The following is a 56,834-nucleotide window of genomic DNA, read 5'->3' on the forward strand; positions in this document are numbered from 1 at the left end:
ACCTGCGAGCGCCTGAGCGCGCCCAGTTCACGCAACGGGCTGGCGTTGGCGTCGGCCGGCGTGTTCGGTGCGAAGGCCAACACGGCGCTCATGGTCGCCACGCCCAACAGGGCTACCAGCGCAAAACTCCAGCGCCATCCCACGGCCTCGCCAAGCCAGCTGGCCAGCGGCACGCCCACCACGGTGGCGCAGGTGAGGCCCAGAAACATCTGCCCCACGGCGCGCGTGCGTCGATTGGCAGGCACCAGCGAGCTGGCCACCAGCGCGCCCACGCCAAAGTAAGCGCCGTGCGGCAGGCCGCTGAGAAAACGGAACAGCAGCATCCAGTGATAACTGGGCGAGAGTCCGGTCAAACCGTTGAACACGGTGAACATTGCCATCAGCATCACCAGCAGACGGCGACGCGGCATGCGCGCACCCAGCACGGTGATCACCGGCGCACCGACCACCACGCCCAAGGCATAGGCGCTGATCGCGTGGCCCGCTGTCGGCGCATCGATGCCCAGCCCCTGCGCGAACAACGGCAGCATGCTCATCGTGGCGAATTCGGTGGTGCCGATGGCAAAGCCACCGACCGCAAGCGCAAGGATGACCAGTCCAACGTGGGGAACGCGAACAGGCGGCGCGCCCGGAGCCAGGGCGGGGGAAGAGGCGGACATGGGGACAACTCGGGCCGTGGGGCAGCGCAGTGGTGCGCTGCAGCACGAAAGAGTAGCGGCTATGCCTCCGGGTTGCCAGCCTGGAAGGTTGGGAGTTTCGACATGCCGCTGCTGAACGCCGCTGGTCGCCGTTCTATGCTTCGGCCACGGCCAAACGGGGGAGAGGCATGGGGATGCTGCGGTTGTGCTGCATGGGGATCGGCATGTTGCTCGCAGGCCAGGCCTGGGCTGACGACTGCCATTTGAGCGACTACGGCAGCCTGCCAGTAGCCATGGTCGGCAGTCGTGCCACCACCATGGTGAAGATCAATGGCACCGATACGCGCTTCATGCTCGACACCGGGGCATTCTTCAACTTCATGTCGACTGCCAACGCCGCATCGCTGGGGCTCAAGCTGGAACCCGCACCTTTTGGCTATCGCATGGGTGGCGTAGGAGGCCAGACGAGTATCCAGCAGGCCCACGTCAAGGAGTTCGGCATCCTTGGCACCACGCTCAAGAACGTGGACTTCATCGTGGGCGGGACCGACATAGGCGATGGATTGCTCGGCGCCAACCTGCTCGATTTCGCCGATCTGGAGATCGATCTCGCCCACGGCAAGGTGACGCTGTTCAAGGCGGAGCACTGCGAGAAGAGCTCGCTCGCGTACTGGGTGAAGGACGGCAACTACAACGTCGTGGATCTGGAGCCAGCTGACCGGGAGTACGACCGGCGCACTTTTGTCACGGTCATCATCAATGGCAGAAAGGTGCGGGCGGTGCTCGATTCAGGCGCCGCAGCCACCGTGCTGAGTCGCGATGCGGCCAAGCGCGCGGGCATCGATGTGAAAGCCCTGGGCCTCCAGGCCGGCACCAGCACCTTCGGCATCGGCGCCAAACCGGTCAGGACATGGACCGCGAACATCGATACGTTTTCGGTGGGGTCCGAAACGATCCAGCACAGCCAGATGATGGTGCTCGACGGGAATTTTGGCGACCAGACGGAGATGCTGCTGGGCGTGGATTTCCTGCTCGCCCATCACATGTTCATTGCCAACAGCAAGAAGAAGGCCTATTTCACCTATAACGGTGGGCGCGTCTTCAGCTTCGCAACCGCGGCGGACGACGAAACCAAACCCGCTGGCACGATGACCCAAGACAATGGCACGGCATCCCAGAGCGCCAGCGACCATGCCCTGCTGGGCCAGGCGCACCTGTCCCGCGGCGAAGCGAAGGCTGCCGTGGCCGAGCTGGATCAAGCAATCCGCATGGCGCCCGATCAATCGGCTTACTACACCGCCCGTGCGCGAGCCCATATGGCGGACAAGCAGCCTGGGGCAGCGCTCGCTGACCTGGACAAGGCGCTGAGCCTGGATCCAAAAAATCTCGATGCCTTGCAGATGCGCGCCGAACATCGCTACGCCAACAACGACCTGGCTGGAGCTGCCACTGATGCAGCGGCGGCTGGCGCGCTGGCGCCGGCTGGATCTGCCCGGGCACGTTCCATTGCCGCCTTGTACATCAGGCTCGACCAGCCCGCCGCGGCCTTGCCCTTGCTCGACGATTGGATCCGTCTGCATGACAACGACGCCATGCTGGGCTCCGTACTCAACGAGCGCTGTTGGGCGCGCGCGCTCAGCAATCAGGTGCTGGACGATGCCTTGAAGGATTGCCGCAAAGCCATCAAGCGCGACGGCGCCGATCCGGCTTATCTCGACAGTCTGGGCCTGGTCCAACTGCGCCTGGGACATTATCCCGAGTCCATCAAGGCTTATGAGCAAGCCGTTGCATTGGGCCCGGGTTCCGCGTGGTCGCGCTACGGACTTGGCCTGGCGAAAGTCCGCAGTGGTCAACCGGATGCAGGCAACGCCGACCTGGTTGCCGCGCGCGCGCTTGATCCGCAAATCGAACGACATGCCAGCAAGTTCGGTTTGACCGTACCGCAACCGTAGGAACGCGCACGTGACCAACGCCCTTCCCACCTGGATCCGCATCGCCCGCACGCGTGCGTCGGTGTTGATCCAACCGCTGGTGGAAGCGGTGGTGACCATGTTTGCCGTATTGGCCACGTTACTGTGCACACTGGGTATCGCACCCGGCAGCGGGCCGGCCGTGCTCGCGGTGGTGTTGAGCCTGTCGTTGTCGCGCAGTCATCTGGATCGCGACCTGCGCGGTCGGCTGGAAGCAGCAGTGGTCCTGCCGCTGGTGGGCCTGGTGGCGATCGGCGTGGGCATGCTGCTGCGGCAGACGCCATGGGTGGGTGCGCTGACCTTTGTCGCCGGCATGTTCCTGTCGATCTGGTTGCGCAACTTCGGCCCGATGGCACGCCGCGCGGGGCACTTGATCGCCCTGCCGTTTGTCACCTTGCTGACCGTGCCCCATGTGCACGCTGCCCATAGCGGCGCGCTCCCTGTCCTGCTGGTGCCGATCGTGGTGGCCTTGTTGGCGCTCTTCTGGGTCACGCTGTTCCATCTGCTGGGGCGTCGGTTGGGCCTGCTGCCGCCGATCACGGCACCGTCGCATGCGCACGCGACGCCGACGCAGGAACGCGGGCTGCGTCCCACCGCCAGCACGCGTATGGCCATCCAGATGGCAGTGGCCCTGACGCTTTCGTTTGTGGTCGGCTACCTGTGCTTTGCCGAACGCTGGGCTTGGATCGTACTCACGGCGTTCATCGTTCATAGCGGCAATCGCGGGCGGCTGGATGTGGCTTACAAGAGCGGCCTGCGCGTCCTGGGCGCGGCCGCAGGCACCGTGCTCGCGATGTCGCTGAGCTTTCATGCACAGGCGAACCCGGGCACCACCGGCGTGTGGATCCTGGCGGCGTTGTTCTTCGGTGTATGGCTGCGTCCGCTCGGTTATGCGTGGTGGGCGTTGTTCGTCACGCTGGCATTGGCGCTGCTGCAGGGCTTCGAGCCCCAGCCGCCGGGCATGCTGTTGTGGCAGCGACTTGAGGAGATCGTCATCGGCGCCGTGATCGGCCTGGCTTCGGCGTGGCTTGTGTTGCCGGTGCGTTCTACCGATGTATTGCGCCGCCGACTGGCGGACGCGCTTGCGGCGATGGCCGAGGCCACCGATCCGGCGACGCCCGAACGCAGCCCCGCACGCGTGGCCAAGGCGCTGGATGAACTGGCCGACATGGCCGCACCATTTCGCGCCGCGCGGCGATTCACCCAAGGCTTTCATGGCATCCAGCCTGCCGATTGGGTGGATACGCTGCTGGCCTGCCGCGCACCGGCCATCGAGGTGATTGCGCGAGGCGAAACCCCGGGCCGGCTGCGTCAGGCCATCGGCGCCGCACGCAAGTCGTTGCGCGAACCCGACACGCTGTTGCCGGCGCTGCAGCAGTTGCGCCAGACGCTGGCGGGCTGATCAATCGCCCGCAGGCAGGTTCTGTACGCGCGACAGCACGGATACACCGTGCTCATCGAACGCTTCCACCGCCACCACGTAGTTCACGCCCTTGTTCAACGAATGCAGCACAAGTCGGGTGGGCTGGTCGGCGAAGCGCTGATAGGTCGAATGCAGGCGATCGGCCGCCAGCCCCCAGCGGACGTTGTAGCCCACGGCGCCAGGCACGGGCGCCCAGACGATCTGGGCATCGCGCGTGTCGCTCGAGCGCCTGGCCGATAGCAGCGTGGGTGCCGCGGGCAGCGCGCCAGTGGCGTTGCCGAATACGCGTAGATCGGCAATGGCCAGCGTGTGTGCGCCGACATGTCGGTGGTTATAGCGAACATAGCGAACAAGAGCCGCCTGATCGAGTTCGATATACGCGTTGGCGCGATCGCGCGTTTCATGGGAGAGATCGGCCAGCGTGCTCCAATGCGTGCCGTCGCGCGATCCCTCCAGCACGAACTGCGTGACGATGTCGGGCGCATCGCCGTAGCGACCTGATTGGTAGTCGGCAAAATTCACCTGCACGGCGCGTACCGTGCGCTCGCCACCCAGATCCACCGTCAGCGTCTGGCCCGCCGTGTTGCTCGCGGCAAGCCAGAACGTGCGTGGATTCTCATCCGTCGCTGCCGAGGCAGGATGCCCGGGCTGGGACGACGATGCAGTGGCCTTCTTGCGATAGGACAGCAGCATCCATCCGGTGAAGGTGTCTTCGCCGTCCTGCAGGGCATGGTCAGGCATGCGATGCGGAAAATCACCGAAGCGCGTATCGATCCACATTTGGCCGTCTGTATGAAAACCGGCCGGGTACAGGCCGATGCGTCGCTCGAAGGTCCAGTTGGACCCTATCCACGACGTGCCGCTATTCCACACATTGCCGTGGGCATCCTCGAAGGTTGAGCCGTGGCCCACGCCGGTGACGAAACCGCCGGGCTTCTCGCCGACGGGGTTGTAAGGCGCATAACGGAACGGGCCGAGCGGCGCATCGCTCACCACCACGCCCGTGCCGTAGACATTGAACTCGGTACCCGGCGCTGCGTATTGCAGGTAGTAGCGGTCACCGTGTCGATTCATCCAGGCGCCCTCGAGAAACGGCTTGGTCGTTTCGTCGGTGTGGTCCTGGCCGAACCGTTCCCAGCCGTGCTGGGCCGGGTCCAGTTGAAGCAGCGGCTGCGGTCGGGTGACGAAGGCAAGCCGCTTGCCCTCGCCCTGGTCGATGTCGGCAAATCGGAGGTCGAGCCGGGCGCCGTAGAGCGGGTGGACGTTGGACGAATCCCAGTACAGATAGACCTTGCCGTCGCGGTCCTGGAACAGCGCCGGATCCCAGGGACCAGGCGGCAGCTCGTCCGGTTTCATGGTCGCTTCGCCCACGCTGGAGACTGCGCCTGGCACAGGCGGCAGCAGCCGGGTCCAGAAGGTCCAATGGCCATGCGCGGGGTCGGTGGATACGAGCAGCGGTCGCGGTTCAGTGGCGGACTGCATGAGGAACAGGCGGCCATCGGCGACCAGGGTCGCCGGCGCCACCTCGCTGTCGAACGGCCAGTGATCGGGCTTCACGAAATCCCAGTGCAGCAGATCGGTGGAGTGCCAGTAGCCGTCGGCGAGCGTCATGAACAGGTAGTAGGCGTCGCCGTAGCGCACCATCGCCGGGTCGGCGCCGGTGCGATAGGAAATACCCTCGTTCATCTGCTCGAAGTTGTAGCGGTAGTCGATGTCGATGGGGTTGGCCCAGGTCTGCGGGGCCGCCGGTGCAGCGGAAGCGGCGGTGGCGACCAGCCATGCCATGCAGCAAAGCATGACTCGCCGCAGAGGGGCAAAAGCCTTTGATATAGGGTCTGACATCGGATGCATGCTCATGCTGCAGCGCAGCGGCGCCGGATTCTGTGAACTTCCCTTATTGATCAGGTGACCCGGTCTGTAAGAGACTCCGTCACCATCGCCGTAAACGTTTACATCGTAGCCGCCCGATCACGGCCGGCCAACCCACTCCCCGTTGATCGAAGGACTCGTCATGACTACCCCGTCGCCGCTCCGCCGCCTTGCCCTGCGCACTTGCGCCGCGGCCTGCCTCGCCCTGCTTGGCTCAGTGCATGCGGCGCCCGCCGGTAGCGACGCCGTGCAACTGCAGGTCGACGCGACGGCCAAGGGCACGCCGCTGCCCCACTTCTGGGAAAACATGTTCGGCTCCGGCCGCGCCGTGCTCGCGCTGCGCGATGACTACCGCAAGGATCTGGAAGCGGTGAAGGGCGCCACCGGCTTCAGCTATATCCGCTTCCACGGCATCTTCGACCGCGACATGGGCGTGGCCTATCGCGATCCGCAGGGCAAGCTGCAATTCAATTTCAGCTACGTGGACCAGGTCTATGACGGCCTGCTCGCGCGCGGCGTGAAGCCGTTCGTGGAGCTGGGCTTCATGCCGCCGGAAATGAGCACCGATCCGGCCAGCCATCACGACTTCTGGTATCACCCCAACGTGATGCCGCCGAAGGATCCGGCCGAGTGGGACGCGCTGGTGCGCGCCTTCCTGCAGCACGAGATCGCGCGCTACGGCATCGAGGAAGTCTCCAGCTGGTACTTCGAGGTGTGGAACGAGCCGAACCTCGCGTTCTGGGGCGGCAAGCCCGAACAATCCACCTATTACGACCTGTATGACCGTTCGGCCCGCGTGGTGAAGTCGGTCGACAAGCGCTTGCGTGTGGGCGGCCCTGCCACCGCACAGGCCGCATGGCTGCCGGACTTCCTCAAGCATGTGAAGCAGAGCGGCGCGCCGATCGATTTCGTCAGCACACATGTGTACGGCGATGACACCGCCGACAACGTGTTCAAGACCAAGGAAAACATTCCGCGTCGCGACATGGTGTGCCGTGCGGTGGACAAGTCGCACCAGGAAATCGTCGCCTCGCCGTTCCCGAAGCTGCCGCTGATCTACAGCGAATACAACGCCTCGTACGCCAACCTGCCCAACGTCACCGACACGGTCTACATGGGCCCGTGGATGGCCAACACCATTCGCGAATGCGCGGGCAAGGTGGAGCTGATGAGCTACTGGTCGTTCTCGGACGTGTTTGACGAACAGGGCGTGGTGAAGACCCCGTTCTACGGCGGCTTCGGCCTGATCGCCGCCGACCGCATCGAGAAGCCGGCGTTCAACGCGTTCGCCATGCTGCACAAGCTGGGCGATACCCAGCTGCCGCTGAAGACCGACAGCGCGCTGGCCACGCGCCGCGCCGACGGCACCGTGGTGCTGGCGCTGTGGAACTACACCAAGCCGCTGGGCGACACCGCCGACTACACGCCGGGCGTGCCGACTGGTGCAGCCAAGCACTTTGATGTGGACCTGAAGCATCTGGGCAGCGCCAGGCAGGCCACGGTGTGGCGCCTGGACCAGGATCACGGAAACGCGGTGGCCGCGTTCGACAAAATGGGCCGCCCGGCAACCCCGAGCCGCGATGAGATCACTCAGCTACGTGAGGCGGGCAAACTCGCCGCTCCGGAACAGGCCACCCTGCAGAACGGCCGCCTGAGCATCGATATCCCGCCGCAGGGTCTGGTGGTGGTGGAACTGCACTGACCACCAACAAGCGTGTGACGCCGCCATCCCCTCGTGGTGGCGTCACACGCTGCTTTACCTCGCTGCAGCGGGCGCAGTGACCTCTGGCATTTGCGCCCCACTCTGTACGGATCAAAGCTCGCGCTGCTATCCACCACGGATGACGGCTATGCGTTTCTGGCGCGAGTGCCTGCTCGCTATGCTCATGTTGCTCGCGGCACCCGCCGTCATCGCGCAACGTGCACCGCTGCATCAGTCATTCGACCTACGCGTGCCATGGATGCCGCAGCCGGTGGCGGTCGCCGGCAAGGTCTCGCTGGTATACGAACTGCATCTCACCAACGAGGCGCAGGAGACGTTGACCATCCAGCGCATCGACGTCCTCGACGACCAGCAACACCTCCGTGCCGAACTGACTGGCAGCGAACTCCATGCAGCCATCGGCAGGGCCGACCGGGCAAAAGGCGACGAGCGCCTGCGTGTGGCGCCGGGCATGTCGGCGGTGGCATATCTTTCCGTTCCGCTGGCCGACACCGCCGCCGTGCATCTGCGTCACCGTGTGGTTTACGTCGATCAGGCCCATCAGAACCTCACCACCGAAGGCGGCGACGTCGCGTCAGTCAGTAACGCACCACGGCAACTGGGTCCGCCATTGCGTGGCGGCCCATGGGTGGCGATCTACGATGCGCGCTGGGAGCGAGGCCATCGCCGTGTGCTTTACGCCACCGACGGCAGCGTGAAAGTGCCGGGCCGCTTCGCCATCGACTGGATCCGCGTCGGGCCGCACGGCGGTTATGCGCAGGGCAAGGGTGAGTCGCCCAAGCAGTGGTTTGGCTATGGCGCCGATGTGCTCGCCGTGACCGATGCGACCGTGGCATCGACCGGTGAAGGCGTGTCCGAGCCACCCACGCTGGCCGACGGCGCCGCGCACAAGGTGTCGCTGGAGGATGCCGCCGGCAACTACGTGGCGCTGGATCTGGGTGATGGACGCTACGCGTTCTACGAACATCTCAAGCCCGGCAGCATCCGTGTGAAAGCCGGGCAACGCGTGCGCCGTGGGGACGTCATCGGGCAACTGGGCTTCACCGGCGAGTCCACCGGTCCGCATCTGCATTTCCATGTGAGCGATGCCAATGCGCCGCTTGCCGCCGAAGGTTTGCCATACGTGCTGACATCATTCCGTGTCCTTGGCGCCTATGCCTCCATCGAGGAGTTCGCACAAGGCCGAGCATGGACGGCGGCCACGTCGCCCGCGGCCGGCAACGGATTTCCTGCGCCGCTTTCCGTAGTCGACTTCGACGTTGGTCGTTGACGCTGCACCATGCAGACATGCGGGGAACGCAGCAGGAGCGACCAAACGCGAACCTGACGAATGCCGGCGCCAAGGCCCGAAGACCGTTTAGGGCAAAAAGTGACCCGCTCTCTCGCTGGCATGCGCTCATTACGTCGCCCCCTTTCCTGGCCTTTCGTCCAGCACCGCGCTTTGCAGGCGAAACATCGTCACTGCTGCCGTTGCATTTACTGGTCCAGACCTGGTGCGAACAGGTTGGCACGCTCTGTGCTCTGGCAGTTCTCAGTCGAACTGCCAGATAGATCGCACAATGCAAAAGCTTGTTCTTTTCCTGGACACTGATCTTCGCACGCTCGAAGTGGTGCGCTGGCTCGCCGACCGTGTCAAATCGCTACCTTCCAAGTGCGCAGCACTGCCTTGGGTGCGGGCCATCCATGCCGTATTTCGCCTGGCCAAACCCATCGCCATCACGGTGGTGGCGCTGGACATCATCCTTTTGACGACCGCTTGGCTCACGCCCCGACCCGAGCATTTCAGGATTGATCCAGGCCAGCACGGCATCGCCCCGTCGGCTTACTCGCCCTGGTACAAATTCACCGATCGCGTTCAACATCGCTCGTACGCCATGCTGACGTTCGACGATGGCCCGGCCGGTGGCGGACTCGACGAGAAGTTTCTCGAAGTCTTGAACCGCCACCACGCGCACGCGATATTTTTCCTGGTCTGCAAAAACATCAACGAGCGCACGCTGCCCGTGCTGGGAGAGATGGAGCGCAGCGGGAACGTGATCGGCAACCATAGCCTCGACCATCTGCACGTCCCCAGCTTGTCCTACGCGGATGCCTGGCATCAGGTCGATGCATGCAGTTCGCGCATCGCCGACATCACCGGGCATCGGCCGAAATATTTTCGGCCGCCCTTTGGTCATTCGTCAGCCTACGCTGACCAGGCTGTCCAGGCGGCCGGCATGAAGTCGGTGTTCTGGAACGTCAATTCCAAGGACTACATGTACCACGACCCGAATAAGATCTACGAATTGAGCACGCAGAGTCCCGGCGATATGTCGATCTTTCTCATGCACGAGCGTGCCGGCACCGCCGAAGCCCTCGACAAGATCCTTACCGACCTGGAGCACCGCGGGTTCACCTTTGTACTTCCGGATGATCAGAACGCAACCGGTGTTTGAGGTTTAGCGGCAGTCAGATCACCTTGACGTAGCTTGTCGCGCTCAAAGTCCGGGCGCGAGCGGCCACGTTGTAAGCCATGGGTCGTCCGCCCGGTTGTCCCGCAGCCCCATGGCGAGCGCTTTGCCGTCGGCCGTGACGGCCACGTGGCGATCATCGGCAAAATGCATCCACGCCGGACGCGCGGCCATGCGTTGCTGCAAGGTTTCGTGGCGATCCCGGGTCTCTCGCAACCAAAGCATCAGAGCGCCCATGCGAAGACTGGCCGCCACGTCCTGTTGGCGTGCAAGGTAAAGATCAAACTCAGGGCCCGGCATGCGAGACAGCATCGTGCCTCCGCTATTGGCCACCAGGTCGAAGATGTCGAAACGTGGGCTCGCGCCCGGCATGGCAAGGTGTTCGTCTGCCAGCAGCTTTTGCGGCAGGGTGGCATCGCATACGGCGCTGTAGCGTGGCGCCAACAGGCGCTGCGTGCCTTTCACGTCCAAGCTGAGGTTGTCGTACCAGTGTTCCTGTTTTCCAAAGAGGTCCGGCGACGCCAGCAGCGAAAATTCCGACCGGATGCTGGGGCACAGATCGACATCCGCGTCGGTGACTGGCGCGAATGCCGCGGCACACGACTCAGGCATGGGTTCATCGATCGGCGATGCCGCCAGCAATTGCGCAAACAGTTGTATGGCGCCGCGCAAACGAGCGGCGAAGATCATGCTGCTGATCAGGGTATCGCTGTGCGCATGCAGGCGACGCATCGTGGCCACCTGCGTGCAGGCCGCATCCATCGCTTGCGCCTGGTGTCCGTCGAGGAAGCTTGCTGCGATCGCGGTTTGCCATAGCCCCATGGACGCGCCGAAGGACGGTGTCGATGTCACAGGACTGATGGGCTTGTCCGTCCAGACGTAGTCAAAACCGCTAAGCGCTTCGTCACGCACAAGCCGTTGCTGATGGCGGGCCAGCACCTCGCTGACGGCATCGCGATGCGCCCGCACCTTGCCCAGGCAATCGGCTTCGCGCGATTTGCACAGCACGTCGCGATCGGCTTTGGATATCCTGGGAATCGAGGGGAAATCGGACTTGGGATCGGGTAGGGGGTCGGTGCTGCCGGTTCCAGGCTTGAAATGCGACTCCCACGCGAGCACGCGCTGGCGATCCTTGGCGAAAGCCGCGTCGAGCTGGTCGGCCGGCACATCGAAGTCCACGAACCAAAGCCATGGATATGCATTGCGACCCTGCGTCGGCTTGCTATCCGCCTGCAGCGCGGCCAGCGCCTCTTTTTGCTCCGGCGTCGGCGGACGCAGCCGCCCCCATGCAAACACCGCCACCACGGCGACGACCAGTCCAGCGACCGCCCACAGCAATCCCTTCAGCGCGCGATGCATGCGTGTTCCCCTTGTGTCCCTGCACGCATTCTAGCCACAGAAAAAACGAGGGGCGCCTAAGCACCCCTCGTCTCTCAGTGATCGCGGAAACTTGCGATCAGAGCGCGTAATACATCTGGAACTCCAGCGGATGCGTGCTGGCGCGGTAACGGGTCACTTCCTGCATCTTCAGCGCGATGTACGCATCGATGAAGTCGTCGGTGAACACGCCGCCGGCCTTGAGGAAGTCGCGGTCCTTGTCGAGCGCGTTGAGCGCTTCGTCGAGGCTGGCGCAGACCTGCGGGATGTTCTTCTCTTCTTCCGGCGGCAGGTCGTACAGATCCTTGTCGGCCGGTGCGCCCGGGTCGATCTTGTTGATGATGCCGTCCAGGCCGGCCATCATCAGCGCGGTGAACACCAGGTAGCCGGAGTTCATCGGATCGGGGAAGCGCACTTCGATGCGGCGGCCCTTCGGGCTGGACACGTACGGAATGCGGCAGCTGGCCGAACGATTGCGAGCCGAGTAGGCCAGCATCACCGGCGCTTCGAAGCCCGGCACCAGGCGCTTGTAGCTGTTGGTGGTGGAGTTGGCGAACGCGTTGATGGCCTTGGCGTGCTTGAAGATGCCGCCGATGTACCACAGCGCCGTCTGCGACAGGCCGCCGTACAGGTCGCCCGCGAACATGTTGTTGCCATCCTTCGCCAGCGACTGGTGCACATGCATGCCGCTGCCGTTGTCGCCGACGATCGGCTTGGGCATGAAGGTGACGGTCTTGCCGTTCTGGTGGGCGACGTTCTTGATGACGTACTTCATCGTCATCAGTTCGTCGGCCTTCTTCACCAGCGTGTTGAACTTCACGCCGATCTCGCACTGGCCGGCATTGGCCACTTCGTGGTGATGCACTTCAACCACCTGGCCCAGCGACTCGAGCACCTTGCACATGTCGGCGCGCAGGTCGCCCAGCGAGTCGACCGGGCTGACCGGGAAGTAGCCGCCCTTCACGCCCGGACGGTGGCCGGTGTTGTTGTCTTCGTACTTGTAGCGCGAGCTCCACGCGGCTTCTTCGGAGCCGATTTCGTAGAACACGCGGCCCATGTCGTTCTGCCAGCGCACGGAATCAAAGATGAAGAATTCCGGCTCCGGACCAAAGAACGCCGTGTCGGCGATGCCGGTCGACTTGAGGAACGCCTCGCCGCGCTTGGCGATGGAACGCGGATCGCGGCCATAGGCCTGCATGGTGGACGGCTCGAGCACGTCGCAGTGCAGAACCATCTGCGTGTGGGCGCTGAACGGGTCGAGGTAGGCGGTGTCCGGATCGGGCATCAGCACCATGTCCGATTCGTTGATGCCCTTCCAGCCGGCGATCGACGAACCGTCGAACATCTTGCCGTCTTCGAACGTGCCCTCGTCGATGGCATGGGCCGGGAACGTCACGTGGTGGTGCTTGCCGAGCATGTCGGCGAAGCGGAAGTCGACGAATTCGACCTCGTGTTCCTGGATCAGATCGAGCACTTTCTGGACGGGGGACGACATGGACAACCTCGACGGGCGAAAAGGTGAGTAATCGACAGGCGTCTGAGCAAGCCGCGTGCCAAGGGGAATGATCTTTTTATATCAATGGTTTAATTACTGCAAATCGATGATGACGCCGCTTGATTGCACGATGATGAAACATCACAAAGCACCATATTGGTGCAATGACGGCGGGTCGGGCGTTCCTGCTTTTGTGGGATTTGCCGTGCGGCGAAATCAGCCACATCGGATGCAACGTGCCCCAAAAACGCCACGCCAGTCCCTTAAGCTATGCCGCTTTGCGCCGGTATGGAACCGGTGCTGACCTCACTGCCGGAGTCTGTGTGAGCGACATCATCAACGTCATCCTGCTTGGCATCATCGAAGGCATCACCGAGTTTCTGCCCATTTCCAGCACGGGTCACCTGCTGATCGCCGAAAAATTCGGCCTGGGCCAGCGCTCGGACTTGTTCAACGTGGGCATTCAGGCGGGTGCGATCCTGGCGGTGACCTTCATCTATTGGAGCCGCATCTGGCAGTTGTTCACGCAGTGGCGTGACCCGGCCAACCGCGATTACCTGGCCAAGCTGTTCGTGGCCTTCATGATCACGGCGGTGCTCGGCTTTATCGCGGTGAAGCTCGGCTTCAAGCTGCCCGAAGCGGTGACGCCGGTGGCGTGGGCGCTGGTGATTGGCGGCATCTGGATGATTGCAGCGGAACGTCTCGCTGCCCGCCAGCCCGATCGCACGCAGGTGACGTGGCGCGTGGCCATCCTGGTCGGCATCGCGCAGATGATCGCGGGCATCTTCCCGGGCACTTCGCGCTCGGCGGCCACGATCTTCACGGCGATGCTGTTTGGTACCAGCAATCGGGCGGCGGCGACGGAGTTCGCCTTCCTGGTCGGCATTCCCACCATGTATGCCGCGACCGGCTACGAGCTGTTGAAAGTGTTGAAGGATGGCGGGGCGCACCACGAAGACTGGACGGCCTTCGGCATTGGTTTCGTGGTCTCGGCCATCGTCGCCTTCGTGGCAGTGAAGTGGCTGCTCGGCTATATCCGCAGCCATCGTTTCACGCCGTTCGCGATCTATCGCATCGTGCTGGGCATCGCCCTGCTGTTGTTGATCCCTGCAGGCGCCTGAGCAAACCATGCGAGGATGATGTCGGCACATTGACCTCCTCACCGCATGAGCGCCACGCGTTACCGACTGCTGGATCTTTCCATCGACGCGATGCGCCAGCGCGTGACGCGCGATGGCGCGACGCTCGATGTCCAGGGACTCTCGTTTCAGTTGCTCGCGTGCCTGCTGCAGCACGGCGTGGACGTGGTGGATTTCGACACGCTGATCGCCGAAGTCTGGGCGCCCGCCGTGGTCAACGAGGAAACCGTCACGCAGCGCGTGAAATTGCTGCGCCAGGCGCTGGGCGATGACGGCCGCGCACCGCGCTACATCCGCTCCGTGCGAGGGCGCGGCTACCAGTTGTGCGATATGCCGGTGGTCGAGGAAACAGATGCACCGGCAGCGACTCGCGTGCCACGGCGATGGATCGCGCTCGCCATTGGCGTGCTCCTGCTCGCGGCGGCTGGCATCGCCTGGTGGCTCATGCCCCAGCGCATCCACAAACCCTCCGCCACGCAGGAGGTGGTGCAGCGCGCGAGCTATTACGCCGGCATCGGCCAGCGCGACAACAACGAACGCGCCATCGCGCTCTATCAGCAAGCGCTCGCCTCGACGCCCCAGAATGCCGATGCGCGGATCGGCCTGAGCCGCGCGTACAGTGCGCGCGTCTGCCTCTACAATTTTCCCTACCAGTGGGCGCAGCAAGCGCAGACGCTGGCCGACGACGCCGTTGCTGGCGAACCTTCCCGCGCTTCCGCCTGGTCGGCACTGGGCTATGCACGCGACTGCCTGGGCGACATCGATGCCGCCATCGCGGCCTACGAAAAGGCCCTGGCACTGGACGCGGGTGATGACGCCACGCGCGCCTCCGTCGCCTACCTCTATCAGGAGYGCGGACGCATCGACGAGGCGCTCCATGCCAACCTGGACATGCGCGGCGACGCTACGCGCGTGCGCTTCCGCGAAGTGCAGATTGCCCGTGAGATGGCCTTGCTTGGTTTCGACGACGCTGCCGAAGCACGTCTCGCGCGCAGCTTCCAGCTTTATCCCGACAATGTGTTTTCCAACATCGCCTGGCCGCGTCACCTGTTTCTGCACGGTCGCCTGGTGGAGGCGCAGCAGGCACTGGACGAAGCGCTGACGCGCAACACACCGCATGTGGAGCTGTACGTGCTGCAGGGTGAACTCGCGCTGCTGCGCAACGATCGCGATGCGGCGCTTGCCGCCTTCGTGCACGCCCGGCAACTTCGCCCGCAAATGGGTTTGCCGGGTACGCTTGAAGGGCTTTATGGCAAGGACGCGCCCAGCGCCAGCTGGCTTGCCGCGCGCGTCGATGCGGTGCGTGACGAAGCTTCACGCCATACGCTGTATCCCGGCGAATGGCTCGAACTGGCGATGCTGCTGCAGGCGCAAGACCAGCGCGATGCCGCCATCGATGCCGTGCAGACCGCCGTGAGGCAGGGCTATAGCGATGCGGCTTATCTGCAGCTGTCGCCGCTGCTCAAGTCGTTGTCGTCCGATCCGCGCTACGCGGCGGCAATCGCCGTGATCAACCGCCGCGTGGCCGAACAGCGCCAGCGCGTGCTGGCAGCGACATGGTGTCCGCCCGAATTGAAAGGCGCGTCGCGCTAGGGCAACGCCTTCAACACATAGTCGCGAAAGATCTGCTGCGACTGCTGATGCGCGTTGCGCTGGTTATAAGCGGTGCTGGTGATCACGGCGACCAGTTGCTGGGACGGCATCACCAACACATAGTTGCCGCCGTTGCCGGACATGGCCCATGCCACCTGCTCCGTGCCGTGCACGGGGAAACGGAAGCACCACCACAGGTAACCGTAGTCGGCGTCCTCGCGCGCCTGCGCATGGGGGGTGAGCATCTGCTTGATCCAGGCTGCAGAGATCACCTGGCGCCCGCCCCAGCGTCCACCGTCGAGCGCCAGTTCGCCGAGCTTGGCCAGGTCGCGGCTGCGATAGCGCGTGCCACCGCCACCCATGCCGATGCCTAGCGGTGACTGGTTCCACTGCACCGCGGTGATGCCCAGCGGTTTTTCCAGCGTGTCCGCGGCGAACGCGGCGAGGCCTCGATGCGCGGCGCGCTCCACCACCGCCCCGGCCGTAAATGCGCCGGCCGTGCAGTAAGAGAACGAGCGCCCGTACGGACTGTCCTTCGGTTTCGGCATCCACGGCGCAAAGCCCTTGATGGGCAGGTCGAGCGCAAACTGCAGCCAGTCCTCGGTGACGTACATCCGCTCCTCGTTGCCGCTTGAGAACTCGTTGTCGTCATTGCACTCCCACAAGGAACTCATGGTGAGCAGGTCTTCGAGCGTGATGGCCGACTTGCGCGTGTCCGGATGCTGCAGCGGCTGCTTGTCGGGGAAGAAGTCGTACACGCGCGCCTGCACGTTGGCGATCAGGCCGCGATCGATGGCTGCACCAACCAGCAGGGCCGTCACGCTCTTGCTGGCGGAACGCACGTCGTTGAGCCGCGCGGCATCGCTGCCGTTGAAATAACCCTCGTAGACCAGCTTGCCGTGCTGGGCGACGACGACGCTGGTGATGCCCTTGACGCTGCCGTCGTTGAGCTTCGCTTCCATCGCAGCCAGGGACGCCAAGTCCCAATGGGCAGTGCGGGCATCGCCAACTGCCCAGCCATCACCGCGGGCGACGGGCGGCTGATAGTCGGCGCAGGCGAGAGAAGGCACCGCCAGCATCAGCGCCAGCAGCCATCGGTGAGAACGATTGGACATGGGTGAGCTCCGTGGGAAAACAGAGCCCAGCCCAACAGGTCACCGAATGAAGCGCCTGAAATGCGTATGAAGAATTCTGAAAGCGCACAGCCGTGCGCTTTTCCGCCGTTGTGCGGTCAGGCGCTGAGCCGCTCCGGCACCGCCGCCATCACCGGCTTCTTGTGCTTGCCCGGCTCGCTGGTCTGCTCGAACACCTCGCGCACCCATTCGATAAAGGCCTGCACGCGAGCGGACAGGTGTTTCTTCTGCGGGTAGACGATCCACACGGGTTTGCCGGTGGAGGTGGTGTCGGTCATCACCAGCTCGAGCTTGCCGAAGTCGAGCATGCAGGCGGCGATGACATGCGGCGCCTGGGTGATGCCCAGCCCCGCGACTACCGCCTGGATCACCGACTCGGCATCGTTGATCAGCAGGTGCGCGTCGATGTCCACGGCGACCTGGCCGCTGGGCGTCTCGAACTGCCACTGGCGCGGGCGGCCGTTGGGCAGGATGTAGTTGATGCAGCGGTGATCCTTCAGATCCTCGATGCTCTGCGGCGCGCCATGCTTCACCAGGTAGTCCGGCGAGGCGATCATCACATTGCGCAGATAGCCGATCTTGCGGGCGATCAGGCTGGAATCTTCCAGCGGCCCGACCCGGACAGCGCAATCGATGCCTTCCTCATTGAGGTCGTAGGGGTAATCGCACATCGACAGCTCAAGACGGATGTCCGGATAGCGCTGTTCGAATTCCGCCAGCCTGGGGATGATCACGGTGCGGCCCACGGCGGCCGGCACGCCGATGCGCAGCTTGCCGGTCGGCTTGCGCTGGGCATAGCCCAGGGCCTCGGTGGCCTCGGTCAGATCGGCCAAGATCTCCTTGCAACGTGCATGGAACGAGGCCCCATCGTCGGTCAAACGCAGCGAACGCGTGGACCGGAACAACAGCCGGGCACCCAGCTGTTCTTCCAGTCGCGACACCGCACGGCTGACGCCGGAGGGGGTCATGCCCAGTTGGGCGGCGGCCGCGGCAAAGCTCTTGGCTTCGACGACGCGGACAAAGGCAGAGATTGCGGCAAAGTCTTCCATAGGCTGGATTTTCACCCCATTCGTGACTGGGAGTCACTATTGCATTGCATCAAAAACCATTTATTGAACCAGATAGTACACCTAATCTTCCGCTCCTGATCGTCGGGGTACCCCCACGTCGACGAGTTCATTCCGGGAGCGCAACATGAAAAACCGATGGATCCTCGCCATTCTTGCCCTCGCCGTGGTGGGCGGCAGCTGGGCCCTGCTGGGCCATAGCGCCGACAGCCACGCCCAGGCCGGCCCGCCGCCCGCACCCGCCGTCACCGTGTCCCAGGTTCTGGTCCGCCCGGTGGACGATGCCGACGAATTCACCGGCCGGCTGCAGGCGGTCGACACCATCCAGCTGCGGCCCCGCGTCAGCGGATATGTGGACTCGGTGCACTTCAGGGAAGGGGCGATCGTGCGAAAAGGCGATCTTCTTTTCCGCATCGATCCGCGTCCCTATCAGGCTGAAGTGGACCGCCTGAGCGCCAACCTCGGCCAGGCCAAGGCTGAGCAGGTGCTGGCCCAGTCCAATGGCGAGCGTGCCCAGCGCCTGCTCGACCAGCATGCGATCTCCAAGGAAGAGGCCGACCGCCAGCAGACCACGGCACAGAGCGCCAAGGCCCAGGTGGCCTCCACCACCGCTGCACTGGACGCCGCCAAGCTCAACCTCAGCTTCACCGAAGTGCGCGCGCCGATCGACGGTCGCGTCAGCAATGCCCTGGTGACGCCCGGCAACCTGGTGACCAGCAACGACGTGCTGACCAGCGTGGTGAGCGTCAATCCGATCTATGCGTACTTTGACGTCGACGAGCACAGCTATCTGAAATTCGATCGCCAGCGTCGCGAACATGGCGCCGCGCCGCAGATCTCGATGGCGCTCGCCGATGAAAAAGGGTTTCCCCACACGGGCCGCGTGGACTTTGTCGACAACCAGCTACGCGCCGGCAGCGGCACCATCCGCCTGCGCGCCGTGTTCGACAATGCCGACGCGGGCTACACGCCCGGCCTCTACGTCCGCATCCAGCTCCGCAGCGACAGCCGCCAGCCGCGTGCGCTGGTCGATGACCGCGCCGTCGGCGCCGACCTTGGCAACAAGTACGTGTACGTGGTCGACAAGGACCGCAAAGTCGAATACCGCCGCGTCGTCACCGGCCCGCTACTGGACGGCCTGCGCGTGGTTACCGAAGGTCTGGACGCCAAGGACACCGTGATCGTCTCGGGCATCCAGCATGTGCGTCCGGGCGTGGAAGTGAACCCGACCAAGGTGGCCATGGAGACGCGCAGTCTGGATCCGAGCAAGCAGATTGCGATGGCCGGCAGCGCTTCTGGCAAGAACGCGGCGCAACAGAAGTAACGCTCTATAGCTCGTCATTCCTGCGAGGCGCTTCTCAACAGCCGAAGGCTGGTCAAGCAGGGATGACGGGTCAGGACACCCGTAAGCAAGAAACGAACGCCCTCGCTCTCTTGAGCCGAGGGCCAGGGACGCTTTGTCTTCGCATCACGCAGGCAAAGCGCCGGAAGTCCCCGCCTCGCGCGGGCATTGGTGCCAGCGAGCAACCAGGACGAATGCAATGAAAATCGCACAATTCTTCGTGGACAGGCCGATTCTGGCCGGCGTCCTCTCCGTGCTGATCCTCATCGCGGGCAGCATTTCGCTGTTCAAGCTGCCGATCAGCGAATACCCCGAAGTCGTACCGCCTACCGTGGTGGTGCGTGCTTCCTATCCCGGCGCCAACCCCAAGGTGATCGCCGAAACCGTCGCCACGCCGCTGGAAGAACAGATCAATGGCGTGGAAGGCATGCTGTACACCAGCTCGCAGTCCACCAGCGACGGCGCGATGACGCTGACCGTCACCTTTGCGCTGGGCACGGACCTGGACAACGCCCAGGTGCAGGTGCAGAACCGCGTCGCGCAGGCGCAGCCGCGTCTGCCTGAGGAAGTGCAGCGTCTTGGCGTGACCACGCAGAAGAGCTCGCCCGACCTGACCATGGTGGTGCATCTGATCTCGCCCGATCAGCGCTACGACATGCTGTATCTGTCGAACTATGCGCGCCTGCACATCAAGGATCAGCTCGCCCGCCTCGATGGCGTCGGCGACGTGCAGATCTTCGGTGCCGGCGAATACAGCATGCGTGTGTGGCTCGACCCGCAGCGACTGGCCTCGCGCCAGCTCACCACGGGCGACGTGGTGCATGCGATCCAGGAGCAGAACATCACCGTGGCCGCTGGCGCGCTGAATGCACCGCCGGGCCCGACCAACTCTGCCTTCCAGCTCAACATCAACACGCAGGGCCGACTGATCACCGAGGAAGACTTCCTCAACATCATCGTGCGCAAAGATGCCGATGGCTCGTTCACGCATCTGCGCGACGTGGCCCGCGTGGAGCTGGGTTCAAACAACTACGCGCTGCGCAGCCTGCTCAACAACCAGCCGGCCGTGGCGTTGCCGATCTTCCAGCGCCCGGGTTCCAACGCCATCCAGATCTCCGATGAAGTCCGCGGCCTGATGGCGGATCTGAAGAAGGATTTCCCGCAGGGCGTGGATTACCAGATCGTCTACGACCCGACCGTGTTCGTGCGTGGTTCGATCGAAGCGGTGGTGCATACGCTGTTCGAAGCTATCGCGCTCGTCGTGCTGGTGGTAATCCTGTTCCTGCAGACGTGGCGTGCTTCGATCATCCCGCTGGTCGCCGTGCCGGTGTCGTTGATTGGTACGTTTGCGGTGATGTTGATGGCGGGCTTCTCGCTCAACGCGCTGTCGCTGTTCGGCCTGGTGCTGGCGATCGGCATCGTGGTGGATGACGCCATCGTGGTGGTGGAGAACGTCGAACGACATATCGAGCACGGCCTGTCGCCAAAGGAAGCGACGCGCAAGGCGATGAACGAAGTAACCGGACCCATCGTGGCCACGGCGCTGGTGCTGTGCGCGGTGTTCGTGCCGGCAGCCTTCATCAGTGGCCTGACCGGTCAGTTCTATCGCCAGTTCGCGCTGACCATTGCGATTTCGACCGTCATCTCCGCCTTCAATTCGCTCACCCTCAGCCCGGCGCTTGCTGCCTTGCTGCTGAAGGATCGCGATGCGCCGAAGGACAAGCTGAGCCTGCTGATCGATCGCGCCTTCGGCTGGCTGTTCCGTCCGTTCAACCGCTTGTTCATCAGCAGTGCGAACCGTTACGTGGGTGGCGTCAAGCGCATCCTGCGTTCGGGTTCGATTGCGCTGATCATCTACGGTGGCCTGGTGTTGCTCGGCCTGTTTGGCTTCGCCCACGTGCCGACGGGTTTCGTGCCGCCGCAGGACAAGCAGTACCTGGTGTCGTTCGCGCAGTTGCCGGATGCCGCCTCGCTCGACCGTTCGGAAGACGTGATCCGTCGCATGAGCGACATCGCGCTCAAGCAACCGGGCGTGGAAAGCGCCGTGGCGTTCCCGGGCCTGTCGATCAACGGTTTCACCAACAGCACCAACTCCGGCATCGTGTTCGTGACGCTCAAGCCGTTCGAGGAACGTCGCGATGCATCGCTGTCGGCCGGTGCGATCACCGCTGCCCTGCAGCAGAAGTATGCGGGCATCCAGGACGCTTACATCGCGATCTTCCCGCCGCCGCCGGTGAACGGCCTGGGCACGATCGGTGGTTTCCGCCTGCAGGTGGAAGATCGTTCCGATGCGGGCTTTGAGGAGTTGTACAAGCAGACGCAGAACCTGATCCAGGCAAGCACCAAGGTGCCGACGCTGGCAGGCCTGTTCTCAAGCTATCAAGTGAGCGTGCCGCAGATCGACGCGGACGTGGACCGCGAGAAGGCCAAGGCCGAAGGCGTGGATCTGGCTGATGTGTACCAGACCATGCAGGCTTACCTCGGCTCGCTCTACGTCAACGACTTCAACCGCTTCGGTCGCACCTATCAAGTGAACGTGTCCGCCGAGCCGGGCTTCCGTCACGAGCCGCAGGACATCCTGGGCCTGAAGACGCGCAGTTCGACTGGCGAGATGATCCCGCTGGGTTCGTTCCTTACGGTGAATCAGACCGTGGGCCCGGATCGCGTGCAGCACTACAACGGTTATCCGACGGCCGAGATCAACGGTGGTCCGGCGCCGGGCTTCAGCAGCGGTCAGGCCCAGGCGGCGATTGAAAAGCTGGCCAAGGACAACCTGCCCAACGGCATGACGTTCGAGTGGACCGAGCTGACTTATCAGCAGATCCTCGCCGGCAATACCGCCGTACTCGTGTTCCCCTTGTGCGTGCTGCTGGTGTTCCTGGTGCTGGCCTCGCTGTACGAAAGCCTGTTGCTGCCGCTGGCGGTGATCCTGATCGTGCCGATGGTGCTGCTGTCTGCGATCTCCGGTGTGTGGATGACCGGTGGCGACAACAACATCTTCACCCAGATCGGCTTGATCGTGCTGGTGGGCCTGGCGTGCAAGAACGCGATCCTGATCGTGGAGTTTGCCCGCGAAGCGCAGATCCTCGAAGGCATGGACCGCACGCAGGCGGTGTTGGAGGCAGCTCGCCTGCGACTGCGCCCGATCCTGATGACCTCGTTCGCTTTCATCATGGGCGTGGTGCCGCTGGTGACCTCGCACGGTGCGGGTGCGGAGATGCGTCATGCGATGGGCGTGGCGGTATTCGCCGGCATGCTTGGCGTCACCTTCTTCGGCCTGATCTTTACGCCGCTGTTCTATGTGCTGGTGCGCGGCTGGGGCGAACGCAACAGCGAACGCCGCCGCGCTCGCAAGGCCGCGCGCCTTGCGCAGTCCGGCAACCTTATCGAGGAGCGTTGATATGTCCTTCTTCAAGAACCTCAAAGCCTCACTGCTCCCTCTCCCCACGCGGGAGAGGGGCCAGCGGAGCGACACGCTAGAGTCGGGCGTCGGCCACATGGATTTCGCACTGGTCGATGACTGCGCCTGCGAACCCGTATCGCGCCGCAACACCGCCAAGAAAGTCACCGCCATCGCCGCCGCCATCATGCTGTCCGGCTGCGTGAGTGTTGGCCCCGACTACCATGCGCCCCAGGAAAAGCCGGTGGCCCTGCAAGGCGTCAATGCGCAGGAATCCACCCAGACCTTCCAGGCCCAATGGTGGAAGCAGTTCAACGACCCCACGCTGGAAGCACTGATCCAGCGCGCGGCGGCGAACAGCCCCGACCTGAAGATCGCCTATGCGCGCCTGCGTGAATCGCGCGCCTTGCTCGGCGTGGCGAAGTCGCAGCAGATTCCCGACGTGGAAACCGTCGCCAACTATTCGCGAGCCCGCGAACAGCAGCCGGGTTTCACCGACCAGCGCACCACCATCACCAGCTACCAGGCCGGCTTCGATGCCAGCTGGGAGATCGACTTGTTCGGTGGCGTGCGTCGCTCGGTGGAAGCCGCGCGTGCCGACGCCGGCGCAAGCGAAGCATCGTTGCAGGATGCGCAGGTGACGTTGTTCGCGGAAGTCGCGCGCTACTACTTCGATCTGCGTGGCGTGCAACTGCGCATCGACGTGGCCAATCGCGACATCGAGAACCAGCGCGAATCGCTGCGCCTGATCCATGCCCGTTCCGATATCGGCACGGGTTCGGAGCAGGATGTGGCGAGCGCCACCGCGCGACTGAACTTCGTCGAAGCGCAGCTGCCCACCCTGCAGACCCTGGCCCAGAACGACACCTCGCGTCTTGCCGTGCTGCTGGGCGAGCGTCCGGGCGAGCTGGATATCGATGTCTCGCCGAAGGGCTTCAAGCCGATCGACGTGGCACTGGATATCGGCAACGCGGGTGACGTGCTGCAACGCCGTCCGGACATCCGCATCGCCGAGCGCGAACTGGCCGCCGCCAATGCGCGCATCGGCGTGGCCAAGGCGGATTACTACCCGCATATCCAGCTGGGCGGTTTCCTCGGCTTTCTTGCTGGCCGCAGCAACGACTTCGGCGGGGCGCAATCACGCGCCTGGTCGATCGCGCCGAGCATCACCTGGTCGGGCCTCAATGTGCAGCGCGTGCGTTCCAACGTGAAGGCCAGCGAGGCGCGTTCCGATGCCGCGCTGGCGAGCTATCAGCGCACCGTGCTGCAGGCGGTGGAAGATGTGGACAACGCCATCGTCGGTTACAACCTGCAGCGCGAGCGCGTGCTCAAGCTGCAGGATCAGGTGACCAATAGCCGCCACGCGGCCGACCTCGCGCGCATCCGCTACAACGAAGGTGCTGCCGACTTCCTGCTGTTGCTCGATGCCGAGCGCACTCAGCTGGAAGCGGAGGACTCGCTGGCCGATGCGCAGGCCGCCATCAATCTGCGCGCCGTGTCGGTGTACAAGGCGCTTGGCGGTGGCTGGCAGGCCTGCGCCAGCGAGCGTTGCGACCAGCTGGCCGCGACGCCATGAACGCGGTGGCGTTTCCGGGGAGGCCTTCACGACGTCGCGCGGCGACGGCCGACCCGGAGCCGTCACAGCGCGTGGCGCTGATCAGCGGCGCCAATCGCGGGCTGGGTTTTGAGATCTCGCGCCAGCTCGCCGCCGAAGGCGTCACCGTGTTGCTGGGTGCACGCCGTCCACTGGCTGGCGAAAAGGCAGCACGACAATTGCGGCGCGAAGGCGGCACGGTGGTATCCGTGCCGCTGGATGTCACCTCGCTGGAGTGCGTGCGCGAACTGGCCGCGCGCATCGAGGGCGAATATGGCCGGCTGGATATCCTGATCAACAACGCCGGCGCGTATTTCGATGTGGACAATCAGGCATCGTCGGTCGACCTCAGCCTGGTCCGGCAGGCGTTGGAAACCAACCTGATCGGCGCCTGGCAATTGACCGAGGCCATGCTTCCGCTGATGCAGCGGCATGGCTACGGGCGCATCGTGAACGTCTCCAGCGGCTGCGGCGCCAACGACAGCGACGGCGCGAGTTGTCCCGCCTATCGCGTGTCCAAGGCCGCGCTCAACAGCCACACGCGCATGCTCGCCGCGGAACTCGCCGGCAGCGGCATCCTGGTGAACGCCGTATGCCCCGGCTGGGTCGCCACCGATATGGGCGGCCACGGTGGACGCCCCGTCGCCGATGGCGCCGCGGGGATCGTCTGGGCCGCCATGCTGCCCTCGCGCCCGGCCGTCAACGGCGGCTTCTTTCGCGACAGACAGCGCATCGACTGGTAGCGCATCCCACCGGTAGTCCATGGCGAGAGACCGCTCGTGGCTCCCACCACGCCGGTCGTCACAAATGCGGCGACGCCATGCCGTGATCGCTCTAGTTTGTGCGTGCTGAAGGGCTCCGGTTGGCCCGGGAGTTCGCACCATGTGGCAACAGATGATATGCGTCGTGCTGTTGGCGATCTGGCCGTTGCTGCCATCTTCATCGATCGAGCCATCGGCGGCCGCGCCGACTGTGTTTGTTCCCGGCGGCGACCTGCATGCCTCCGATGACGCCTCACCGGCCTTCACACCGGACGGCAACACGGTCTATTTCATGCGCGGAACCGACCATGGCGCCACGGTGATGGCGTCGCACCGCGTCGACGGACACTGGTCGACGCCAGCGGTCGCTTCCTTTTCCGGCCAATGGCGCGACGGTGACCCGGCGATAGCGCCGGACGGTTCGTTTTTGTTGTTCGCCTCCAACCGGCCCGCCACGAAGGACGGGCAAGCCCTCGACGCCATCCGCAAAGGCCAGCGTCTGGTCGGCCAGGGCATGAACCTGTGGCGCGTCGATCGCAAAGGCGACGGCTGGAGCGAACCCGTGCGCTTGCCCGACGCCGTCAATACCTGCACCAGCACGTTCGCGCCCAGCATCGCGGCGGACAACAGCGTCTATTACATCGGCTGTGCACCCGATGGTGTGCTGCGTCCGCTGCGCGCGGCGTACGAGCACGGTCAGTACCAGGCATCTTATGTGGTGGCGGTGGGCGACAAGGACGCGCAGATCCGCGATGTCGCCATTGCCCCCGATCGTTCGTTCATGGTCTTCAGCATCAAGCACGAACCCTCGCAGCCGTATCGGCTGGCGATTGCCTTTCACACCGACGACAACTGGAGCACGCCGCAGGACCTGGGCGACGCGGTGAACGGCGGCACGCACAATATGGGCTCTCAGCTGGGCTGCGACCATCGCACGCTGTATTTCTCCAGCGATCGCGCCCTGCCCGCCTCGCTTTCAGGGAAAACGTCGAGCGCCAACGCGGACCATATCTGGCGCGTCTCGCTCGCTCCCTGGCTGGCCAGACTGGGCGATCGCCTGGTGGCGGCCGCTGCAGCCTGCATGGCAAGTTGAGCGAGGCCGCACTAACGATGTCTTCAGGCACTGTTGCCGTACATTACGGGCGTCCAGACTGGGGGAGTTCACTGCAGCGGCTCGTGCCTGCGAGGTTCCGGTGTCCGACCTGATGACTGCGCCACGCTGGAAGATCTGGGCGCTCGTGTTCGTCTTCTGGACCCTGCTGGGCCTGTCCTACACGGCCAGCTCGGTGATCTCCATGATCAGCGAGGGCGAGGTGTTCACCTGGACCCGCCCATTCACCTGGAACCTCACCAACGCCTATCTGTGGATGTTGCTCACGCCCGTCGTGGCGTGGCTGGGCAGCATCGGCGGCCACGGTGGCTGGCGTCGCTTCTGGGCAGTGCACCTGCCCGCCAGCATCCTGCTCGCGGCGCTGCAGGTGATGCTGGTGCTGGCCATCTACTGGACGCTGTGCGGGCCGCCCCTCTCGCGACCGAACATCAGCTTCAGTGCGTTCTCGCGCATGCAGTTCGCCTATAACTTCCATCTCAGCTGGCTTACTTACGGCGTGATCCTGGTGGTGTTGCGCGCCATCGATTCACAGCGCCGGCTGCGCGACGAACGCCTGCGCAACTCGCAGCTTGAAACGCAGCTGGTGCAATCGCAGCTGCAGACCTTGCGCGTGCAACTGCAGCCGCACTTCCTGTTCAACACGCTCAACGCCATTTCGGCGCTGGCATTGGCCAACCCGGTGCAGGCGCGGCAGATGATCGCGCGACTGAGTGATTTTCTTCGCCTCACCCTGGAAGAGCGGCACGCGCAACAGGTACCGCTATCGCGTGAAGTGGAATTCCTCACCTGTTATCTCGGCATCCAGCAGGTGCGCTTCCAGGATCGTCTGAGCACCCACATCGATGTTTCCGCCGACACGCTGCGAGCGCTGGTGCCCAACATGATCCTGCAGCCGCTGGTGGAGAATGCGCTGCGCCACGGGCTGCTGGAGAAGACGGAGCGCGGCACGCTGCATATTTCCACGCGACGCGATGGCGACAATCTCCTGCTGCGCGTGGACGACGACGGCATCGGCCTGCCGCCCGACGGTCCCAAGGACGGGCTGGGCCTGGGCAATACGCGCACCCGGTTGGACATGCTGTTCGGCCAGGACGCCACCTTGGAACTGCAACGCAAGCCCGAAGGCGGCACACGGGTGGAACTGCGCTTTCCGTTCCGGGAGGCCGCATGACTACGCCGCCTATCCGCACCTTGATCGTCGACGACGAGGTCCTGGCACGGCTGGCCATCCGGCAGGCGCTGGCATCGCATGCGGATGTGACGATCGTGGGCGAGTGCGGCAACGCGAGCGAAGCGCGACAGGCGAGCGAAGCGCTGGAACCGGACCTGATGTTCCTCGACATCCGCATGCCGGGCATGGATGGCTTCCGTCTGTTGCATGGACTCAAGCGCGACGGTCTGCCGATGGTGGTGTTTGCCACCGCGTACGGCCAGCACGCGCTGCGCGCCTTCGACGCCAATGCGATCGACTACGTGCTCAAGCCGATCGACCAGGAGCGTTTTGACCAGGCGATGATTCGCGTGCGGCGCCATTGGCAGGGCTTGCACGCTCTGCCCGTCCCGGTCGCGACTTCAGGTGCAGCGCAGGTGCCCGCATCGCCCTATCTGCAGCGGCTCAGTGTCCAGCATGGCGAGCATATCCGCGTGATTGCCGCCAGCGATATCGACTGGATCCGCGCCGACGGCAACTACGTGCATATCCATGCCGGCAGCGCGACCTATCTCCACCGCGAGTCGCTGCGCCACCTGCTTGCCGTGCTCGATCCGGCCTGCTTCCTGCGCATACACCGCGGCATCGTGGTGAACGTGGAACGCATACGCGAAGTGCATCCCCTGTTCCAGGGCAGCGCGGAAGTGGTGTTGCAGGACGGCACGCGGCTTAGCCTCAGCCGCCGCTTCCGCCTGCACGCACGTCGCGCCCTGGGTATGGCCTGACCGCCGACGCGCCTGCGTCGACCGCTCATCACGCCGCTCTGGCCGCCAGTCACAAACCTGCTGCAGCTCGCACACCTGTGCTCCATGGTGTGGCGGACCCACCGTCCCCTCTGCTGGAGCATCGTGCATGCCGTCGCAACTGTTCATCCCGGCCGGCCTGTTGGCCCTCGCCCTGATAGCCGCCAATGCCGGTGCGGGCGAGTTGGTCGGGCCAGGCGTGATCTCCACCGGCTTGCAGGAGACCTCGGCGGCCGTGAGTCCCGATGGCAAGACGCTGTATTTCATGCGCTCGGATTTTGCCGAGAAGGACGACACCATTCTTGTCACGCATCGGCGCGGCCAGGACTGGACCACACCCGAGGTCGTGTCGTTTTCCGGCCAATGGCACGATTCCGAGCCGGCGCTGTCACCGGATGGCAAGCGCCTTTACTTCGTCTCCAATCGGCCTGTGCATGATGGCGACGTGCCGGTGATGGCCGAAATGGGTGGCCAGACGTTTGCCGGCACCAACCTGTGGTACGTCGAACAACAGTCGGACGGCCGTTGGGGCAAGCCCGTCCATGTCGATGGCGCACTCAATGATGGCGCGATGATTTACAACCCTTCGGTCGCGTCCAATGGCGACATCTATTTTTCGGCTCATCGCGACGATTCGGGCAAGGCGTATCAAGTCTATGTGGCGCGACACACCGCCAACGGCTACGCGAAACCTGAGCGCGTGGCGTTGGGCGACCTGGAACACAATCGCATGGATCCTTGCGTCGATCCGGACCAGCGCTTCCTCATCTACGCTGGCAACGAAGGCGATTCGCTAGGCAGCGCGGACTTGTACATTGCCTTTCGCGAGCCCGATGGCCGCTGGGGCAAGCCGCTGCATCTGGCTGGCGACGTCAACAGCACCGCGCTGGAAAATGCGCCCTCGCTGGGCCGTCAATTCGGCGAGCTGTATGTTTCGAGCAGCCGCCAGAGCACGGTGAATTTTCCCAAGCCCAAGGACGATATCGCGTCGCTGCAGCAACGCCTGGGTGAACCGCTCAATGGTTCGCGCAACGTGTGGCTGTTCGACATCAGCGATGTGCTGAAGGCGCATGGCATCGATCAATGAGTCGTCGTCGATGCGGCTGGGATATCCGAGAACCATGCGCCGACGGCCTTGCGCACCAGCGCCAGCGACGCAGGATCGGCGGCCCATTGATGGGACATGCCGGCCAGCAGGCGACACTGCAGCCGCGATACCTGATCGCCATACAACGGCTTTAGCCCGGCGCACAGCGCCGACACCGCTTTCCCATCGAGCACCGCGTCGTTCGCACCTTGCAGGAACAGCAACGCGGGACGATGTCGTGCGATATCGGCGGTGTGCGCGGCCGCGTCGGTCTGGTGGGCCAGTTCGCGCGACGCGGGTGACCAGGTGTAGGTCTGCCTCGTCGCTTTCTCATAGGCCTGCACCGAATCGGTCAGACCCGTTGACGGGTTGAGCAGCACCGCGCCTTCGATCTTCACCCTGCCCTGCGACAACGCGTAGAGCGCTGCTGCGCCGCCGGCGGAGAAGCCGACCAGGCCAACCGCGCTGCCAGCCTTCATGCAGCCATGCTCGACCAAGGCCGCGACCACGTTCGACAGCTCATCCGCGGCGCCAGCGACCACGGGCTTGAACACTTCCAGGCCAAGATCCTCGCCCTGCCGCCGCGCGAGTTCCTTCATGCCACCAGACGGTGCTCGCGCGCCGAACAGAGGGAGGCCGAGGTAGATCTTCACCGCACCGACCTCGTCGAGCGGCAGCGCCTCCATCATGGCGCTCTCGCTGGCCGGTGGGCCGAAGCCGTGCCACAGGATGATCGGCGCTTTGTCGATATGCGTGGGGATGCGCACGATGGCGGGCACGCCATTGAGCGTCGTTTGCGCAACCGTCGGCGTGGCACGGCCTTGCGCCTCGCAACGATGAAGCCCGTCCGTCGACGTCGTCGCTGCCATCGCGGAACAGCTGCCCGCAAGTAGTAGCGCCATGGCGCCGAGTCGGACCGCGAACGAAACGTGCATGGCGCTTACCCGCGTCGGTGAGTCTACGGCGACGCTACAACGGCTTGCGGTAGACAATAAACCCTGACTTCTCGGCTAGCTGGTCGTAGAGCTGCATCGCGTTGGTATTGGTTTCATGGGTTTGCCAGTACACGCGCGATGCACCGGCCTGGCGTGCGTTGGCATACACCGCTTCGATCAACGCGCGTCCGACACCCATGCCGCGTGCCGCCGGTATGGTGAACAGATCCTGCAGATAGCAGCTGTTCGCGCGGCTGATGGTGCTGCGATGGAACAGGTAGTGCGCCAGTCCCAGCAGCTGGCCATCGCCTTCGGCCACCAGCGCGTGCATCGGTTCGTCTGCCGCGAGAAAGCGCGACCACGTCTCGCGCGTGATCTCTTGCGCCAGCGCGGTGTCGCCGCTGCGGCCGTAGAACGCGTTGTAGCCGTCCCATAATGGCTTCCACGCATCGAAGTCCTGCGCGCCAACCGCGCGGATCGCGAAGCGAGCCGTCAACGCTGCACCATGCGTGCAAACCAGCGCCAGCCGCGCACGCGTTCGGCCACCAGCTTGGCGCTGGTGAGCATCGGCACCGCCAGTAGCGCACCCGGGATGCCCCACAACCAGCCCCAGAAGAGCAGCCACAGCAGGATCGCGATCGGGCTCAGGCGCATGCGATGCCCCTGGATCAGCGGCGTCACCAGGTTGCCTTCGACCGCCGTGATGCCGGCGAACGTGAGAGCCGGCAGCAGGGCCGCACCCGGCTCGTTGAAGTTGAGCAGGCCCACCACCGCAAGCACGGTCGTGGTGCTGATCGCGCCCACGTAGGGAATGAAGTTGGCCAGCATCGCCACCGTGCCCCACAGCAAGGGATCGGGCATGTGATACAGCCACAGCATGCCGGCGGTGACGGCGCCAAGGCCGAAGTTGATCAGCGTCGCCGTGAGGATGTAACGCGACACCTCGTACTGGATGCCGCGCACCACGTGGACGGCGTGTCGCTTGTAGCCGAAGTTGGGCGATGCCTCCACCAGTCGTCGCAGCATCAGGTCGCCGTAGACGAGGAAGAAGAACACCAATAAGACCACGGTGAGCACGCCGGCCAGGACCTTCGGCGTGGTCGCCACGATGTCCCACACGGTGATGGAGAGCGGCGACTGCGCCGAAGCCTGTACCTTCGTGGGCCCCGTGAGGCCTTGGGTGGCGCGGTTGGCCGCCTCAAGCGGCTGGGTGAAGTTGCGCAGCTTCGGGATAAAGCTGCGGATCGCCGTCGGCGCTTCGTGCACCCAGCCCAGGGCGGGCTGGGTGAGCGCACCCACGCCGAATCCGATGGCCGTCATCAGGCCGATCATCAGCACGCTGGCCGCCAGCCAGCGCGGAATCCCGATGCTCGAGCAACGCGCCACGATGGGATTGAGCGCAAGGCCGATGAACGAGGCGAGCACCAGCGGTATCAGCAGCTGCTTGGTGATGGTCACCGTATACATCAGCGCCAACGCCAGGAAGATATTGAGCACGACGCGGATACCGCGCAGGTGCCGGCGTGCACTCTGCGTGCGCTGCACCCGCATCAGGTTCATCCGCGGCTCGCGGCTGGGCACCATCGCGTCGACGGGTACCTCCGGTTGCGCCGCGTCACCTTCAGCGACGGGCGGCAGCGATGACATCGGCGTGTTCATGTGAAGTCGCCGGTGTCCTGCGTGACGTCGCCGGCGTTCTGCGTGAACTCGGCCACCAGTCGCATGGCCTGGCCCACGACTTCGGCTGCGGTGCCGCTCAGCAGCGCGCCCAGGCCCGGCACGCGTAGCGGATGCACATTGAGCTTGCCGAGCACGAAACCCGCGCCCGCGGCCAAGCCTACGGTCGTGAGCGGATGGCGTTGTCCACGCGCCAACAAGGCCTGGGCGGGTACCGCCAGCTCCTCGCGGGCATCCCGTGCACGGTTCTCCGCCGTACGTACCGCATGCAATTGCTTGAAGAGGCTCACGGCACGTCCTCCGGGTTGCTGCCCTGCGGACCGGGACGACGCAGGGTGTCACGCATCATCGCACTCCACTCGTTCCGCGTCGCGGGCAGCGTCATCCAGTGCATGCAGCGGCGGAACAACAGCATCGCGCCGGCGAGAAACAGCAGCTCCACCAGCGATAGCGCGGCCAACGCCCAGGCCCACGAGCCGAGCCACTGCGCCAGCAGCCAGCCGATCAGGCCCAGCAGGGTCAGCCCCATGCCTACGGCCGCCACGGTGGCGACCAGACCGGCGATGAGCAGCCAGTGGACGGCGCTGCGCGCCAGCCCCAATTCGGCGGACAACAGCTTCAGTTGTGCCCCAAAGAGCTTTTGAAAAGCCCGACCGAGACGGCCGATATCGTCCAGCAGGCCCGGTGGCGCAGGAGGTGGCGTCTCGTCAGGCGCGGCGGGCGCGTCTTCGCGTCCGGTCTGGTCCATCCCCTGTCCTCAGTCGTCTATCAGCGACGGAGTATGCGGCCAAGCAGCCAGCCGGCGCCAAGGGCGATGGCTACGGACTGCACGGGCTTCTCGCGCACATAGTCGCGTGCACGGTCCAGCCATTCGTCGGCGCGGTCGACGGCCTCGTCGTACACCTCACGTCCACGCTGGCGATATTCGTCGGCTTTCTCAGAGGCGCGGGTGGCGGTATCGGCGGCCTTGTCGGTGGCGCGATGCAGGCTGTCCTCGACCTTGTCGGCCGCGCGATCCACCGCTTCCTTGGTGCTGCTCACGGCGCTGGTGGTCGCCTGCTTGATGCGCTCGGCGCGTTCCTCGATGCGCTCGGCAGCGGTGTTTTCCTCGTGCGCCTGGACTTGCTTGTTCATGACGTTCTCCGTTGAAGCGGACATGCAATGGTCTTGAATCGGTGCCGCGAAGCGCATCGGGATTCAGCCCGATGCGCCGTTCGCTCAGCTCGCGCGCCTGAAAAAGGCGATCACAGCCAGGATCAGGAAGACGACGAACAGGATCTTCGCGATACTGGCAGCGGTACCGGCAATGCCGGTGAAACCGAACAAGGCAGCAATGATGGCGATGACCAGGAATACCAGGGCGTAGTGCAGCATGGGGCGATCCTCTCAGCGGACATGACATCGTCCTGCCGACCATTCACCCACAGCCCATGCCTTGCGAGCGTGAAAATGATCTCAGCCCACGCCGCCCTTTGGTCGCCGTTCACGCTGGCGACAAGGTCGTCTAAACGGCTGCGGGATTGATCGTATAGCTGCCCATCAGCTCGGCCTCGGCCAGCACATGGCCGTCCATCGCCGCGCGCAATGCGCTGACGGTGAAACCATCGGCCAGCTTGAGGCTTTCCACATCCAGCGCGTACAGGCGGAAATGGTAGTGATGCACGATGGAGTCGTTCCACGGCGGGCACGGGCCGTCGTAGCCGAGATATTCGCCGCGCATGTCGGCATCGCCGGCAAACCAGCCGGTGTAGTCGTTCACGCCCTGCACGCTGCCCGGCGGGCCGTACGGCGCGCGCTTGCCGCGCGGCACGATGCCGTCGCTGCAGGCGCCTTCGGCCAGTTCGCCGCATTCCACCGGAATATTGGCCATCAGCCAGTGCACGAATTCCACGCGCGGCAAATCGGCCGGCACGGTGCGTCCTTCCTGGTTCACGTCGTCCGGCTTGCTGGGCACGTCGAAGTCAAACACCGCCAGCACGAAGGAACGCGTGGCATGCGGTGCATCCTTCCACGCCAGGTGCGGGCTGAGGTTGTCGGACAAGGCGAAGGGTTCGCCGCGTTTGCCGAAAGCCAGTCGGGCCGGCATCGCCTGACCGTGTTCGAAACTGTCGCTACGCAATTGCAAGGTCGTTCTCCGGGATCAAAGCGAGTGGGTGAAGCGTCGCGCAAGCCGCGGCGCGTCAGGGGTTTTGGTACGTCACGCGGTAGAGCGCGCCGGCCAGGTCGTCGCTCACCAGCACGCTGCCGTCGGGGAGCGGCTGCACGTCGACCGGCCGGCCCCAGGTTTGTTCGTTCTGCTCGAATCCGTCCAGCAAAGGCTCATAGGCGGTGACCTTGTCGCCGCTCAGATGAGCGACCATCACGCGATAGCCGGACTTCCTGGTGCGATTCCACGAGCCATGCTCCGCCACGATGATCGCGCCCTTGTAGTTGGCGGGGAACTGCGAACCCTCGTAAAAGCGCATGCCCAGCGCCGCCACGTGCGCACCGAGCTTGTAGATCGGCGCACTGTAATCCTTGCAGTTCTTGCCCTGGCCGAACTCCGCATCGAGTGTGTCGCCCTGGTGGCAATAGGGATAACCGAAGTGCTCGCCCACGTGCGACAGGCGATTCAACTCGTCGCTGGGCATGTCATCGCCCATCAGGTCCCCTCCGTTGTCGGTGAACCACAGCTGCCTGGTCTTGGGCTGCCAGTCGAATCCCACGGTATTGCGGATACCTGAGGCGACATCTTCCAGGCCGCTGCCATCGGCGTTCATGCGCGTGAGCTTGGCGTAGTCCTTGTCCTTGTCGCAGATATTGCACGGCGCACCCACCGGCACGTAGAGCTTGCCGTCGGGACCGAACGCGATGAACTTCCAGCCGTGATGCGTCTCGGTGGGAAACTTGTCGAAGACCACGTCGGGCTTGGGCGGATCGTCGAGATGATTCTCGATGTCGCGCAGCACCAGGATCTTGCTCACCGCCGAGATGTACAGATCGCCATTCCTGAAGGCCACGCCCACCGGCAACTTCAGGCCGCTGGCGATCACGCGCACCTTGTCCGCGTGGCCGTCGTGCCTGCTGTCGGTAAGCGCATAGACCTTGCCCGCGCTATTGGAGCCGACGAACACCGTGCCCTTGGCGCCCAGCGCGATCTCGCGCGCATTGGGCACCTGGTCCGAGTACACGGCGACATGGAACCCCTTGGGCAAGGTGAGCTTTTCCAGTTGGGGCGCCGCCATGGCTGTGCAGGCCACCAGACATCCGAACAAACCCAGCATCAACTTGAGCATGGACGGCACTCCATCGCGGGAGTGTCGAAGCGTAGCGCCATCGCGGCGACGGGGAAACGTTTCACGCCAGGCTGTAGTGGAGGTCGTAGGAATGCACGCCGTTGGCGACGGTGATGGTGAGCGCGCCTTCGATGCCCGCCAGTTCGTCAGTGCCCGAATCGGGCACGATGGTTACCGACAGCTGCGGCGACCCGCGATGCATGCTGCCGCTGTGTTGCAGTGCGAAACGACCATGACGCCCGTGCAGGCTGCCTTCGACCCACTCCATCGCCACGTAGCCTGCCGAACCGTCGATCGGCGTGCCGACGGCGAGCATCGTTCCCTTGCTATGGCCCTGCAGATCGCCCTGGAAGACCTTGTCGATCACCAGACGGCCAACACCGGGATCGTCAATGCCTGCCTGCGGAGGCTGCGGCGTGATCTTCACTTCGAACGTGCCCTTGGCATGCATGGCCGGGTCTCCAGGCAGAACGGTGGTGAGACGGATGATGGAATGCCGTTGTGACAGCCACAAGGCCGCGCAGTGCTATCGCTGCGCCACCACGGCATTGAAACGTGCGGCGATGTACTCGTCAGTGAAGCTGGTCATGTCCCAGCCGCGGATATAGCCGCAATGGCCGCCGTAGTCGGAGATATCCAGCTCCACATTCGCCGGCAGATCGAGTCGTTCGAATGCCGCCACGGGGATGACCGGATCGTCGCGCGCGGTAAGAATGGTGCACGGCACGTGCATGCCTTCCAGCGCGCGACCGGCCACGGAATAGCCGTCCAGATAGGCTTCGAGCGAACCGAAATCGGTGTGCCGCGAGACCAGCGACGCGGTCAGTCCGCGCAGACTCTGCTTGAGCTCGGCCAGTTCGAAATACTGCACGTGCGGGAAGGCCGCCTGCTTGGCCTGCAGCGAACGCCGCCACTTGTGCATGAAGTACGCCTGGTAGAACCACGGCGCCTGCCCTTCCAGCGAGAACAGGCCTTCACCCGGATCGATGATCGGGCACACCGCCAGCGCATAGCTCAATGGCAGGCCTGCCGCCGGCGCGTGCATGGCCGCGCGCAAGGCGAAGTTGCCGCCGAGCGAAAAACCCGCCAGCGCAAGCGGTCGCGACGGGAAGCGTTGCGCAATGTCGTTCAGCGCATGCAGCACTTCGTCGATGCGGCAGGAATGGAACAAGGCCTCGTTGAGGTGATGGCTGTCGCCGTGATCGCGGAAATTCAGGCGGAACACGTCCCAGCCATCGGCCAGCAGCCGGCTTCCCGTCTGCAGCACATACGTGGAATCAACGCTGCCTTCCCAACCATGGAACAAGACGGCCAGACCGCGCGATTCCGATTGCGTCCTCTGCCTGGTGTAGGCACCGGTGAGGCGCACGCCATCACCGCCATTCACCACCACCTGCTGGGAATCCTGCAGCACCGTTTGCGCCGCCTTGGGCAGCATCAGGCGCCGCACGCCGCTGGAGGACAGCATGGTCTGGATGTGGCCACTGCGTAGCGGCCACGGTGGCTGAAAATCCTTACCCCGGGGCAGCGTCATGCGTGTTTTTCGTGTTCCGGCTTGTCTTCCAGCGCCATCGCAATGCGCTCGCGCGAGGTTTCCGCCATGCGACGGCGCGCGTCCGGCGCAGCCGGCACGGGTTCAAGGAAATGCACTTCGGCGTCGAGCGGGGCTTCGCCCAGCAGCCGCAGGAAGTTCTGCATGAAGTTCTCGTGCTCGCGGAAACCGGCATCCAGGACGCGACGGCCGTCGCGCGCAAAGCGCAGCGCCACCGGCTGCACCGGCACCTCGGCATCGAGCGCCGCCTGGAAGATGCGCGCATGGAAGACGCGCAACACGCCGTTGTGTCCGGTACCGCCCTCCGGGAAGACCGCCACGGAACGCCCCCCGCGCAGCCGATCCACCATCACCTGCATCACCGCTGCCAGCGAGTGATTGCTGCCGCGGCGATGGAAAATGGTGCCGCCCGCCGACGCCAGCCAGCCCACCAGCGGCCAGCTGGCAATTTCCGCCTTGGCCACGAAGCACGCCGCGCGCTGGCTGTGCAGCAGCTCGATATCGATCCAGGAGGTGTGGTTGGCGACGAACAGCACAGGATCGGCCAGCGGCTGGCCAACGCGCACAGAGCGCAGACCGAAGATGCGGAGCAGGGCTGTCGACCACCAGCGGATGGTGCGATGCGCAAACGGCTCGCGGCCATCTTTCATCACCGCGTCACGGCGCCAGGTAAGCACCAGGGCACACAGCAGCACGCCCAATACGATGTGCAGCAGCAGCAGCGGCACGCGCCAGAAGTAGCGCAGGGGCCGAATGACGTCTCGGCGGGCTGGGGCGGAGAGGGATTGGCTATTCATCAGTCCGGTTAGTTTAGCGTTAGTCGACCCCTGCGTCCCCGCGTCGCAGCATCAATGTTCCAGCTGCGACAGGGGCAAGGCCGAGGACCGTTTCACGGTCCGCAGCACGAAGCTGGAATTGACATCGGCCACCCCCGACGCGTTCAGCAGGCGATCCAGCAGGAAGCGCGAAAAATCCTGCAGGTCAGCCACATAGACATGCAACAGGTAGTCCATGTCGCCGGTCAGCGCATAACAGGACACCACCTCCGGCCAACCGTTCACCAGCTCCACGAAGCGCTCGACCACGGCGCTCTCATGCTTGCCCAGCTGCACGCGGACAAAAGCCTGCAGGCCCAGCCCTACGGCCTGGGGATCCACCTGGGCGGTATAGCCGGTCAATACGCCGTCGGCCTCCAGGCGCTGGAGGCGGCGCAGACAGGCCGAAGGCGACAGGCTGACCTTCTCGGCCAGGTCGGCATTGGTGATGCGGCCGTCGGACTGCAGGACGGCCAGAATCCGCAGATCGGTGCGGTCCAAGGTAGCCATGGCAATAAATCTCCATAGATACGGATGAGGGAACACGATTATTGCTTAGCTGAACTGAATCAATGCAATAAAACAATCATCGTGCGCGGCAATCGCCCTATGCTGGCTTATCCAAGCAGGTCGGCCTTGTTTCCAGGAGCACGCCATGAACACCCCTCCCCGCCGCGTCGAACATCAGCAGACCGATCGCGGCTATGTCCCGGTGTATGCCACCGGCGTGGTGGAGCAGCCTTGGGCGGATTACTCCGCTACCGACCATGAAGTGTGGGACACGCTCTACCAGCGCCAGAGCGACCTCCTGCCTGGCCGCGCCTGTCAGGAATTCCTTGATGGCGTGGCACGTTTCGGCATGGGCGCCGGCGGCATCCCCAAGTTCTCCGAGCTCAACAAGGTGCTGGGCGCTGCGACCGGCTGGGAAGTGGTCGCGGTGGAAGGCCTGCTGCCGGACGAGGTGTTCTTCGACCATCTCGCGCATCGCCGCTTTCCGGTGAGCTGGTGGATCCGCAAGCCGGACCAGCTCGATTACCTCAGCGAACCGGACCTGTTCCACGACCTGTTCGGCCACGTGCCGTTGTTGCTCAACCCGGTGTTCGCCGACTACATGCAGGCCTACGGCCGCGGCGGTATGAAGGCCTTCGCGATCGGCCCCGAAGCGCTGATGAACCTCACGCGCCTGTACTGGTACACGGTGGAGTTCGGCCTGATCAACACCAAGGACGGTATGCGCATCTACGGCGCCGGCATCGTGAGCTCCAAGGGCGAGTCGATCTACTCGCTGGATTCGGCCTCGCCCAACCGCATCGGCTTCGGCCTGGAGCGCGTGATGAGCACGCGTTACCGCATCGACACGTTCCAGCAGACGTATTTCGTCATCGACAGCTTTGAACAGCTGTTCGAGGCGACGCGTCCGGACTTCACGCCGATCTACGCCAGCCTGCGCGAGCAGCCGGCGTATGCGGCAGGCGACGTGCTGGAGAGCGACCGCGTGTTCACGCGCGGCAACCGCGAAGGCTGGGCGACGAACGCCGACACCTGATCGTCAGCTCTACCGCAAAGACACAGAAGGCCCGCCTCGCGCGGGCCTTTTCGTGCGTGCGCGCCTGCGTCCGAATGCCCTACGAGCACATGACCTGGATCAACAGCGAGCAACGACTTCCTAACGACCATGACGTTGTCCCCCAACGAAAACATGATGGAACAACGCCATGAAAGTCCTGCTTCCCCTCGTCATTGCCGCGGCTCTTGGCACGCTCGCCGCTCCCACGGCCCACGCTGAAGGCACCGATTCGTGGGTGCTGCGCGTCGGCGGCGCCGTGGTCGCCCCCAAGGACAACAACGGCACCCTGGCCGGCGCACGTGCGAACGTGAGCAGCAGCACGCGACCGACCATCGACCTCGAATACATGTTCACCCCGAACTGGGGCGTGGACGCGCTGGGTGCGTGGCCGTTCCTGCATGACGTCAAGCTCGCCGGCCTGGGCACAGTGGCGCGCACCAAGCAATTGCCGCCGACCTTCGGCGTCAACTATCACTTCATGCCTGATGCGGCCTGGTCGCCGTTCCTGGGCGTGGGCGTCAACTACACCAACTTCTTCGGCACGCATGGCACCGGCGCGCTCTACGGCAACAGCGTGAGCATCGCCAACAGCTGGGGTGGCGCCGTGCGCGCGGGTTTCGACCTGAGGATTTCCGAGAAGTGGCTGGCCACGGTGGACGTGCGCTGGGCCAATATCGAGAGCGACGTGAAGGTCAACAACACCAAGGTAGGCACCGCCAAGATCGATCCGGTGGTGTTCGGCGCCAGCGTCGGCTACCGCTTCTAAGGGGAGACCAGTCGGCACGGAAGCTGCGCGGGGCCCTTCGCAAGAAGGGCCCCGTTTTTTTCGCAGGCGCTCAGCCGCGCTTCCACTCATCCACGGTGAGCACCTGGCCGATGCGCTTGCCGTCCCAGCGGTACATCAGGTGCTGCGCCTGCACGCAGGGCGCCACGCGGTCGGGATAGAACACGGCGACGCATTCGCCCCCGGCATGCCGCACGCTGTCGTAGACCAGCCCGTCGGAACCTTGCTCACGCAGCTTGCGCGCCAGCGCAACGCCTGCCGCGTAGTTGTCCGGATCGTGCTCGGGTTTCCAACCGCCACGCAGGTCGTGCAACTTGGCCTGGATGCTGGTGCTGTAACAGCGCATCTCGATATCGCACGGCGGCTCGGCCGTTGCCGCCAGAAACAGCTCGCGGTGATAGACCGTCTCTTCGACCGCCGTGGCCACACTATGCGCGGCGTAGAACACGCCCCAGCTGCCATCCGAAAAACGGCTGCCTTCGGGATTGAGATGGGTGAACGCGGCCATCACCGGCGTGCTGCCGGGGCCACTGATGCGCCGATCCGGCGGGACCAGATGCAGGTCGCCGATATCGTTGCGCAGACGCGGATTGGTCATCGCCTCGATGGCGTACAGCGCTTCAAGGTCGCCCGGATCAGCGATACGGTCGAACACGCCGATGGGCGGAAAACGGCTGGGCACGATGCGGTAAGCGTGACCCCAGCGGACGCGTTTGAGCGGTGGAATGTCGGCCATGACGTGAAGCTCTCGCGCGGTCTGCCAGAGGGGAGAAGTATGGCCTGAGGGCGTATCGGGGGTTGCGACGTGGAGCGCAGGGTTTTGTCTGGGGTGGATGTCTGAGGAAAGCCGCAAGTCTGCGGTCGCGCACAAGTGCGCTCCTACAAAAGGCGTCGGGGTCAGCCGCGTTGGGCGTCGAGGTACTGGCGCACCACATAAAGGTCGGCGACGTTGCCCGAGAGCATGCGTTCCAGTGCCGATTGGCCGCCGAACAAGCTGGAGCGGTTGGCGCGATGGACCCAGCCGTCCGCCTGGTCCGCATCGGGAAACAGGATCTGCAGGTCCTTGAAGATGCCCAGCAGGTAGCTGATGCGCTCGAGCGTGTCGCGCCCCAGGGTGCCGCTCTGCAGCCGCTTCCACTTGTAGAAAGTGGATTCCGGCGGATCGCCCAACAGGCGGCGCTGGTCGGCAATGCGCAGGTTCCAGCGCTCGGCGATATTGAAGAAAGCGCGCAAGGCGGGGCCGCCGAGATCGGCGATGGGATGGGTTTCAGGCTGGAGATGAGCCGCCATGGTTCAACTCTCCCAGTGAAGTTAGGAGCCAATTTACTCCACTGATGCATTTTTCGCCAGTGGTCCGGTCATCCGCCGTTCGGCCAGTACAGCGCGCGCACGGGTCGCCGCATACTCGGCCCGCCCGGTGACGCCCACGTGGCATCGATCAGAGGGAAACCCATGCGTATTCAAGTCATTGCCGCCGCCACGCTGCTGTCGTTCCATGCCCTCGCCGTCCACGCCGAGGTGAAGGAAGCCGCGCCCGATCACCTGCTGATCCAGGACGCCCGCACCGTCCACGCACCGCCCGAGAAGCTCTATGCGGCGCTGATCGACGTAGCCAAGTGGTGGAACAGCGAACACACCTACTCTGGCGACGCCTCGCACGTGAGCCTCAAGGCCGAGGCCGGCGGCTGCTTCTGCGAACGCTGGAATGACCAGAGCGTGCAGCACGGCCGGGTGATCTGGGCCGCGCCGGGCCATCTGCTGCGCATGGATGCCGCGCTGGGTCCGTTTCAAGCCATGGCCGTGCAAGGCGTGCTGACCTTCACGCTCAAGCCCGCGCCGGAAGGCACCGCGTTGGCGCTGGAATACCGCGTCAACGGTTCCAGCGCCAGCGGGCTCGACAGGATTGCGCCGGTCGCCAACGGCATGCTGATGGAACAGCTGCAGCGACTGCAGCGTTATGCGGAAACCGGCAAGAGCACACCGGCCAAACCCTGAGTTTTCGCGAATGCCACGCCCCCAGCCAAGCCGGGGTCGTGGTGGGGCGACTTACTTCTTCGCGTCCTTGTCCTTTGCGCAATCGCAGCCGAAATCCGGTGCCGGTCCACCGTCGGCAATGAAACGATCGATGCGCTGCTCCAGCACCGGCAGCGGCACCGAGCCGATCTGCAGCACGGTGTCATGGAAGTGGCGGATATCGAACTTCGAACCCAGCGCCTGCTCGGCCTTCTGGCGCAGCGCCAGGATCTTCAGGTAGCCCAGTTCATACGACAGCGCCTGGCCCGGCCAGCTGATGTAGCGATCCACTTCGTTGGCGATCTCGCGATCGGACAAGGCGGTGTTCTGCGTCATGAAGTCGATCGCCTGCTGGCGCGTCCAGCCCAGGTGATGGATGCCGGTGTCGACCACCAGTCGGCAGGCGCGCCACATCTGGTAGGTGAGGTAACCGAAGCGATCGTAGGGCGTCTTATAGATGCCCATCTCATTGCCCAGGTACTCCGAGTACAGGCCCCAACCCTCGCCGTAGGCCGAGATATAACCCTCGCGACGGAAGTCCGGCTGGCCGCGCTGCTCGGACGCCAGCGCCAGCTGCAGTGAATGGCCGGGCGCCGATTCGTGCAACGTCAGCGCCGGCATGTTGTACAGCGGACGCGACGGCAGGTCATAGGTGTTGACCAGATACGTGCTGGCGCCGCCGCGGCCCGAGGTGTAATACGGCGCGATATCGGCCGGCACCGGCACGATGGCGAAGCGCTGGCGCGGCAGGCGGCCGAATTCCTTGCCGAGCTGCGCGTCTACCTGCTTGGCCACCCACGCGGTGCGCATCAGCAGTTCGTCGGGCGTCTTGGCGTAGAACTGCGGATCGGTACGCAGGAAGTGCAGGAAATCGGCGAAGCTTCCCTTGAAGCCCGACTCCTGCATGGTCTTGACCATCTCGGCATGGATCTTGTCCACCTGCTCCTGGCCGATCTTGTGGATGGTGTCCGGATCCAGATCGAGCGTGGTGTATTCGATGATCTGCTGGCGATAGAACGCCTTGCCGTCGGGCATGGCTTCGGCGGCGAGCGTGGTGCGTGCCTTGGGCACGTAGTCGTTGCGATAGAAGCTGAGCAGGTTGGCGTAGGCCGGGATTACCTTGTTGCTGATTGCCTTCTTGGCGGCATCGCGCAGCTTGATCGCGTCGGCGGCCGGCACGGTCGAGGGCATCTTCTCGAACGGCTTGTAGAAAGTGCTCTGGGTCGGGTCCTTCAACTCCGATACCGAGCTGATGGACGCGTCGCGTCCCTTGAGCACTTCGCGCGGCACGGTGAAGCCACGCGCCAGACCGTCGCGCATATTGTCGATCTGCTGCTGGAAGTACGCAGGCACCTGGTTGAGGCGATCGATGTAGCGCTGATAATCCTGCGTGGTGCGCAGCCGGTCGCCTTCGAGCACATAGCCCAGGTCGCTCCAGAACGCCGAGTCGCTGTTGAACGGCATCTGCCACTGCTTGAACTTCTGCGAGGCGAGCAGGTTCTGGATCTGCGCCCGGTATACGGCGTAGTTCACCTGGTCTTCCGGCGACAGTTGCTTGACGTCGATGCCATCGAGGTCGTTGGACACCTTCTGCCAATAGTCCTGGCGCTTCTGCTGGTTGGCCGCGTCCACATTGTCCAGGCGCGAGCCATTGGGTTGTGCTTCACCCGAGCTGGCAATGCCGGACTGGCCGTTGCGCCACGTCCACTCCTGCTCGTAGATCTGCTTGAAGCGTGCATCGGCGCTGGTATCGGCCCAGGCCGGCGCGGCCAGTGCGAGCGTGGTGGCCGCGGCCAGCCAGGTGGTGCGTAGAGCTTTCTTCACTGCGGGTTTCCCTTTGCCAAAGAGGTCGTGAGCGGCGATGCCGACACGGCATCCTCCACGCTCCAGTCATCCAGCGCCTGTGGCGGAAGCTGGGGTAGCGCTATGCGGGACAGCGCGTCCCGCGCATCGCCCTTCAATCGTGCCACGCGCAACTCAATGCCACGACTGGCCAGCCATGTAGCGAAATCGGCGAGGGATTCGAGCGAGGTGCCGTCCAGGTCCGGGCTTTCCTCCAGGCTGAGCACGACGCGACGCAGGCCTTGGCCCGCTTTGACGCGTTCGCGGGCCTGGGCCAGCATGGCCTCGGCATTGGCGAAGAACAGCGGCTCCTCCGGCCGCACGATCAGCATGCCCGGTACCTGCAGCGCCTCGGGATGTTGCGCCGTGTCCACGAAATCGTGCCCGTCGGCCAGCCGCCCCAGTATGCCCAGCCGGGGCGTGGCGAGCTGGCGCAACAGCATTACCAGACTGAAGGCGATGGCGAACAGCAAGCCGTTGAGGATGCCCAGCGACAACACCGCCACCACCGCCGCCAGCAGCACCAGCCGGTCGCGTTGCCAGCGAAAATACGGTGCGAACACCGACACCCGCAGCGATTTGCTCACCGCGTGGATCACGATGGCCGCCAGCACCGGCTGGGGAATGCGCTCGATCCAGCGCAAGGCCAACAACACCAGCACGAGCACGCTGACGGCACCGATAAGGCCGGCAAGGCGCGACCGCGCACCGGCCGCCTCGTTCGCCGAGGTGCCGGAATATCCTGCGCCCACCGGCATGCCGTGCAGCGCACCGGAGATCACATTGGCGATGCCGAGCACCAGCAGGTCGCGATTGGGATTCACTGTGTCGCCATGCTTCAGCGCAAAGCCGCGGATCGAGCTATAGGACTCTGCATAGAGAATGAGCAGCAGCGCTGCCGCCAATTCCACACTGGGCAACCACTGGTCGCTGCGCGGCCACGTCGGCCAACCCAGATCGGTCGCCAGCTGGATGGGGCCCGTCAACGCCACGCCATGCGCCGCCAGCCAACCCGATGCCAGCACGCCCAGTGCGATGGCCACCAGACTTCCCGGCAGCCGACGAATGCGCTCGCAGGCAAACAGCAGCAGCAACGCAACCAGGCCCGCACCCAACGCCGCCACGTTCACCTGCGGCAACACCTTCGCCAATTGCACGATCAGCAGCGGCATGAAATCGCCATGCACGTCCGCCACACCCAGCAGATGCGGCAGCTGCTTGAGTGCGATGACACAGGCAAGCCCAAAGGTGTAGCCACGCAGCACAGGACGCGCAATCAGATGCGACAACCCACCCAGTCGCGCCGCACCGGCCACCAGAAAACAGCCGCCTGCCAGCACCACGAGCGTTCCCGCCAATGCGACCCTCGAAATACTGTCACCACCAGACAGCGCCAACGTTCCCGCCGCCAGCACAGCTGCCGACGACGAAGTGGCGGACACGATCGCATAGCGACTGCGCCCCAACAGCCCATACGTAGCCAACCCCACGAACAAAGCAATCACGCCCGCCTGCGGCGGCAGGTTGGCGATACCGGAATAAGCGACCGCTTCGGGGATCAGCAGGCCGGCAATGGAGAGACCTGCGACCAGATCCAGATGCCAGGTGGATGGCGCTTTGGCTACGACGGGTGGTGTTGTCGTGGGCATGGGGCGCTTCCGGCATGGATGGGGGGGAGGGTAGCTGATTGCGGGGATGGTTCGTTGTTGCCGACCTCGGGTTGCTCGCCGCTTAGGCGCGGGCGGATTTTCGCTACCCATCGGCTCGCAGCACCGTCGCGCCCGCTCTTCTGTGGGAGCGCACCCTGTGCGCGACCGCCACGCTGCGGTGCACCGCTCCGTAGGTTTGTCGCGCACAGGGTGCGCTCCCACAAAGAGCCGAGCGGCAAGATTGATCGGCCATCTCCATACCTGCGTCCCCCTTGTAGGAGCGCACTTGTGCGCGACCGCACTACCTGGATGTACCGCTCCGTCGGCTGGTCGCGCACAAGTGCGCTCCTACAAAAGAGCCGCCCGACAGCGTCGGACGTCGCGTGGCTCTTGATGCGGCTCTTGATCTCGGGGTCCCCGTATGACGCGGCGGGCGGGTGGAGGAAAGCCCGAAGGGTGGCCGCAGGGATGCGGCCAGTTTTTCGACAGGACAGGGATGTCCTGTCGAAAAACCCCGGAGCCCGACCGCGCACCTGGAGGGCGCAGCCCGGAAGGCGCGTCATCCGGGGGGCCCTTCTCTTTGGTTACTTTCTCTTGGGCAAGCAAGAGAAAGTAACCCGGCCTTCCCAAAAAGGGGACTAGCTTTGCGTCGCCGGCAGGAGGTCGGAAGCCCGCGGCAGGCGGGCCAGGTCGCTGTATCGCGACAACTAAAGACCGAGGCTCTGGATGACCAGCCTTTGGCTGTTGAAAAGCGCTTCCGGCCTACGCCGGAATGACGAGCGAAAGAAGACTGCGGCACCTCCAAACAACGAGGCAGGGTTGGCCCCTCACCCCAACCCTCTCCCCGGCGGGGAGGGGGAGCGAAAGGCCTCAGCTCTCCATCCCCTCGTAATACCCCCGCATCGCCTGCAGATAGGCGTCCAGATTGCGCCCCTCCACACTGTCGAAGCGCTCACCCGTAATCGAACACCCATGAATGCGATCCGGGCGAAAATTGCGGAAGCCCACGCGCAACCGACACCAGCTGCCCAAGGTCCACGCACCACCCCAGAACGCCAGACACAACGGCTCAACCTCGCGCGTACTGGTACGGCCAGCTTCATCGCTGTATTCCAGCCGCAGCACCTGGTTATCCGTGATGGCCGCGTTGAGACGGTCAATCAACGCGGCGAAATCGGTCTTGGTCTGGTCACGCCAGATCGGCGCATAGATGCGCGTACGCGTGGAGCGCTCGCGCAACTCGGCAGGCAGGACGGCTTCGATCTTCAGCAGCGCGGCCTGCGCGCTCTCCGCCAGTTTCTGCCCGGCGAAGGCACGCACGAAGCGCGTGCCGACCACCAGCGATTCGAGTTCGTCGGCGGTGAACATCAGCGGCGGGATGTCCGAACCTTTGCGCAGCACGTAACCGACACCGGCTTCTCCCTCGATGGGCACGCCGGAGAGCTGCAGGTCAGCCACATCGCGGTAAACGGTGCGCAACGACACACCGAGTGTGCCCGCAAGCTGACGCGCCTGCAGCGCGGTCCGGCGACCCCGCAAGGCGTGGATGATGAGGAACAACCGGTCGGCGCGACGCATCCGTGGATGATGGCGGAGCGGCGCGCCCGGGAACAGCGCCGGGAGTCATGGTTTGCCTGGCCGCTCACCTCAGAGCCACTCGGCACGCTCTCAACAAACGCCATGACAACCGGCCGGCCATACGCCTTCACGCCGCCTGCGCTTCCGCCAAGGCCGCGTCCAGCGCCATCGCGCGCTGCATGGCCGGCCGGGACATCACGCGAGCCACATAGGCGCCGATCACCGGCACCTCGGGGATGAGCTTGAACATCGTCATCCAGTTCAATGCGCAGCCCCACAGCACATCCACCGCGCTGAAGCGTTCGCCCAACATGTAGGGGCCACGCTCCAGCTGCGCCACCAGCGTGGCGAACATGGTGTCCCAGTCGCCATAGGGACACGTGGATGGCGGCACCGCGTCGCGCTTCAGCGCGCGGTCCACCGCGGCCGGTTCGAAGCACGAGCCGTAGAACACCATCCAGCGCAGGTACGGCCCACGCAGCGGATCGTCCAGGCCAGGCGCCAACCCCTTATCCACGTACAGATCGGCGAGATAGAGATAGACGGCCGGTTGCTCGGTGACCAGTTCGCCGCGATGCCAGATGGCCGGAACCTTGCCCATCGGATTGACCGCCGTGTACGGCGTTTCACGCTGCTCGTTCTTGCGCAGGTTGAGCACGTGCATGTCGTATTCGACGCCCAGTTCTTCCAGCAGGGCGCGGGCGCCGCCGGAGCGGCTATTGGGTGCGTGGTAGAAGGTGACGCGTGGAGTGGTCATGGCACGTTCCTCGCTGCGAGAGAGCTTGGCGTCGAGATCAGAGATAGCTGGTGATGGCGGGCGCGTTCCACCAGTTGTTGTCGCGCCCATCGGAATAGCGGACAGGTGCGGCGGCCCATTCCTCGTCGCTCACGTCGTCCAGGCAGACCACGTTGACCGCCACGAACTCGCCGCCGATTTGTTCCACATAGCCGCGATGGAACGAATGCGTGCCGCAATGGCGACAGAACAGGTTGTGCGTGCTGTCGGTGCCGAAGCGGTAATCGACCAGCGCGTCCTCGCCGCTCACCACGCGAAACGTCTTGAGGTCGGCCCTCGCGCTCCAGAAGCGCAACTTGCGACAGATGGAGCAGTTGCAGCGTCCGGTGCCCGCGGACAGATCCAGGTCCGCTTCGTAGCGAACGGCGCCGCAGTGACAACTGCCGTGATAGGTGCGGGTCATGCGCGCGCTCCTCGCAGTCGGCGCGGCGTCAGCGATGCGCGCTCGGCGGTGACCTGCTTGCTGACCTCCTCTTTCTTGCCGTTCGCCGTTTCCGGTGTGGTTACCGGAAAGCGGTATTGGCCATCCATCAACAGCCCGCGCAGGTACAAGGGCCGGTATGCCATCAGGATCTTTCCGATCGACAGTGCCATGACATTCTCCTCGTCGTGTTCGCTCAGGCCGCCACGGCGGTGGCGGCGTCGCCCGCGCACCACGGCGGCGGCAGGGCGTGCTTGAACAAGCGGTACCAATGTTCGCGATCGCTCGGGTTGTAGAGGTCGAGCGTGCGGATCACTTCGCGGGCAAATTCCACGCTGCCCAGCTGGCTGGCGGTGATGACGCCCTCGTCGCTCACGGCGAGCGCGTTGGCGTCGTACTGCTCGGCGCCGGCATAAGCGGGCACATGCGTGCCGATGTGGCCCGGCCAGCTGCCGGTATGACGGCAGGCATCGAGCAGCCCGGCCCGGGCCAGCACCAGCACACCACTATCGACGGCCGCCACCGGCGCGCCTGCCGCGTGCACGCGCCCCACGGCCTGCACCGCCTCGTCGCCATCGCCGTGTTCCCACAGATAGCCGCCCGGGACGATCAGCAATGCCGCGCGCCGCAGGTCCAGCTCATCCAGGGTGAGCTCGGGCACCACGCGCAGGCCGGCCATGGAAAGCACCGGCTGCATGGAAAAACCCACCGTCTTCAACTGCCAGTCGCCCGGCCGACGGATTTCACAGAGCGCATGCGCCGCATGCCAGTCCGCAAAACCGTCGAACGCCAGGAAATACACCGTATCGCGCATGAGAGTCCCTCCTTATGACGGAGGCCAGTGTGGCTACCCCCTGCTGCCAACGTGTTGTCAGTAGGGGAGCCGCCGTGTAACCACCTGTGGGAGCGCACCCTGTGCGCGACAGGCGCCCGAGCGCCCCGCGAAGACCGGTTCTCGCCAGGCGCTCGGGCGCCTGTCGCGCACAGGGTGCGCTCCCACAGGGAGGGGGCCGACGCTCGTGGCGGTGGCTTGTCCGAAAAGGTTTTCAGGACGGATAGATGAACCCACTGGTCATACTTTGAGCTGACAAGTGTCGGCATCAACCGGGACAATAGGGGTCCCTTTGCTTGCGGGTTCGCCATGAAGTCCATTTCGCTCATCCAGTTCCTGATCGAGGAACGCCGCGCCGGCCGCATGAACGCCGAGCTGTCCCTGCTGATCGAAGTGGTCGCCCGTGCCTGCAAGCGCATCGCGGTGGCCACCAACAAGGGCGCCCTTGGCGGCGTGCTGGGCGAGGCGGGCACCGGCAACATCCAGGGTGAGGCGCAGAAGAAGCTCGATGTGATCTCCAACGAGATCCTGCTCGAAGCGAACGCCTGGGGTGGCCAGCTCGCCGCGTGCGCCTCTGAGGAAATGGAAGATCCGCAGCCGATCCCCGACATGTATCCGAAGGGCCATCACCTGCTGCTGTTCGATCCCCTCGACGGCAGCTCCAACATCGACGTGAACATTTCCGTCGGCACGATCTTCTCGGTGCTGCGTTGTCCCGACGGCATCACCGAACCCAAGGCCGAGCACTTCCTGCAGGAAGGCACCACCCAGCTGGCCGCCGGTTACGTGGTGTACGGCCCGGCCACGGTGCTGGTGATCACCTTTGGCCACGGCACGCACGAGTTCACGCTCGATCGCGAAGTGGGCAGCTTCATCCTGAGCCGTCGCAATATCCGCATCCCGGAAGAGACCGCCGAGTTCGCCATCAACATGTCCAACCAGCGTCATTGGGAAGCGCCGATGCAGCGTTACATCGGGGAGCTGCTGGCCGGCACGGAAGGCCCCCGCGCCAAGGATTTCAACATGCGCTGGGTCGCCTCGATGGTGGCCGACGTGCATCGCATCATCACCCGCGGCGGCGTGTTCTTCTATCCGCTGGACGCCAAGATCAAGTCCAAGGGCGGCAAGCTGCGCCTGATGTACGAAGCCAACCCGATGGCCTTCATCGTCGAGCAGGCCGGCGGCGCCGCCACCACTGGCCGCGAACGCATCATGGGGTTGCAGCCCACCGGCCTGCACCAGCGCGTGCCGGTGTTCCTCGGTTCGAAGAAAGAAGTGGAAGTGGCCACGCACTACCACGTCGAGGCAGACGCCGCAGGCTAAAGGCCGTCCCCCTTTGACGCTCGTCATCCCGGTACAAGCCGGGATGACGAGCAGTTTGCTGACCGTTGCACAACGTGCGCCGCAACCTGCCATCGTGCCGCCCTCTGGCGGTCGTACACTCGCTCGCCAGTGACCGGCCTGCCGAAGGATCAGCAGGCCGAACCTTCCTCTACGAGCCGCCCGCGCCCATCGACATGACGTCCACCCGCTTGTTTCGCCCTGTCCTGCCCCTGCTTGCCAGCCTGGTGCTGTGCGCCTGCTTCGGCAGCACCAAGCCCACGCCGCCGCCTGCGCCGATCGCGCCGCCTCCGGTGGTGAAGCTGCGTATTGGCCTGGCCCTGGGCGGCGGTGCGGCCAAGGGCTTTGCGCACATCGGCGTGATCAAGATGCTGGAGGCCAACGGCATTCGCCCCGATGTGGTGGCCGGCACCAGCGCAGGCAGCGTGGTCGGCGCGCTTTATGCGAGCGGCATGGACCCGTTCCAGCTGCAGGAGACCGCCATTGCGCTGGACCAGGCCAGCCTGCGCGACGTGCGTCTGTTTTCCGGCGGCGTGGTGCAGGGGCAGAAACTGCAGGACTACGTGAACGCCCAGGTGAAGAACCGTCCGCTGGACAAGCTCAACGTGCCGTTCGCGGTGGTGGCGACGCAACTGGAAACCGGTCAGCGCACGGTGTTCGTGCGTGGCAATACCGGCCAGGCCGTGCGTGCTTCCAGCAGCGTGCCCGGCGTATTCGAGCCGGTGGACATCAGCGGCAAGCATTACGTGGATGGCGGCGTGGTCAGTCCGGTGCCGGTGGATGCCGCGCGTCAGCTGGGTGCCGACGTGGTGATCGCGGTGGATATTTCCAGCAAGGCCAACGGCAGCAACCCGCAGGGCATGCTCAATATTGTCGGCCAGTCCATCAGCATCATGGGCCAGAAGCTCGGCGAGCAGGAGCTGGCGCGCGCAGACATCGTGATCCGGCCCAAGGTGAATCAGATCGGCGCGGCGGACTTCGAGCAGAAGGACCAGGCCATCATGGAAGGCGAGCGCGCCGCGCTGGCGGCCATGCCTGCGATCAAGGCGAAGATTGCTGCGATCCAGGTGGCGCGCCAGCAAGCGGCCAGCGTCGTGGCAACGCCGGTAACGCACTAACCCACAGCAGTTTCTCGCCTGGCTGTCCAGACGGCCATCTGGATGATTGGCCCAACGGACAGCTGCGCGCTAGTTTGCGCGCGGGGACAACCAGGGGGTTCCATGGGCGCGTGCAGCCAGTGCGGCAAGTCGATCCTGTTCGGTGGCCGACGACTCGATGGGCGACGCTATTGCAGCGCTGCCTGCGCCCGTTCCCATCCGCTGCACCTTGCTGCCGACCAGGTGCCACTGGACATCCTGCAGCGCCAGGTGAGCGAGTGGCGCCAATCGCGCTGCCCACGTTGCAAGCGACAGGACGCTGCCATCGACGTATACGAACACCACCGCGTGCATTCGCTGCTGCTGATGACGCAGTGGAGCACACGACGCAGTGTGTGCTGTCGTCGCTGCGGTCGACGCGACCAGCTGCTGAGCACGCTCTACTGCCTGGGGCTGGGCTGGTGGGGCTTTCCGTGGGGTCTGCTGATGACGCCGGTGCAGATCGTTCGCAACATCTTGGGCCTGTGCCAAGGCGAGCCGGCGCGGCCAACGACCGCCTTTGAACACGTCGTGCGGCGGCAGATCGCCAGGCACTATTTCGAGGCCCAGGGCGCGCTGCCGTCGTTCTCCGCGCACCGCTGAGCGACTTGGCGGCGCGCGGCCTGGCCTGCTAGCGTGTGGTAATCCCCATCGCAATCCAGGCGCCCGCCATGCAACACCCTGCCCGTCTGCTGCTGCCCCTGTTGGTGGCGGCTTTTGTTCCCGGCCTCCATGCGGCGACCCGCACCGACCCGCGCATCGAACAATTGCTCACCGACCTCGGCAAGACGCGCGCCATCAGCGCCGTACAGCTGTCGCCCGATGGCAACCAGCTCGCCTGGGTGGTGCGCACGGACGGCAAGGATGCCATCGAGGTGGCCAAAGCCGACGGCAGCGACGCGCATCGCGTGGGCATCGCCAAGCGTGGCGATTGCAATGAGACAGATCCCGCCTGGGCGCCCGATTCGCATCATCTGGCCTTTCTTTCCAATTGCGCCAACGGCGGCAAGCAGAAAGATCTGCTGGTGGTCGACATGCAGGCCAAGGAGTCGCCTAAACATATGGCCTCGCTGCCCGGCGTGGCGCAGGACCTGAGCTGGGCCCCTGACGGCAAGTCGCTCGGCTTCCTTTACGTGCCCAACGGCACGCGTCGTGCCAGCGCGGTGTATGCCGCCAAGCCGGCCTCGGGCGAGATCGGTGTGGATGGCATGGAAGTGCAGCGCGTGGCGACGGTGGATGCCGCCGGCGGCAACGTGCGCCTGCTTACACCGGAAAGTACCTACGCGTATGAATTTGCGTGGTCGCCGGACAGCCAGCGCATCGTCTTCACCGGTGCGCCGCCGCCGGGCGACAACAACTGGTGGCTGGCCAAACTGTATGTGCAGAACGCGCAGGTCGATGCGAAGGCCACGGCGATTCTCGATCCGGCGACCGCGAAGGGTTCACTGCACGGCCTGCAGATGGCATTGCCGCAGTGGTCGCCCGATGCTCAGCGCATCGTCTTCATCGGCGGCCTGATGAGCGACCAGGGTTCCACCGGCGGTGATCTCTACGCGGTCTCTGCCAGCGGCGGCGATGCGATCAATCTCACGCCCAACACGCGCGTGACGCCGGCGTGGTTCACCTGGTCCGGCACGCAGCAGTTGCTCGTCGCACAGGTCAGCAATGGCCAGAGCCAGGTGGCCGAGTACGCCATCGATGCGGCCAGGGCGGCGCAAACGCGTCTGCTCTTCACGCTGCCGGCGACGATCGGCGACGGCAGTGCGGAGATGGCGCTATCGCTGTCCGCCAATCGCAACAGACTCGCCTTCGTGCAGAGCTCGTACACCGAGGCTCCCGAAGTGCACGCAGGCGCCTTGGGCGACACCCCGCCGCCCGCCGTCACCCAGTTCAATGCTGCACTCAAGCCGCAATGGGGCAAGGCCGAATCGGTGGAATGGGATATCGAAGGCCGCCACGTGCAGGGCTGGCTGCTGTATCCCGCCAATTACGATGCGAAGAAGTCCTACCCGATGATCGTCACCGTGCACGGGGGTCCGTCGAGCGCGGTGATTCCGCGCTGGCCGCGCATGGGTTTTGCGGGCGAGCCGTTCTCGGCGCTGGGGTACTTTGTCTTCATGCCCAATCCGCGCGGCAGCTTTGGCCAGGGCGAGGCGTACGTACAGGCCAATCGCAAGGACTTCGGCCACGGCGATCTGCGCGACATTCTCGCCGGCATCGACACGATCGAAAAGAAGCTTCCCGTCGACGACAAGCGCCTTGGCCTCACCGGCTGGAGCTACGGCGGTTTCATGAGCATGTTCATCCCCACCCAGACGACGCGCTTCCGCGCGGTGGTGGCGGGCGCAGGCATCGCCAACTGGCAGAGCTATTACGGCCAGAACCTGATCGACCAGTGGATGATCCCGTTCTTCGGCGCCTCCGTTTACGACGATCCGCAGGTGTACGCGAAGAGTTCGGCGATCAACTTCATCAAGCAGACCAAGTCGCCCACGCTGATCGTGGTGGGCGACCGCGATGCCGAGTGTCCGGCGCCGCAGTCGTTCGAATACTGGCATGCGTTGCGCGCGCAGGGCGTGCCGACCTCGCTGGTGGTGTATCCCAATGAAGGCCATCACTTTGTGGATCCGGAGCATCAGCGCGATGTGTTGCAGCGCGCCTTGCTGTGGTTCGAGAAATATCTGCCGGCGTCGAACTGAGTCTGGCCGCACCACCGAAAGCCTGAGCCGCCGATGTCCGCATCGGCGGCTTTTTTGTGCCCCTGCCATCCGGCCTATTGAATTTGGTCAAAGTGTATTGTTGTATTAATACACATGGATGCCTCGATGTTCGCCATACAACCCACCTCGGCCGAACCGATCTACCGGCAGATCGTGGAGCAGCTGCGCCGACTGATCGCCGGCGGCCAGCTGGTGACCGGCGACCTGCTGCCCTCCGTTCGCGATGTCGCAGGATTTCACGCGATCAACCCGATGACGGTATCGCGCGCCTACGGCATGGCCGAGACGGAAGGTTTGCTGGAGCGCCTGCGCGGCAAGGGCATGGCGGTGGCCGCGACCACGCGCAGCACGGCCACGCAGGCGCAACGCATGGCGTTGCTGGAGGCCCAATTGCAGGCACTCGCGCGCCATGCGCGTGAGCTTGAATTGCCGGGCGATGCCGTACTGCGCCGGCTTGGCAAGCTGCTGGACGAATGAGATTGGCAGGGAGGGGCACACCGCCCCTCGCATCGCCGGCGGCACCGCGCCGCACGGTTAAACAAGCGTCTGACGTGAGGGTAGTCCGATGAATGCCGCACTGCGATCCATCAACGACAATGCCGCCGCACCGCTGGCTGTGCGCGGTCTCTCGCATGGCTACGAGGATGGCCAGGTGTTGTCCAACATTGACCTGGCGATTGCACCGGGCAGCGTGTTGGGCCTGATCGGGCGCAATGGCGCCGGCAAGTCCACGTTGATCCGCGCCATGCTTGGCCTGCTGCAGCCGCATGCCGGCGAATGCACCGTGTTTGGTGAGGCGGCGCTCAAGCTGTCCGATCACAGCAAGGCGCGCATCGCCTATGTGCCCCAACAGCCGGATGCCCTGGCGTGGCTGAGCGCACGCCAGATGCTCGACTACGTGGGCCGCTTCTATCCCACCTGGGATGCAGCCTATGCGAAAAGCACGCTTGAGCGCTGGCTGATTTCGCCGAACAAGCTGCTGGGTAAACTGTCGCCAGGCGAGCGCCAGCGTGTCGACCTGATCCGCGCACTCGCCTCCCGGCCCGAGTTGCTCGTGCTGGACGAACCGGCTGCCGCACTCGATCCCGTGGCGCGCCGCGACCTGCTGCGTGAGATTGCATTGCGCGCGGGCGAAGCCGGCACCACGGTGCTGTTTTCCACCCACATCGTGTCCGACCTGGAACGCGTCGCCTCGGAGATCGCCTTTCTGCACGAAGGCAAACTGCTGCTGCATTGTGGCGTGGACGAAACCAAGGAACGCTTCGCACGTCTGTGGCTGCCAGCGGCGATGTCTGCGGCTGCACCGACCCAGGTGTTCGGGCGTCATCGTCATGAAGATGGCAGCGTGAGCCTGGTGGTGGAGCGCGATGCCCACGGCCGCTGGCCCGAGGCCTCGTCCTTGCCGGGCGCGCGCGTCGATGCGCTCGGCCTCGAAGATCTTTTCGTGGAGATCGCGGGATGACTGCCCATGGCATGTTGATCGCACCGTGGTATGCCATGCGCCAGACGACGCGCTGGATCGTGCTGGCGATCAGTGTGCTGCTGGCTGCGGGCGCCAGCGCGTTTGCCCTGTTCGGCCTGCACGGCGCGGAACGCGTTTACTGGGCGCCGGTCACCGGCATGCTGGTGGCCACGGGCGTGTTCATGCTGACCCTGTTTGGGCTGTCGCCCTGTCTGCTGCTGGCCATCGACGGCAGGAAGATGCGTTTGCCCTGCGTCGAACGCGAGGCGTCCGGTGCCGTGCTGCTATACGGTGTGTTGCTGGTGATCGTGCCCAGCGTGGTCATCGGCAGTCTGGGCGGCTACACCTGGAACGTGATGGCTGCGCTGGCCGCCGCCGTGACGGCAGGGCTCGCCATGGCGCTGCTGCCGCGCGTCTTCAGCTTCTTCATCTGGTTGTTGCCTGCGGTATTCAACATGCTGCAGCCCGTGTTCCATCTGCCGCGCCCCGCCGAGCCTGGATTTCCCCTATTGGGCGGCACCATCGCCCTGGTCTTCGCCTTGATCGCGCTGGGATGCTGGCGCCGCGTGGCACACTCCGACCAGCCTTACGGCGGCATGGGGGCGCCGATGATGATGCAGTTCGGTGCAGCCTCGCGCGGTGGCTGGGGCAGCTGGGGCGGCGCCGGCATGGACGCCAGCACCCTGATCCGTCGCAACCCGGCATGGCTGCAGCCGCGTGTCGAGCTGCGCCAAAGCGGCCCGGCGCACCCCGTGACCAGCCTGCGCATCGGACTCGGCGGCGTGTTTGCGCCGCTCACTACGGGTGGGCGTGCGATGCAGCTGAGCATCGTGCTCGGCGCCTCGCTGATCTTTGTGCTGCAGCTTGGCGTGCAGGCCGTACAACGCCATCCGGGCCACTTCAGCGAAAGCTTCGTTCATACCGGTCTGGTTGGCATGCTGATGTGGGGCGTTGGTTTCGGCGGCAGCATGATCGCGCTGCTGCCGATCGCCCAGCTGGTTCAGCGCTGGATGAAACAGAACGCCGAATTGCCACTGCTCGCGCTGATGCCAGGACTCGGCGATGCCGCCCACGTGAAGCGTCGCCTGCTGTGCGCCTCGCTGCTGCCGCCGCTGGCTGCCCTGGGTGCGCTGATGGTGTTGGCGCTGGTGCTGGCGACGTTGCTGCACGCGAGTGCCATCGGCACCTGCGCGCTGATGCTTACGCTATGCGGCGCGATGGCCTTCGTCTCCGCCTTCGTGGTGTCCGTCCTGGGCGGGCGCCCACTGGGTCGCTGGCCAAGCATCGGTCTGTGTCTGTTCGGCTATGTGCTGT

General features: G+C 64.6%; 53 protein-coding genes (2 of these 53 cut by a window edge). 25 read left to right on the plus strand and 28 right to left on the minus strand.

Annotation, left to right across the window (positions count from 1 at the left end):
* A protein-coding gene (locus AC1DKY_RS00255; RefSeq protein WP_441601752.1) for an MFS transporter crosses the window boundary here: on the minus strand, positions 1–659 show its 5' portion. The gene continues 568 nt to the left of window position 1, outside the view; 659 of the gene's 1,227 nt are visible here — the first part of the coding sequence; the start codon lies at positions 657–659; the stop codon falls past the left edge of the window.
* Positions 660–862: 203 nt separating this feature from the next.
* Here AC1DKY_RS00255 and AC1DKY_RS00260 point away from each other — a divergent pair, with 203 nt between their 5' ends.
* Positions 863–2,590 carry an aspartyl protease family protein gene (locus AC1DKY_RS00260; RefSeq protein WP_441601753.1) on the plus strand — a complete coding sequence of 576 codons (1,728 nt, stop codon included), beginning with the start codon at positions 863–865 and terminating at the stop codon, positions 2,588–2,590.
* Between the two features lie 10 nt (positions 2,591–2,600).
* A complete protein-coding gene (locus AC1DKY_RS00265) occupies positions 2,601–4,010 on the plus strand; it encodes an FUSC family protein (protein WP_441601754.1) in 1,410 nt (469 codons plus the stop codon).
* Here the strand turns inward: AC1DKY_RS00265 and AC1DKY_RS00270 are convergent, their stop codons facing one another.
* On the minus strand, positions 4,011–5,816 hold the full coding sequence (locus AC1DKY_RS00270; RefSeq protein WP_441601755.1) for a family 43 glycosylhydrolase: 1,806 nt from the start codon (positions 5,814–5,816) through the stop codon (positions 4,011–4,013).
* A gap of 226 nt (positions 5,817–6,042) precedes the next feature.
* Between AC1DKY_RS00270 and AC1DKY_RS00275 the strand changes: the two genes are divergently transcribed.
* The 3 genes from AC1DKY_RS00275 (at position 6,043) to AC1DKY_RS00285 (ending at position 10,058) form a co-directional block, all read left to right on the plus strand.
* Positions 6,043–7,602 carry a GH39 family glycosyl hydrolase gene (locus AC1DKY_RS00275; RefSeq protein WP_441601756.1) on the plus strand — a complete coding sequence of 520 codons (1,560 nt, stop codon included), beginning with the start codon at positions 6,043–6,045 and terminating at the stop codon, positions 7,600–7,602.
* A gap of 148 nt (positions 7,603–7,750) precedes the next feature.
* Positions 7,751–8,893: a M23 family metallopeptidase gene (locus AC1DKY_RS00280; RefSeq protein WP_441601757.1), complete on the plus strand. Its 1,143-nt coding sequence runs from the start codon at positions 7,751–7,753 to the stop codon at positions 8,891–8,893.
* A 289-nt stretch (positions 8,894–9,182) separates the two neighbouring features.
* Entirely contained in the window at positions 9,183–10,058 is an 876-nt protein-coding gene (locus AC1DKY_RS00285) for a polysaccharide deacetylase family protein (RefSeq protein WP_441601758.1), read from the plus strand.
* Positions 10,059–10,100: 42 nt separating this feature from the next.
* On the opposite strand, the gene AC1DKY_RS00290 is transcribed toward AC1DKY_RS00285, so the two are convergent.
* Both AC1DKY_RS00290 and glnA read right to left on the minus strand, forming a co-directional pair.
* On the minus strand, positions 10,101–11,432 hold the full coding sequence (locus AC1DKY_RS00290; RefSeq protein WP_441601759.1) for a hypothetical protein: 1,332 nt from the start codon (positions 11,430–11,432) through the stop codon (positions 10,101–10,103).
* 97 nt (positions 11,433–11,529) lie between these two features.
* Complete coding sequence (glnA, locus tag AC1DKY_RS00295; RefSeq protein WP_441601760.1) at positions 11,530–12,945, minus strand: type I glutamate--ammonia ligase; 1,416 nt, start codon at positions 12,943–12,945, stop codon at positions 11,530–11,532.
* Between the two features lie 323 nt (positions 12,946–13,268).
* On the opposite strand from glnA, the gene AC1DKY_RS00300 reads away from it, so the two are divergent.
* The gene (locus AC1DKY_RS00300) at positions 13,269–14,066 is read left to right on the plus strand and encodes an undecaprenyl-diphosphate phosphatase (RefSeq protein ID WP_441601761.1); all 798 of its coding nucleotides are present in this window, start codon (positions 13,269–13,271) and stop codon (positions 14,064–14,066) included.
* Between the two features lie 45 nt (positions 14,067–14,111).
* The gene (locus AC1DKY_RS00305) at positions 14,112–15,677 is read left to right on the plus strand and encodes a winged helix-turn-helix domain-containing protein (RefSeq protein ID WP_477179862.1); all 1,566 of its coding nucleotides are present in this window, start codon (positions 14,112–14,114) and stop codon (positions 15,675–15,677) included.
* Here AC1DKY_RS00305 and AC1DKY_RS00310 read toward each other — a convergent pair.
* Both AC1DKY_RS00310 and AC1DKY_RS00315 read right to left on the minus strand, forming a co-directional pair.
* Positions 15,674–16,792, minus strand: a complete 1,119-nt coding sequence (locus AC1DKY_RS00310) for a serine hydrolase domain-containing protein (RefSeq protein ID WP_441601763.1) — start codon at positions 16,790–16,792, stop codon at positions 15,674–15,676. The genes AC1DKY_RS00305 and AC1DKY_RS00310 overlap by 4 nt on opposite strands.
* 116 nt (positions 16,793–16,908) lie before the next feature.
* A complete protein-coding gene (locus AC1DKY_RS00315; protein WP_204634934.1) occupies positions 16,909–17,859 on the minus strand; it encodes a LysR family transcriptional regulator in 951 nt (316 codons plus the stop codon).
* A 145-nt stretch (positions 17,860–18,004) separates the two neighbouring features.
* Here AC1DKY_RS00315 and AC1DKY_RS00320 point away from each other — a divergent pair, with 145 nt between their 5' ends.
* The 8 genes from AC1DKY_RS00320 to AC1DKY_RS00355 all read left to right on the plus strand — a co-directional run bounded on the left by AC1DKY_RS00320 (position 18,005) and on the right by AC1DKY_RS00355 (position 29,125).
* Complete coding sequence (locus tag AC1DKY_RS00320; protein WP_441601764.1) at positions 18,005–19,201, plus strand: efflux RND transporter periplasmic adaptor subunit; 1,197 nt, start codon at positions 18,005–18,007, stop codon at positions 19,199–19,201.
* 217 nt (positions 19,202–19,418) lie between these two features.
* Positions 19,419–22,619 (plus strand): efflux RND transporter permease subunit, encoded by a 3,201-nt coding sequence (locus AC1DKY_RS00325; protein ID WP_441601765.1) that lies wholly within the window; start codon positions 19,419–19,421, stop codon positions 22,617–22,619.
* Positions 22,620–22,716: 97 nt separating this feature from the next.
* On the plus strand, positions 22,717–24,195 hold the full coding sequence (locus AC1DKY_RS00330; RefSeq protein ID WP_441601766.1) for an efflux transporter outer membrane subunit: 1,479 nt from the start codon (positions 22,717–22,719) through the stop codon (positions 24,193–24,195).
* 71 nt (positions 24,196–24,266) lie between these two features.
* Complete coding sequence (locus AC1DKY_RS00335; RefSeq protein WP_441601767.1) at positions 24,267–24,956, plus strand: SDR family oxidoreductase; 690 nt, start codon at positions 24,267–24,269, stop codon at positions 24,954–24,956.
* Positions 24,957–25,095: 139 nt separating this feature from the next.
* Positions 25,096–26,067, plus strand: a complete 972-nt coding sequence (locus AC1DKY_RS00340; RefSeq protein WP_441601768.1) for a TolB family protein — start codon at positions 25,096–25,098, stop codon at positions 26,065–26,067.
* A 112-nt stretch (positions 26,068–26,179) separates the two neighbouring features.
* Positions 26,180–27,256 (plus strand): sensor histidine kinase, encoded by a 1,077-nt coding sequence (locus AC1DKY_RS00345; RefSeq protein ID WP_441601769.1) that lies wholly within the window; start codon positions 26,180–26,182, stop codon positions 27,254–27,256.
* Positions 27,253–28,020 carry a LytR/AlgR family response regulator transcription factor gene (locus AC1DKY_RS00350; protein WP_477179863.1) on the plus strand — a complete coding sequence of 256 codons (768 nt, stop codon included), beginning with the start codon at positions 27,253–27,255 and terminating at the stop codon, positions 28,018–28,020. Before AC1DKY_RS00345 ends, AC1DKY_RS00350 begins: the two co-directional genes overlap by 4 nt.
* Before the next feature lie 127 nt (positions 28,021–28,147).
* On the plus strand, positions 28,148–29,125 hold the full coding sequence (locus AC1DKY_RS00355; RefSeq protein WP_441601771.1) for a TolB-like translocation protein: 978 nt from the start codon (positions 28,148–28,150) through the stop codon (positions 29,123–29,125).
* On the opposite strand, the gene AC1DKY_RS00360 is transcribed toward AC1DKY_RS00355, so the two are convergent.
* The 13 genes from AC1DKY_RS00360 to AC1DKY_RS00420 all read right to left on the minus strand — a co-directional run bounded on the left by AC1DKY_RS00360 (position 29,119) and on the right by AC1DKY_RS00420 (position 37,889).
* On the minus strand, positions 29,119–29,994 hold the full coding sequence (locus tag AC1DKY_RS00360; RefSeq protein WP_477179864.1) for a prolyl oligopeptidase family serine peptidase: 876 nt from the start codon (positions 29,992–29,994) through the stop codon (positions 29,119–29,121). The two genes, AC1DKY_RS00355 and AC1DKY_RS00360, sit on opposite strands and share 7 nt — an antisense overlap.
* A gap of 100 nt (positions 29,995–30,094) precedes the next feature.
* Positions 30,095–30,556: a GNAT family N-acetyltransferase gene (locus AC1DKY_RS00365; RefSeq protein ID WP_441601773.1), complete on the minus strand. Its 462-nt coding sequence runs from the start codon at positions 30,554–30,556 to the stop codon at positions 30,095–30,097.
* Positions 30,553–31,620: an AI-2E family transporter gene (locus tag AC1DKY_RS00370; RefSeq protein WP_441602133.1), complete on the minus strand. Its 1,068-nt coding sequence runs from the start codon at positions 31,618–31,620 to the stop codon at positions 30,553–30,555. Before AC1DKY_RS00370 ends, AC1DKY_RS00365 begins: the two co-directional genes overlap by 4 nt.
* 95 nt (positions 31,621–31,715) lie before the next feature.
* On the minus strand, positions 31,716–32,027 hold the full coding sequence (locus tag AC1DKY_RS00375; protein ID WP_441601774.1) for a hypothetical protein: 312 nt from the start codon (positions 32,025–32,027) through the stop codon (positions 31,716–31,718).
* Entirely contained in the window at positions 32,024–32,485 is a 462-nt protein-coding gene (locus AC1DKY_RS00380) for an ABC transporter ATP-binding protein (protein WP_441601775.1), read from the minus strand. Before AC1DKY_RS00380 ends, AC1DKY_RS00375 begins: the two co-directional genes overlap by 4 nt.
* 20 nt (positions 32,486–32,505) lie before the next feature.
* Positions 32,506–32,871: an ElaB/YgaM/YqjD family protein gene (locus AC1DKY_RS00385; RefSeq protein ID WP_441601776.1), complete on the minus strand. Its 366-nt coding sequence runs from the start codon at positions 32,869–32,871 to the stop codon at positions 32,506–32,508.
* An 84-nt stretch (positions 32,872–32,955) separates the two neighbouring features.
* Positions 32,956–33,111 (minus strand): DUF1328 domain-containing protein, encoded by a 156-nt coding sequence (locus tag AC1DKY_RS00390; protein WP_441601777.1) that lies wholly within the window; start codon positions 33,109–33,111, stop codon positions 32,956–32,958.
* A gap of 130 nt (positions 33,112–33,241) precedes the next feature.
* Positions 33,242–33,862: a YbhB/YbcL family Raf kinase inhibitor-like protein gene (locus AC1DKY_RS00395; RefSeq protein ID WP_441601778.1), complete on the minus strand. Its 621-nt coding sequence runs from the start codon at positions 33,860–33,862 to the stop codon at positions 33,242–33,244.
* 55 nt (positions 33,863–33,917) lie between these two features.
* Positions 33,918–35,012, minus strand: coding sequence for a PQQ-dependent sugar dehydrogenase (locus tag AC1DKY_RS00400; protein ID WP_441601779.1), 1,095 nt, complete (start codon positions 35,010–35,012; stop codon positions 33,918–33,920).
* Between the two features lie 61 nt (positions 35,013–35,073).
* Positions 35,074–35,463 (minus strand): DUF3224 domain-containing protein, encoded by a 390-nt coding sequence (locus AC1DKY_RS00405; RefSeq protein WP_441601780.1) that lies wholly within the window; start codon positions 35,461–35,463, stop codon positions 35,074–35,076.
* 75 nt (positions 35,464–35,538) lie between these two features.
* Positions 35,539–36,546: a YheT family hydrolase gene (locus AC1DKY_RS00410; RefSeq protein WP_441601781.1), complete on the minus strand. Its 1,008-nt coding sequence runs from the start codon at positions 36,544–36,546 to the stop codon at positions 35,539–35,541.
* Positions 36,543–37,361 carry a lysophospholipid acyltransferase family protein gene (locus AC1DKY_RS00415; RefSeq protein ID WP_441601782.1) on the minus strand — a complete coding sequence of 273 codons (819 nt, stop codon included), beginning with the start codon at positions 37,359–37,361 and terminating at the stop codon, positions 36,543–36,545. The genes AC1DKY_RS00410 and AC1DKY_RS00415 overlap by 4 nt, the downstream gene beginning before the upstream one ends.
* Positions 37,362–37,412: 51 nt before the next feature.
* Positions 37,413–37,889 (minus strand): Lrp/AsnC family transcriptional regulator, encoded by a 477-nt coding sequence (locus AC1DKY_RS00420; RefSeq protein WP_441601783.1) that lies wholly within the window; start codon positions 37,887–37,889, stop codon positions 37,413–37,415.
* Between the two features lie 145 nt (positions 37,890–38,034).
* Here AC1DKY_RS00420 and phhA point away from each other — a divergent pair, with 145 nt between their 5' ends.
* Positions 38,035–38,925, plus strand: a complete 891-nt coding sequence (gene phhA / locus AC1DKY_RS00425; RefSeq protein WP_441601784.1) for a phenylalanine 4-monooxygenase — start codon at positions 38,035–38,037, stop codon at positions 38,923–38,925.
* Between the two features lie 169 nt (positions 38,926–39,094).
* Positions 39,095–39,712, plus strand: a complete 618-nt coding sequence (locus tag AC1DKY_RS00430) for an OmpW/AlkL family protein (protein ID WP_441601785.1) — start codon at positions 39,095–39,097, stop codon at positions 39,710–39,712.
* Between the two features lie 70 nt (positions 39,713–39,782).
* On the opposite strand, the gene AC1DKY_RS00435 is transcribed toward AC1DKY_RS00430, so the two are convergent.
* Both AC1DKY_RS00435 and AC1DKY_RS00440 read right to left on the minus strand, forming a co-directional pair.
* Positions 39,783–40,466, minus strand: a complete 684-nt coding sequence (locus AC1DKY_RS00435; protein ID WP_441601786.1) for an RES family NAD+ phosphorylase — start codon at positions 40,464–40,466, stop codon at positions 39,783–39,785.
* A 161-nt stretch (positions 40,467–40,627) separates the two neighbouring features.
* Positions 40,628–41,020 carry an MbcA/ParS/Xre antitoxin family protein gene (locus AC1DKY_RS00440; RefSeq protein ID WP_441601787.1) on the minus strand — a complete coding sequence of 131 codons (393 nt, stop codon included), beginning with the start codon at positions 41,018–41,020 and terminating at the stop codon, positions 40,628–40,630.
* A 162-nt stretch (positions 41,021–41,182) separates the two neighbouring features.
* Between AC1DKY_RS00440 and AC1DKY_RS00445 the strand changes: the two genes are divergently transcribed.
* Complete coding sequence (locus AC1DKY_RS00445) at positions 41,183–41,725, plus strand: SRPBCC family protein (protein WP_441601788.1); 543 nt, start codon at positions 41,183–41,185, stop codon at positions 41,723–41,725.
* A gap of 51 nt (positions 41,726–41,776) precedes the next feature.
* Here the strand turns inward: AC1DKY_RS00445 and AC1DKY_RS00450 are convergent, their stop codons facing one another.
* From AC1DKY_RS00450 to AC1DKY_RS00480, 7 genes are all read right to left on the minus strand, one after another.
* Positions 41,777–43,567: a DUF885 domain-containing protein gene (locus tag AC1DKY_RS00450; RefSeq protein WP_441601789.1), complete on the minus strand. Its 1,791-nt coding sequence runs from the start codon at positions 43,565–43,567 to the stop codon at positions 41,777–41,779.
* Positions 43,564–45,234, minus strand: a complete 1,671-nt coding sequence (locus tag AC1DKY_RS00455; protein WP_441601790.1) for a SulP family inorganic anion transporter — start codon at positions 45,232–45,234, stop codon at positions 43,564–43,566. Before AC1DKY_RS00455 ends, AC1DKY_RS00450 begins: the two co-directional genes overlap by 4 nt.
* Positions 45,235–46,104: 870 nt before the next feature.
* Positions 46,105–46,812: a helix-turn-helix transcriptional regulator gene (locus AC1DKY_RS00460; protein WP_441601791.1), complete on the minus strand. Its 708-nt coding sequence runs from the start codon at positions 46,810–46,812 to the stop codon at positions 46,105–46,107.
* A 127-nt stretch (positions 46,813–46,939) separates the two neighbouring features.
* Positions 46,940–47,569, minus strand: coding sequence for a glutathione S-transferase family protein (locus AC1DKY_RS00465; RefSeq protein WP_441601792.1), 630 nt, complete (start codon positions 47,567–47,569; stop codon positions 46,940–46,942).
* A 37-nt stretch (positions 47,570–47,606) separates the two neighbouring features.
* Positions 47,607–48,011, minus strand: a complete 405-nt coding sequence (locus tag AC1DKY_RS00470) for a GFA family protein (protein ID WP_441601793.1) — start codon at positions 48,009–48,011, stop codon at positions 47,607–47,609.
* Complete coding sequence (locus AC1DKY_RS00475; protein WP_441601794.1) at positions 48,008–48,202, minus strand: hypothetical protein; 195 nt, start codon at positions 48,200–48,202, stop codon at positions 48,008–48,010. Before AC1DKY_RS00475 ends, AC1DKY_RS00470 begins: the two co-directional genes overlap by 4 nt.
* 23 nt (positions 48,203–48,225) lie before the next feature.
* Positions 48,226–48,843, minus strand: coding sequence for a DJ-1/PfpI family protein (locus AC1DKY_RS00480; protein ID WP_441601795.1), 618 nt, complete (start codon positions 48,841–48,843; stop codon positions 48,226–48,228).
* 327 nt (positions 48,844–49,170) lie between these two features.
* On the opposite strand from AC1DKY_RS00480, the gene AC1DKY_RS00485 reads away from it, so the two are divergent.
* The 7 genes from AC1DKY_RS00485 to AC1DKY_RS00515 form a co-directional block, all read left to right on the plus strand.
* On the plus strand, positions 49,171–50,184 hold the full coding sequence (locus tag AC1DKY_RS00485; protein ID WP_441601796.1) for a class 1 fructose-bisphosphatase: 1,014 nt from the start codon (positions 49,171–49,173) through the stop codon (positions 50,182–50,184).
* 194 nt (positions 50,185–50,378) lie between these two features.
* Positions 50,379–51,320 carry a patatin-like phospholipase family protein gene (locus AC1DKY_RS00490; RefSeq protein WP_441601797.1) on the plus strand — a complete coding sequence of 314 codons (942 nt, stop codon included), beginning with the start codon at positions 50,379–50,381 and terminating at the stop codon, positions 51,318–51,320.
* Positions 51,321–51,422: 102 nt separating this feature from the next.
* On the plus strand, positions 51,423–51,941 hold the full coding sequence (locus AC1DKY_RS00495; RefSeq protein ID WP_441601798.1) for a hypothetical protein: 519 nt from the start codon (positions 51,423–51,425) through the stop codon (positions 51,939–51,941).
* A 68-nt stretch (positions 51,942–52,009) separates the two neighbouring features.
* The gene (locus AC1DKY_RS00500; RefSeq protein ID WP_441601799.1) at positions 52,010–54,037 is read left to right on the plus strand and encodes a S9 family peptidase; all 2,028 of its coding nucleotides are present in this window, start codon (positions 52,010–52,012) and stop codon (positions 54,035–54,037) included.
* Positions 54,038–54,151: 114 nt separating this feature from the next.
* A complete protein-coding gene (locus tag AC1DKY_RS00505) occupies positions 54,152–54,535 on the plus strand; it encodes a GntR family transcriptional regulator (RefSeq protein WP_441601800.1) in 384 nt (127 codons plus the stop codon).
* An 88-nt stretch (positions 54,536–54,623) separates the two neighbouring features.
* Positions 54,624–55,520 (plus strand): ABC transporter ATP-binding protein, encoded by an 897-nt coding sequence (locus AC1DKY_RS00510; RefSeq protein WP_441601801.1) that lies wholly within the window; start codon positions 54,624–54,626, stop codon positions 55,518–55,520.
* Positions 55,517–56,834, plus strand: the 5' portion of a protein-coding gene (locus tag AC1DKY_RS00515) for a hypothetical protein (RefSeq protein ID WP_441601802.1). Its footprint extends 173 nt past the window's final position; the window shows 1,318 of its 1,491 coding nt (coding positions 1–1,318); its start codon is at positions 55,517–55,519; the stop codon falls past the right edge of the window. Before AC1DKY_RS00510 ends, AC1DKY_RS00515 begins: the two co-directional genes overlap by 4 nt.

The sequence above is a fragment of the Dyella sp. 01N448 genome, from assembly GCF_056399225.1.

Excerpts from the sequence above, each read along its gene's own strand:
- AC1DKY_RS00325 (WP_441601765.1), top strand. The coding sequence starts at position 19,419 with ATGAAAATCGCACAATTCTTCGTGGACAGGCCGATTCTGGCCGGCGTC.
- AC1DKY_RS00275 (WP_441601756.1), top strand. The coding sequence starts at position 6,043 with ATGACTACCCCGTCGCCGCTCCGCCGCCTTGCCCTGCGCACTTGCGCC.
- AC1DKY_RS00385 (WP_441601776.1), bottom strand. The coding sequence starts at position 32,871 with ATGAACAAGCAAGTCCAGGCGCACGAGGAAAACACCGCTGCCGAGCGC.
- glnA (WP_441601760.1), bottom strand. The coding sequence starts at position 12,945 with ATGTCGTCCCCCGTCCAGAAAGTGCTCGATCTGATCCAGGAACACGAG.
- AC1DKY_RS00455 (WP_441601790.1), bottom strand. The coding sequence starts at position 45,234 with ATGCCCACGACAACACCACCCGTCGTAGCCAAAGCGCCATCCACCTGG.
- AC1DKY_RS00390 (WP_441601777.1), bottom strand. The coding sequence starts at position 33,111 with ATGCTGCACTACGCCCTGGTATTCCTGGTCATCGCCATCATTGCTGCC.
- AC1DKY_RS00315 (WP_204634934.1), bottom strand. The coding sequence starts at position 17,859 with ATGGAAGACTTTGCCGCAATCTCTGCCTTTGTCCGCGTCGTCGAAGCC.
- AC1DKY_RS00350 (WP_477179863.1), top strand. The coding sequence starts at position 27,253 with ATGACTACGCCGCCTATCCGCACCTTGATCGTCGACGACGAGGTCCTG.
- AC1DKY_RS00460 (WP_441601791.1), bottom strand. The coding sequence starts at position 46,812 with ATGCGTCGCGCCGACCGGTTGTTCCTCATCATCCACGCCTTGCGGGGT.
- AC1DKY_RS00405 (WP_441601780.1), bottom strand. The coding sequence starts at position 35,463 with ATGCATGCCAAGGGCACGTTCGAAGTGAAGATCACGCCGCAGCCTCCG.
- AC1DKY_RS00410 (WP_441601781.1), bottom strand. The coding sequence starts at position 36,546 with ATGACGCTGCCCCGGGGTAAGGATTTTCAGCCACCGTGGCCGCTACGC.
- AC1DKY_RS00500 (WP_441601799.1), top strand. The coding sequence starts at position 52,010 with ATGCAACACCCTGCCCGTCTGCTGCTGCCCCTGTTGGTGGCGGCTTTT.
- AC1DKY_RS00470 (WP_441601793.1), bottom strand. The coding sequence starts at position 48,011 with ATGACCCGCACCTATCACGGCAGTTGTCACTGCGGCGCCGTTCGCTAC.
- AC1DKY_RS00495 (WP_441601798.1), top strand. The coding sequence starts at position 51,423 with ATGGGCGCGTGCAGCCAGTGCGGCAAGTCGATCCTGTTCGGTGGCCGA.
- AC1DKY_RS00400 (WP_441601779.1), bottom strand. The coding sequence starts at position 35,012 with ATGCTCAAGTTGATGCTGGGTTTGTTCGGATGTCTGGTGGCCTGCACA.
- AC1DKY_RS00380 (WP_441601775.1), bottom strand. The coding sequence starts at position 32,485 with ATGGACCAGACCGGACGCGAAGACGCGCCCGCCGCGCCTGACGAGACG.
- AC1DKY_RS00435 (WP_441601786.1), bottom strand. The coding sequence starts at position 40,466 with ATGGCCGACATTCCACCGCTCAAACGCGTCCGCTGGGGTCACGCTTAC.
- AC1DKY_RS00360 (WP_477179864.1), bottom strand. The coding sequence starts at position 29,994 with ATGGCAGCGACGACGTCGACGGACGGGCTTCATCGTTGCGAGGCGCAA.
- AC1DKY_RS00330 (WP_441601766.1), top strand. The coding sequence starts at position 22,717 with ATGGATTTCGCACTGGTCGATGACTGCGCCTGCGAACCCGTATCGCGC.
- AC1DKY_RS00480 (WP_441601795.1), bottom strand. The coding sequence starts at position 48,843 with ATGCGCGATACGGTGTATTTCCTGGCGTTCGACGGTTTTGCGGACTGG.
- AC1DKY_RS00290 (WP_441601759.1), bottom strand. The coding sequence starts at position 11,432 with ATGCATCGCGCGCTGAAGGGATTGCTGTGGGCGGTCGCTGGACTGGTC.
- AC1DKY_RS00490 (WP_441601797.1), top strand. The coding sequence starts at position 50,379 with ATGACGTCCACCCGCTTGTTTCGCCCTGTCCTGCCCCTGCTTGCCAGC.
- AC1DKY_RS00510 (WP_441601801.1), top strand. The coding sequence starts at position 54,624 with ATGAATGCCGCACTGCGATCCATCAACGACAATGCCGCCGCACCGCTG.
- AC1DKY_RS00430 (WP_441601785.1), top strand. The coding sequence starts at position 39,095 with ATGAAAGTCCTGCTTCCCCTCGTCATTGCCGCGGCTCTTGGCACGCTC.
- AC1DKY_RS00270 (WP_441601755.1), bottom strand. The coding sequence starts at position 5,816 with ATGGCATGGCTGGTCGCCACCGCCGCTTCCGCTGCACCGGCGGCCCCG.
- AC1DKY_RS00445 (WP_441601788.1), top strand. The coding sequence starts at position 41,183 with ATGCGTATTCAAGTCATTGCCGCCGCCACGCTGCTGTCGTTCCATGCC.
- AC1DKY_RS00340 (WP_441601768.1), top strand. The coding sequence starts at position 25,096 with ATGTGGCAACAGATGATATGCGTCGTGCTGTTGGCGATCTGGCCGTTG.
- phhA (WP_441601784.1), top strand. The coding sequence starts at position 38,035 with ATGAACACCCCTCCCCGCCGCGTCGAACATCAGCAGACCGATCGCGGC.
- AC1DKY_RS00420 (WP_441601783.1), bottom strand. The coding sequence starts at position 37,889 with ATGGCTACCTTGGACCGCACCGATCTGCGGATTCTGGCCGTCCTGCAG.
- AC1DKY_RS00505 (WP_441601800.1), top strand. The coding sequence starts at position 54,152 with ATGGATGCCTCGATGTTCGCCATACAACCCACCTCGGCCGAACCGATC.
- AC1DKY_RS00280 (WP_441601757.1), top strand. The coding sequence starts at position 7,751 with ATGCGTTTCTGGCGCGAGTGCCTGCTCGCTATGCTCATGTTGCTCGCG.
- AC1DKY_RS00355 (WP_441601771.1), top strand. The coding sequence starts at position 28,148 with ATGCCGTCGCAACTGTTCATCCCGGCCGGCCTGTTGGCCCTCGCCCTG.
- AC1DKY_RS00260 (WP_441601753.1), top strand. The coding sequence starts at position 863 with ATGTTGCTCGCAGGCCAGGCCTGGGCTGACGACTGCCATTTGAGCGAC.
- AC1DKY_RS00465 (WP_441601792.1), bottom strand. The coding sequence starts at position 47,569 with ATGACCACTCCACGCGTCACCTTCTACCACGCACCCAATAGCCGCTCC.
- AC1DKY_RS00285 (WP_441601758.1), top strand. The coding sequence starts at position 9,183 with ATGCAAAAGCTTGTTCTTTTCCTGGACACTGATCTTCGCACGCTCGAA.
- AC1DKY_RS00345 (WP_441601769.1), top strand. The coding sequence starts at position 26,180 with ATGACTGCGCCACGCTGGAAGATCTGGGCGCTCGTGTTCGTCTTCTGG.
- AC1DKY_RS00370 (WP_441602133.1), bottom strand. The coding sequence starts at position 31,620 with ATGAACCTGATGCGGGTGCAGCGCACGCAGAGTGCACGCCGGCACCTG.
- AC1DKY_RS00415 (WP_441601782.1), bottom strand. The coding sequence starts at position 37,361 with ATGAATAGCCAATCCCTCTCCGCCCCAGCCCGCCGAGACGTCATTCGG.
- AC1DKY_RS00475 (WP_441601794.1), bottom strand. The coding sequence starts at position 48,202 with ATGGCACTGTCGATCGGAAAGATCCTGATGGCATACCGGCCCTTGTAC.
- AC1DKY_RS00310 (WP_441601763.1), bottom strand. The coding sequence starts at position 16,792 with ATGTCCAATCGTTCTCACCGATGGCTGCTGGCGCTGATGCTGGCGGTG.
- AC1DKY_RS00440 (WP_441601787.1), bottom strand. The coding sequence starts at position 41,020 with ATGGCGGCTCATCTCCAGCCTGAAACCCATCCCATCGCCGATCTCGGC.
- AC1DKY_RS00485 (WP_441601796.1), top strand. The coding sequence starts at position 49,171 with ATGAAGTCCATTTCGCTCATCCAGTTCCTGATCGAGGAACGCCGCGCC.
- AC1DKY_RS00320 (WP_441601764.1), top strand. The coding sequence starts at position 18,005 with ATGAAAAACCGATGGATCCTCGCCATTCTTGCCCTCGCCGTGGTGGGC.